Origin of the sequence: Brevibacillus fluminis, from assembly GCF_052072235.1 — a bacterium.
Lineage (GTDB): Bacteria > Bacillota > Bacilli > Brevibacillales > Brevibacillaceae > Brevibacillus_D > Brevibacillus_D fluminis_A.
The window spans coordinates 4,389,762-4,447,432 of sequence record NZ_CM125436.1 but is presented as its reverse complement, the minus strand read 5'-3'; the positions used below and the strand labels follow the sequence as shown (position 1 = coordinate 4,447,432).

The following is a 57,671-nucleotide window of genomic DNA, read 5'->3' as shown; positions in this document are numbered from 1 at the left end:
GAAATAATATTTCGAAAATTTCAAAAACATTATACGGGAAAATTTTTCGAAATGGCAATGCTCATTTTTGCTTAAATTTGTTGTGAAAAATTTCAATGAATTCCTACAAATTTCGTTATAATAGGCATGTACCATCATTATCCTTAGGAGCTAATGCCCGAGTTAGGAGATTGCCCGAACATGAAGTTGCAGACTCGATTATTCGTTTTCATTGTAAGCGTTGTATTTTTGACAGTCTCGCTGGTCGTTGCTACCCAGGCGTACCGGTCTCGCGAGGCGGCCCTGCAATCAGCCGAGGAATTGGCGCAATCATTGACGAAGCAGTACGCCCGCCAGACGGAAAACAAGCTGGGGAACGCCATGCAGGCGACGAATGCGCTTGCAAGCGTGCTGGCAGCGATGAAGGCAACGAACACGACGTCACGCAAAAGCGTCGATCAAATGCTGCGTAACGTGTTGGAGCAAAACCTGGCATTTACCGCTGTTTGGAGTTTGTGGGAGCCGAACCGGTTCGACGGACTGGATGCGCAATTCGCCAACCCGTCCAAGGAAGACAAGACAGGCGCTTACATGCCCGTCTGGGCGCGCGATGAAGAGAATCGGATCTTGTATGATGAAACATTTGTATACAGCCAGGAAATTACGGAGGATTACTACAAGCTGCCCAAGCAAACGAAGAAGAGCGCTGTGATGGAGCCGTACGCAGGAAGCGTCAGCCACAAGGAAGTGCTGATGACCTCCTTTGTCGCGCCGATTGTGGTGAACGGCGTGTTTGAAGGCGTCGTCGGCGTTGACGTGTCGCTTGGCGATTTGCAAGAGATGAACAACAGCCTGTCCATCTATCAAACGGGAACCGGCATGATTTTGACAGAGAAGGGCACCGTCGTGTCCGCCAAAGCGGCTGACCTGCTCGGAAAAAATGTCGGCGATTCCAAGCTGTCCTACGCAGGCTTGCTGAAAGAGGCGGCAGCAAAAGGAACAGACGGACGGTCGATCGCGGGCGATACGTATTTGGCCTATGCGCCGATCCAGCTGGGCGAGGACGGAAAAGGATGGACATACGCCGTCAGCGTACCGCTGCAGGAAGTGACGGCGGAATCGGACAAAACGCTGATGATCACGCTGGTGACAGGGGGAGCGGGCCTGCTGTTGATCTGCATTTTGATCATGGGCATCACCCGCAGCATCGTGCGCGTCGTCGCGAGGCTGGCGGATCATGCGACACAGGTGGCTGAAGGGGATTTTACCCATTCGATCGAACCGGCATTGCTGTCGCGGCGCGATGAGCTGGGCGTGCTGGCCCGTTCGTTTGCGCGGATCGCGGAAAACATGAACCGGATGATCGGGCAAATTTCGCGCGGCGCGGTGGAAGCGGCGGGCACCGCCGAGCAGCTGCGCCTTGATGCGGGTGAAACGAAGGCGGCTTCCGAGCAGATTTCCCAATCGGTCAGCCAGATCGCCCAAGGCAGCAACGAACAGGCGGCAAGCGCCGAGGAAAGCGCAAAGGCGCTGCAACAGATGGCCGAGCAGATCGGGATGGTGGCGGATACGGCAGCCTCCGTGCTCGGGGCATCCCAGGAGATGTCCAAGCGGGCAGCCGACGGTTTGACCGTTGTCGGCGACGCGATGGTCCAGGTGGAGCAAATCATGAAAACGATCGAGGCGGGCACCGAGCAGGTGGCATCGGTCGTGCACGTGCTCCACAGCGATTCGACGGAAATCCGCGACATTTTGCAGCTGATCTCCCATGTCTCGGCCCAGACGAACCTGCTGTCGCTCAATGCGGCGATCGAGGCGGCACGGTCGGGCGAGGCGGGCCGCGGCTTCGCGGTGGTTGCCGACGAAATCCGCAAGCTGGCGGGCCAGAGCCAATACGCGACCGACCAGATCCAGACGATCATGGGCAATATCCAGAACAATACAAGCATGACGCTTTCCGTGATGGAGAGCGGCAAGGCGGACGTCGAATCGGTAAAAGAGCTGATTCACAATGTCAGCCAGGTGTTTTTTTCGCTGGAGGCGGCGATCGGCGAGACCGAGCGGCAGATCGAGCAGCTGTCCCTCCTGTCCGCCAACATGACGGCAAATGCCGAGGAAGTGACGGCGGGAATCGAGGAGATGGCGACGATCGCCCGCGAATCGACCGGCCAGGTGAACAACGCGGCCCACTCCACCCAGCAGCAGCTGGCGGCGATGAACAGCATCGTACAGTCGGTCATGAACGTGAGCGCGCTGTCGCAAGAGCTTAAGCGACTGGTCAGTTCGTTCAAAGTAAAGGCATAAGAAAAGAAAGCTTTGGCGGTGCAACTGCCAGGATGAAAAAACGATTGCGCAAAGGGAGAGGGAAAAGCTATGGACATTCGAATTGAACGCAATGTGCGCGTTGCCATGCGCGACGGCGTAACGCTGTCTGCCGATGTGTATCGTCCCAAGGAAGAAGGGCGCTATCCGGCGATCGTTGTGCGCACCCCTTATTTGAAAACCTCGAAGGCGACGTTTGAAAATGGCAGCTATTTTGCCCGGCACGGGTTCGCTGTCGTCTATATGGATGTTCGCGGTCGCGGCGATTCCGACGGCGTATTCAAGCCGTATTTCAATGAAGGCCAAGACGGCTATGACTCGATCGAGTGGGCGGCGGCGCAGCCATGGTGCACCGGTGCTGTAGGTACGATGGGCGGCTCGTATTTGGCCCGCATTCAATGGCTGACCGCCATTACCCAGCCTCCATCGCTCAAGGCGATGATTTGCTCGGTGACGCCGTCCGATCCGTTTGTGGAATGGCCGACAGGCGTGCCGACGCCGCACCATCTCTGCTGGCTTCATATGGTCAGCGGACGCGTGATGCAAAATGTCGACGTGATCGATTGGGAGAACGTCTACTGGCATTTGCCGCTTGCGACGATGGATGAGTTAACCGGCAAGCTTTCCGCCGAATGGCGGGAGGAGTTCGAGCATCCCCAGCTTGACGAATATTGGGAGCGCATCTGCTACCAGACCAAGTTCGACCGCGTCGATGTACCGGTCATGCACATCTCGGGCTGGTATGATGATGAGCAGGTCGGGACGCCGCTCAACTTCATCGGCATGACGAAGGGGGCGAAAAGCGAGTTCGCCCGCCAAAACCAGAAGCTTTTGATGGGGCCGTGGCCGCATGGCATCAATGAGTCGACCAAGCTCGGCGACATCGATTTCGGGCCGGATTCGGTCATCGATCTCAAAGGCTACCAGCTGCGCTGGTTCAATCACTGGCTCAAAGGCGAGGACAGCGGCATCATGGCGGAGCCGCCGGTGCGGATGTTCGTGATGGGCGAGAACAAATGGCGCGATGAATCGCAATGGCCGCTTGCGAATACGGAGTGGACCAGGTTTTATTTGCGCAGCAACGGAATGGCGAACAGCCGCTTTGGCGATGGCTGGCTGTCGACCGAACAGCCTCCTGCAGACGGCGAGGCGGCAGCAGACCGGTTCACCTACGATCCGGCCAACCCGGTGCCATTCATCACCGAGCCGACCTCGGCACAGATCGGCGGCCCTGACGATTATTCCGCGATCGAGCGGCGGGATGATGTGCTTGTCTACTGCACGGACGTGCTGGAGCACGATGTGGAAGTGAGCGGACCGATCCGCATGGAGCTGTTCGCTTCCTCCAGCGCGGTGGATACCGATTTCACCGTGAAGCTCTTGGACGCCTGGCCGAACGGGTTCGCGCAGCGTTTGACCGACGGGCTGGTGCGCGCCCGCTTCCGCGATGGTATGGACAAGCCGTCATTGATCGAGCCGGACAAGGTGTATCAGTATGACGTGGATTGCTGGAACACGAGCCATGTTTTCAAAAAAGGGCACCGCATTCGTGTGGAAATCTCTTCGAGCGCCTTCCCGAAATATGACCGCAATCTCAATACAGGCGCACCGCTCGGGAAAACGACGGAAATGGTCGTAGCCAAGCAGACGATCTACCATGAACCGGGGCATGCGTCCGCGATCGTGCTGCCGATCATCCCGCGCAAGTAGGGCGTCCGGTCGGAAAAGCGTTGGCGAATGACTGCGCATAAGCAGTACAATAGAAGAGACAGCGGCATCGATCGCTGTCTCTTTCGTTTTTGACAGTGCATGATAACCTGCCGTACTAAATGACTGGTTTCTTCGCTTCTCAAGAGTTCGTCAGCGTCGTTCGGGGCGTTTCAATGTAAATAAATCCGACATTTTTGCATAATATTCCCCAGCGAGACGACCTACCGGTTTAAGGTTGGCCAAATCTATTTTCCCATCCTTGTATAGTACATCATCGATGTGAATTTTGACGACACGACCAATAACGAGGTTTGATGATCCAGCTCCTTCCCCAAATGCCAGTATGTTCTCCAATACACATTCCATTTGTATGGGACTTTCTTTAACTCGATAAGGCATCACTTTCGAGCTGGGAATAGGCGTTAAACCGGTCTCTTGAAACTCATCAATATCTGATGCAAATTCTATGGATGTTTCGTTCACTTTTGCAACAATATCCTCTGTAACGATATTGACCACAAATTGTCCTGTTTCTTCAATGTTGCGTGTGGTATCTTTCTTTGTACCATCTTCAGGACGAATGAGGGGGGCAAAAGCTATAATAAAAGGTTGAGGACATACGCCGCAAAAATTACTGAAAGGCGCAAGATTCGGAATGCCACTTTTAGAAATGGTAGAGACCAAAGCAATCGGCCTCGGCAAAATGGAGCCTGTGTATAATTTGTAGCTGTCTTTCCACGTAAGATTTTCAGGAATAATTTCCACTCTGATTTCATCCTTTCTTGATGTTATGGCTGCAGTATACAAATTAGAGTCGACTCGAGGTCAAGGGGGATAGTATGATGCGATGCTAGACACTTGACTTCGATCTAACTCTAAGTTGTACGATAATATCAAAATCACATGACAAAGAAGGGTGCATCCCATGCTGACCATTAGCCAAGTAACAGAAAGGACAGGGTTAACCCCTTATACATTGCGTTATTACGAGAAAATTGGAGTTCTGAAGGGACCGAGTCGCAGAGAGGGAGGGGCACGAACCTACACCGAGAGCGAGGTTTCATATATTCAATGTTTGACTAATCTAAAAAAGTTAGGTTTATCACTCGGGGAGATCACAGAGTTTACCCGTGACGGTTGTGTGATGGACAAAATACAGCAAGGGGAAGACCCTGCCAACTTTACTCCCACATTAAACAAGCGAACCGAAATACTTTCGAAATATCTGTTGAATCTGGAAGCCAAGCGTCAGGAACTGGATCACATTATTTCACTTGCAAAAGAGAAGCTAGCCGGTTATCTTGAGCTTTCCAAAGGAAGTTACGAAGATCCGATATAAGTATGGCCTAGAGCTAAATGAATTGCGTAATCTTACTGGGCTATACCCAGGCACGATGATAAACGGATGCTCATTTGTTGAGCAAATCTGCACGTAACTTAACGCAACCGCCAGTCTATAACTTTATTATCCCGTCCAATACTTTATATCTGTCTAAAACTTTATTATCTCTACATAACAGGCAACCGTGGAGGTGCAGTTTGGTGGGCAAAGACAAAATCGTCGTGACCCGAAATATTCCCGAGCCGATCGTGGCCCGGCTGCGGGATGCGGCGGACGTTTTTTTATGGGAGCAAGACGAGGTGGCGATCCCGCGCGAGGTGCTGCTGAAGGAAGCGAGCGACGCCTCCGCGCTCTATACGAATTTGACGGATCGGATCGACCGGGAGCTGTTTGACGCCGCGCCGCACTTGCGGGTGGTAGCGAACCTTGCCGTCGGGTTCGACAACATCGATATCGCCGAAGCCACCCGTCGGGGCATTCCGGTCGGGCATACGCCGGGCGTGCTGACGGAAACGACGGCCGATTTGACGTTTGCGCTGCTGATGGCGGTGGCGCGGCGGATACCCGAAGCGGACCGTTTCGTGCGCGATGGCAGCTGGAAAAGCTGGTCGCCGATGCTTTTGACCGGACAAGATGTGCATGGGGCGACCATCGGCATCATCGGAATGGGGCGGATCGGCGAGGCGGTGGCGCGGCGGGCGAAAGGCTTCGAGATGAACATTCTGTATCACAACCGCAGCCGCAGACCGGAAGCGGAACAGGCGCTTGGCGCCCAATACAGCGAGATGGACGACCTTTTGCGCGAATCCGATTATGTCGTGCTGATGGCGCCGGCAACGGCAGAGACCGGCAAAATGATCGGGCAGCGCGAACTGGCGCTGATGAAGCCGAATGCGATCTTTGTCAACGCTTCCCGCGGGACCAATGTGGATGAGGAAGCGCTCTATGACGCCTTGAAAGAGCGGAAAATCTGGGCAGCGGGTCTCGACGTATTCGAACGCGAGCCGATCGGCGCCGATCATCCGCTGCTTGCGCTCGACAATGTCGTGGTCGCCCCGCATATCGGAAGCGCCAGCATCGCGACGCGCACCCGGATGGCGATGATCACGGCGGACAACATTTTGCTCGGGCTCGCAGGCGAGAAGCTGCTGCATGCGGTGAATCCCGAAGTCTATGAAAAGTAAGGGAACAGTTGCAGCACAAGCGGCCTCATTCCAATAGAAAATAGGCCGTTGATAGAAAAAGAAGGATAGGCCCTTTTTTCGCAAAAGGTGTCCATCCTTCTTTTTTTCGTACAAACGTAGAAGGGCATGCGTCAAACCGCATCGATGCTTTCGACGCCTTTGCGGATTTTGGCCAGCAGTTCAACAAGCTGTGTCCGCTCTTCCGGCGCAAGCTCGCTCATCATCTGGGAAATGAGCATGAACTGCATCGGAAGCAGCTTTTGCATCAGGGCCAGCCCGCCCTCCGTCAAGTGGATGGTGTACATCCGCCGATCAGAGGGATGATCGTGTCTTTCGACGAGTCCGTCCCGTTCCAATCCATCCAGCAAGCCTGTGATGGTGCCGCGCGTCACGCCTGCCCGGGCCGCAAGCTCCGATGGCGGCAGGCCGGTTTCGGCGTTGCGTATGAGGAGCATCAAGAGGGTGACTTTTCCACGCGACAGACCGAATTGGGAAAGGTGGTGATCGGAAACCGTGAATACTTCGCTGGCTGCCCGCAAAAAGAGCAGATAGGTCTCGACAGCCGTTACGTCGAGTTCCGGATAAAAGACGGAGTATTCTTTCAATGTTTGCCGTGTCGGTATGTCACGCAAGTCAAACTCCAAAAGATTTTTCACCTCCCTGGTATTCGTCCTGGCAGAAAAAGCGGCACGCATTCGCTTGCGCAAAGAGGGATGTCTGGAATCGCAGCAATTATTGAATATATATACACGTAATTATACTATATGATATTTTGAAAGAAGAAGTCGGAAGAAGGAGATTTTGGTCCATGGATTGTCGACAGATAGCTATTACGGGAACAGGCATGTATGTGCCGCCGCGTCGTGTCACCTCAGCGGAGCTGGATCAGCGCCTCGGGCTTGCGGCCGGTTGGACGGCCAAAAAAACAGGCGTGCTGGAACGGCGCTATGCGGAAGGGGAAACGTCGTCGCAAATGGGGGCAAAGGCGGCCAGAGCTGCCTTGGAGCAGGCAGGATACGAGCTGTCCGACATCGACTGCATCGTTGGCGTGAGCGGTACCGCCCAGCAGGAGATTCCTTGCACGGCGGCGTTGATCCAGCGGGAGCTGGGCGGCGGCGGAAGCGGCATCCCCGCTTTCGATCTGAACTCGACCTGCCTCAGCTTTGTGGCCGGGCTTGACACGATTTCGTATTTGGTCGATGCGGGCCGGTATCGTCGGGTGCTTTTGGTCGCATCCGAGATCGCTTCCGTCGGCCTCGATTGGGAGCAAAAGGAAAGCTGCACGCTGTTTGGCGACGGCGCCGCAGCGGCGATTATCGAACGAACGCCAGCGGGGAGCGCCTCTCGCATTTTGGCCGCCCGGATGGAAACATACAGCAAAGGGGCGCACTTGTCGGAAATTCGCGGCGGCGGGACGATGCTGCACCCGCGCATGTACAGCGAGACGACCAAGGCGGATTTTCTGTTTCAAATGGATGGACGGGGTATTTTTCGAATGACGAGCCGGATGATCGAGCCGTTTGTGGAGAAGCTTTTGGCAGCGAGCGGAATCGGCATGGATGAGATCGACTGGGTCATTCCGCATCAGGCGAGCGGCATGTCCATGCGCATCATGCGGGAAAAGCTGGGGGTTCGTCCCGAGCGCTTCATTATGAATATTGCCAATTACGGAAATACAATCGCGACGAGCATTCCGCTCGCCTTGCACGAAACAATTGCAACGGGAGAGATCAAGCGGGGCGATCGCGTGCTGCTGCTCGGCGTCTCCGCAGGGCTGTCGCTTGGGGGAATCGTGCTTGCGTATTGAGTCGCAGGGCCGGCGCATTTTGCTGACAGGGGCGCGGGCGCCGGTCACACTCGAACTCGCGCGGATGTTCGCCCGGGCGGGGCATACGGTATTTGCGGCGGACAGCATCGCTTGCCATGGCTGCCGCTTTTCCCGCGCTGTGGAGCAGTCGTTTCTGGTAGCACCGCCCCGGCAGCAGCCCGAGCAGTTTATCCGCGATCTGCTTACGGTAATCCGCAGGGAGCGGATCGAGCTGTTGATCCCGACCTGCGAGGAAATTTTTTATATTGCCCAGGCACGCGATGAATTGGCGGCGCATTGCCAGGTGCTTGCAGAGCCGCTCGATCGGCTGGAGCAGTTGCACGATAAATACCGGTTTATCCAGATGGTGCAGTCATTCGGCCTGCCGGTGCCGCGAACCGTGCTTTGCCGTTCGCAAGCGGAACTGTCGGATGCATTGCGCGCTTGGCAGCCAGCCGATCAGGCGGTCGTCGTCAAGCCGGTTTTTTCCCGATTCGGCGCGCGGATCGCCATCGTCACCGACGGGAAAAATCCGCTTGCCGCAAACGAAATTTCACCGGATGTACCGTGGCTTGCGCAGGCGTACGTATCGGGCACCGAGCTTTCGACCTACACGCTCGCGCAAGAGGGCAAAGTGCTCGCGCATACCACGTATCAAGGCAGCTTTCGGGCGGGCATCGGGGCGTCGATTGCGTTCGCCCATCGGGATGGGCCGCAGATTGAGAGCTGGGTGGAAGAGGTGGTGGGCCGCCTCGGCTTCAGCGGACAGATCGCCTTCGACTTGATCGAGGCGGAGGACGGGACGCTGTACCCGCTGGAATGCAATCCACGCGCGACGAGCGGCATTCATTTGCTCGCCGGTTCGCCCGATTTTGCGCCATGCTTTTTCCGGCAGCCGTCTGTGCCGGTCTGCCCGATGGATGCCCGTGCCATGCTGTCTGCCGCGATGTGGCTGTACGGCTTGCCGGCCGCCATCAGCGAGCGCCGTATGGGCGAATGGCTGCGGACGATGCGCACCTCGCGGGATGTGCTGTTTCGCTGGGACGATCCGCTGCCGCTGCTCGCGCAAGGCTTGACGCTGCTTTCCTTTTGGAAAAGAAGCCGGCACCACGATGCGTCGCTGTTGGCTGCGACGACACTCGATATCGAATGGAACGGGGATGTGCGATGAAGCTGTTGGTTACCGGGGCGACCGGTTTTTTGGGACAAAAGACGGTGCAGCGCCTGCACGCGCAAGGTCATGACGTGACGGCGCTCGGGCGCAACGAGGCGATCGGGCAGCAGCTGGAATCGCAGGGCATTCGCTTTGCCAAGGCCGATCTGCGCCAGCGCGCGGGCATCATGGACGCGTGCCGGGGCATGGACATGGTGCTGCATTGCGGAGCGCTTTCCTCACCATGGGGACGGTACGACGATTTTTACCAGACCAATGTGGAAGGGACGCGCCACGTGATCGCGGGCTGCCGCGCGCATGGGGTGAAGCGGCTTGTCCACGTTTCGACGCCCAGCATTTATTTCGCGTACCGCGACCGTTTGGCGATCGCGGAGGACGCCCCCTTGCCGCGCCGCTTTGCCAACGCGTATGCCCAGACCAAGCATGCAGCGGAGCAAGACGTGTTGCGGGCTGCCGAGACAGGGCTTGAAACCGTCATTCTGCGCCCGCGCGCGCTGTTTGGCCCGGGGGACACCACCATCATCCCGAGGCTGATCCGGGCGAACGAGAAAGGCTTCGTCCCGCTGATTAACGGCGGGATGGCCCTGCTCGATGTCACGTACATCGACAACGTGGTGGACAGTTTGCTGCTCGCCATGCACGCGCGGCCGCAGGCTTTGGGCAAAGCCTACAACATCACGAATGGACAGCCGATTGAGCTGAAGCGGATGTTGGATTTGCTGTTTGCCAGGATGGGCGTGCCCTTTCGCGGGCGCAAGATTGCCTATCCTGTCGCAGCGTTATTGGCAGCCGGGATGGAAGCGCTGGCGAAACTTGCGCCGCGCAGCAAGGAACCGCTCCTGACCCGCTACACCGTAGGCGTTTTGGCGAAAAGCCAGACGCTCGACATCAGCGCCGCAAGAAGAGAGCTTGGCTATGAGCCGGCCATCAGCATAGAGGAAGGGATCGATCGATTTGTACAATGGTGGCAAAAGGGAGCAGACGGACATTCGCTTTGAGTTGTTGTGCGCCGGATACTGCACCCATCGCGAAAAAATGACGCTGCAGACAGGCAGCTGGCAACAAATCCGCATTCCCGCGCTATTCGGCTTGATCCATCATCCGACAGCGGGGCCGATTTTGTTTGATACCGGCTATGCAGAACATTTTGAACAGGCGTGCAGCCGCTTTCCGTATTCGCTGTACAAACGGGTGACACCCGTTACTTTCCGGCCGGAAGAAGGGGCGGCGGCCCAGCTGCGCGCGCGGGGCATACAGCCGGAAGACGTCCGCCACATCATTTTGTCCCATTTCCATGCGGACCACGTGGCAGGCTGTGCGGATTTCCCGAATGCCACGTTTTACTGCTTCCGCTCCGCTTATGAGTTCGTCAAGGAAAAACAAGGGCTGGCCGCTGTTCGTTACGGCTTTGTCCCAAGCCTGCTGCCCCCTGATTTCGCAAATCGGGCGGTTTTCCTGGACACAAGCGAGCCGGTCGAGCTGCCGGATGAGCTGGAAGCGTTCGATGCGGGGTATGATGTGCTGGGCGATGGCAGTCTCATCGCGATCGAAATGAGCGGACATGCCGTCGGGCAGTTCGGGCTGTATTTTCGCACGGCATCAGGTGAGCAGGTACTGCTGTGCGCCGATGCGGTCTGGTCGAGCAAGGCGTACCGCGAGGCGATTTCGCCGCATCTGTTCGCCTATTGGTTGTTTCCCGACCGGAGCGCATACAATGACACGCTGTCCCGGCTCCATCTCACGTACAAATGTTACCCGCAGGTGACGATCATCCCGTCGCATTGCGGGGAATGGTGGGAGCAGGTGAAAAAAGGATGGGAGTAGGAAGCAGGTTCGCGGATTTGGCCGCGTTCATCCGCTATTATGCCAATGCTAAACGGGGCGGGCGCTTTCGGACGCGGGCCGCGCTGGAGGCATGGCAGGATCGGCAGGTTCGCGCTTTTCTGGCCTTCGTGCGCAGCCGGTCGCCTTTTTACCGCGAGTATTACAGCGGCTTGGAGGAGCGTGACTGGCAGCGCTATCCCCTGATTGACAAAACGATCATGATGGCGGAGTTCGACCGGTTGAACACGGCGGGGATCGGACGGGAGGAGGCGTTTGCCCTTGCGCTAAAAGCGGAGGAGACGCGCGACTTCACCCCGGAAATCAGGGGGATCACCATCGGGCTGTCTTCCGGTACGTCCGGCAACAGAGGGCTTTTTCTCGTCAGCCCGCAGGAGCGGGTGATGTGGGCTGCTACCATGTTGGGAAAAGCGCTCCCCGGTTCGCTCTTTGCGGAGCAGCGCATCGCGTTTTTCCTGCGGGCCAACAGCAACCTGTACGGCTCCGTGCAAAAGGGGCGCATCCAGTTTCGGTTTTTTGATTTGCTGGATGACGTGTCTTGCCATATCGAGCGCCTGAATCGCTATCAGCCGTCGATCATTGTAGCCCCGCCCTCCATGCTGCGCTTGTTGGGGGAGGCGCAAATGCGCGGCGAGCTTGCTGTCGCACCGGCCAAAATCATTTCGGTGGCGGAGGTGCTCGATCCGCTCGACCAGTCGTTTTTGTCAGCGTGCTTTAAACAAGTTATCCATCAGGTGTACCAGTGCACGGAAGGGTTTCTGGCGACGACCTGCAGCCACGGCACCCTTCATTTGAATGAAGACTTGCTGGTGATCCAAAAAGAGTACCTGGACCGTGAGCAAGGGAAATTCGTTCCGATCATCACCGATTTCACCCGCACGACACAGCCGATCATCCGCTATCGGCTCAATGACATTTTGACCGAGCAGAGGGTGCCATGCCCGTGCGGGTCCGTCTTTACGCCGATCGCTTCTATCGAAGGGCGATGTGACGACCTGTTTTATTTCCCATCGGTGAAAAACGGCGAGCTGGTGCCGGTATTCCCGGATTTCATCCGCAGGGCAGTGATCGCGGCGACACCGGATGTCTGTGAATATCGCGTGATTCAGGAAGGTCCGCAGCATGTGCAGATCATGCTGCGCGGGCCGGAAGCCAAGAGGCAGGAGATGGAAGACGCGGTGGCGGCAAGCCTGTGCCATATTCTTGAGGGGATGGGGGTTCGACCGCCCGTCATCGGCTTTATCCCGTATGAGTTCGTCCCCGGCGCGACCAAGCTGCGTCGGGTGGAGAGGAGATGTACGCTTGTGTGAGAGAGAGGAGCCGGCATTGTACGGCAAAGAAACGATCGGACGGCTGCGCTGGGAGACAAAGCGCGACGGAGCGTATGCCAAAGCCTACCTCGAGCCGCTGATCAAAGACGGGGTGGAGCCGTATATCGCCAACATCCGCACGACGATGCTGGCATTGACCATCGACGATCTGGTGATGCCTGTCACGGTCAATGATGCCGACTATGACAACGCCTATGTGTGCTCGCCGTATACGCATTATGTCAGCTATGCGAAGGAAGAGCTGTATCTGGTTCCGGCCGGGTGGCAGCGGGCGCTGCTAGGCGGCGTATTGACGATGTTGGGCAGGTGGCTGCGGGCAGGGCGCGTCAACAAGGTCGTGTGCGTCAACAATTGGCTGCTCTCGACCAACCTGTACCATCCGCTGACGGCCGAACAGCTCGCGCGCATCACCGCTTTTTTGGCAGACTTGTACCCTGATCACGCGATCTTGTTCCGGTCGGTGCAGGACGGTACGGGCGGAATGCTGCCCAAGCTGTTGACCGAAGCGGGATACAAGGCGATCATGAGCAGGCAGATTTATGTGTACAAGCCGGAGCAGGACGGCGAGCTGCCCTCCAAGCACCGCTGGATTCTCAAACGCGATCAGAAGCTGCTTTCTGCGTGCCCGTACACCGTGCGGCGCAATGATGAGATCGGCGATGAGGAGGTGGGACGGATTGCGGAGCTGTACGGGCAATTGTATTTGGACAAGTATTCGCTGCACAACCCGCAGTTTACCGAACGGTTCATCCGCCTGGCCTTGCGCGAGCATTTGCTCTCCATCGCGCTCTTGACGGGTGGGGACAAAGCGGAAGCGGCGAAAGGCGGGCGGCAGGCAGCAGATGCGGTGCTCGGTTATTTCGTCCGCAACGGCGTCATGACGACACCGCTTTTCGGCTATGATACGAACGTTCCGGTGGAGGCGGGCTTGTATCGGCTGCTTTCGGCCCAACTCGTGGCCGATGCGCGCCAGCACGGACTCATTCTCCACCAAAGCTCGGGGGCCGCATCGTTCAAGCGCTGCCGCGGGGCGAGGCCGCATGTGGAATGGAACATGGTTTACGACCGGCATTTGCCTGCCCGCCGGCGGCAGGTTTGGGCGGGCTTGCAATGGATTTCCGAAAAAATCGGGATGCCGTTGATGAGGCGGCTGAAGCTGTGAGGGAGCACTCCTGTTGTGGGAGTGCTTTTTTTGTTGCCTCGCCCATGTTTGTAATTCATGTCTAGCTTCTGACAAAATTAATGCGAAGGTTTCCAAATGAACATACCATCTTTGCTTATATAACCCCATTTCGTTCCGACTTGTACATTTGCCAGGTTGTTAACAAAATCATAAGCAAAGTCAAAAGTCGGCGGTATCAGGAACTCCCCTTCTTTATTTATAAACCCCCATTTATTATTTTCTGCAATAACAGCCAATCCTTCAGAAAAATGATCTCCATAACGATACTTAGGGGCAATTAAATAGTTACCTTCCTTGTCAATCACACCATACTTCCCCGAATCTTTTACGAATGCTAACCCCTCATAGAAATCCATTAATTCAACCTCGGCAGTTTTGGTTTCAGGTTGAATGATAACTTTACCAAGCTTATTAATGTAATAATGATCATTTGATGTGCTTGTAACTGCCGCTAATCCTTCATGAAATTGATTGGCCTCTTTATATAAATGTTTACTAACAGCAGCTCCGTTTTTATCAATATAGCCCCATCCATTATTATTTCGTACAGGTGCCAGACCTTCTGAAAATGGAAGTGCATCGACATATAGGGTGTTTATTTTAAGATCTCCTGTTTCGTCAATAAAGCCTACCTTCCTATTACGTTCTACCATTGCACGGCCATCTGAGAAATTACCACCTGAGTCAAACTGCGGCCGAATCTTTACGTTTCCGGATCGATTTATATATCCAGTCAAGCTGTTTACTTTAACAGGATAAAGGTAACCATTGCAGCTTTCAGTAGGAGTATAGCCAAGCAGGACAAGTAAAGAGCATCCAAGATTCAATATTTTTTGCAAAAATGCGTACATAACGCTTTCTCCTCTATTTATACAATAATTGATTCATCACCATAACCCGTGCTAGACATTGAAAAAACGTAGATGTTCCTCTATCGTGAAAGTTGTCCAGACCATCACAAGATAGGAGGAAATCTACGTTGTCTAACAAGTTTACCACAGACTTTATCGGTCTTCCATCGTTTCAACTTTCCCATTGGGACAAAACGACTGAAATCGATTGGGTAGTGACTCTCACTCCCAATCCAGCCTCTCATCTGTGTCCTCTCTGCCTGAAAGAGAGCACCAATCATGCTCGCCCAGGGTTCCGTCTTCTTCGTCACCGCTTTATTCCTTCATGGGGTACTGTCTGGGTACGTGTTCCTGTTTATCGACAACGTTGCAACGATTGCCAGATCACCTGGACTCTCGAATGGGATGGAATTCCCTATCGAGGAACGGCTACTTTTGCGTTTCGTCAAATGGCTGTTGAGTTGTGTCAGAAGAGGGATTTGCTTAGCGTTTCCAAACAACTCGGAATCTGCTATACGACATTGGAACGGTGGTATTACCAACTGGCTCCTCAGCTTCTCGCTAAACCCCAAGATCCTCTTACGCCTACTATGGTCTGTCTGGACGAGTTTGCTCTCCAAAAAGGACACAAGTACGGTGTAAACCTCATGGATGCACAAAGCGGGCATATCTGGCAGGTCACAGAAGGGCGTTCACGTGAACAGGTTCGTAACGCTCTGATGAACTGGCCCTTTGCTACGCCTCCACAGGTTGTTGTGACAGACTTGGCTCCTGGAATGGCTGAGACAGTTCGAAGCGTTTGGAAGGATGCAACCGTAGTAGCAGACAAGTTCCACGTCATTCAGCTCTTCTCCAAATCGTTAGAAGCTGCTCGTAAACGTACTCGTTCGCGGGGAACTCATCGCCGGGGTAGACATGAACAACGTCTGCTCCACACATCTCCCGATAAACTGAAACCTGAGGAACAGGAAGAATTGAAAGCCTGGTTAGCTCAAGATCCCCATTTGGAACGCCTTTACAACGCTTTACAGCACATGAGAACGGTGTATGCAGCCCAGACAGAAGAATCGGGGAAAGAAGCACTCCAACAATGGATTACTGAACATCTCATTTCTCCCACCTCTGCCATTCGATCGATTGCAAAAACAATTGTCCAATGGCGTGATCCGATTCAGCATTATTTTTCATTTCGGATCACGAATGCTCCGATTGAAGGGACGCACAACAAAGTGAAAGTCATCAAGCGACGAGCCTATGGGTATCGCAACATTGAGCGGTTCAAGATTCGAATTCGGCTAGAGTGTAAACCAGCCATATAAAAGTGAAAAACTACGATAGAGGAAGATCAAGCACGATTAACGGTGAAGAGCTCAATAATTGAAAATAATGAAAAATAATCCAAATATGTAAATGATGGTATTAGCATTTCAAAAGTCTTGTCGATTATTCAATTATTAATTCCATTTAATCAAACAGTTGTATCTGCGTCCTACCTAGATGTTCCTACTCGTTTAGCTTCCGTTAACCGCCCGCCGCATTTGACAGTAAGCGCATTCCTTTGCGATGCTATACAGGAGGATTGACGAAGGGGTGTACAAATTGAGCAAAACATTGGTGTTGGCGGAAAAGCCTTCCGTTGGACGTGATATAGCGAAAGTGCTGGAATGCCATAAAAAAGGAAACGGGTTTTTTGAAGGGGAGCGTTACATTGTGACATGGGCCTTGGGCCATTTGGTGACACTGGCAGACCCGGAAAACTACGGTCAGCAATACAGCGCGTGGCGGATTGAGGATTTGCCGATTTTGCCGTCTTCCTTGCGCCTGGTCGTGATCAAGGAAAGCAACCGGCAGTTCCAAACGGTCAAGCAACAAATGAACCGCAACGATGTGAAAGAGATCGTCATCGCGACCGATGCCGGCCGGGAAGGGGAGCTGGTGGCACGCTGGATCATTGAGCTGGCACACCCCAAAAAGCCTTTGAAACGGCTGTGGATTTCGTCGGTAACAGACAAAGCGATCAAAGACGGCTTCCGCAATTTGCGCGACGGACGGGAATTTGAAAACTTGTATGCCTCCGCAGCGGCCCGCGCCGAAGCGGACTGGATGGTCGGCATCAATGCGACGCGCGCCCTGACGTGCCGGCACAACGCACAGCTCTCCTGCGGCCGCGTCCAGACGCCGACGATTGCCATCATCGCCAAGCGCGAGGAAGAGATTCGCCAGTTTGTACCCAAACCGTTTTACGGCATGACAGCCGTGACGCAGGATCATCTCAAGCTGCAATGGCAAGATCAGCAGACGCGTGAGATGCGCACCTTTTCCAAAGAAAAGGCCGACCAGCTGCTCGCTTCCGTTAGAAACAAGCATGCCGAGGTGATCGACGTCACCAAAGCGCTGAAAAAAAGCTATGCGCCGCAGCTGTACGATTTGACCGAGCTTCAGCGGGACGCCAACAAGCTGTTCGGCTACTCGGCAAAAGAAACGCTGTCGATCATGCAAGGCTTGTATGAAAACCACAAGGTGCTGACCTATCCGCGAACCGATTCGCGCTTCCTCTCGTCCGATCTGGTCGAAACGCTTGCCGATCGGGTCAAAGCGGTGCAGGTCAAACCGTACAGCCCGCTTGCGGCCAAAGTGCTGCGTGCGCCGATATCAGCCAACAAATCATTTGTCGACGACAGCAAGGTCTCCGATCACCACGCGATCATCCCGACCGAGCAATCGGTGTTCCCGGGTGCCTTGAGCGACAAGGAGCGGAAAATTTTTGATCTGGTGGTCAAACGCTTCCTCGCCGTGCTGTTCCCGCCGTTTGAATACGAGCAGACGACGATCAAGGCCAAGATCGGCAATGAGGTTTTCCTCGCGAAAGGAAAACGGGTGATCAACCTTGGTTGGAAGGAAGTCTACGACCACGATGTCGAGGACGACGAGGGAAAAGACGACCTGGCGGATCAGCTGCTTCCCGAGATCAACAAAGGCGACCAGCTGCGCATCGCCGCCGTTTCCCAAACCAAAGGGGAGACCAAGCCGCCTGAACCGTTTACGGAAGCGAGCCTGCTGTCCGCGATGGAGAATCCGGCAAAATACATGGCGGCCGAAAGCAAAGACCTGATCCAAACGATCGGGGAAACCGGCGGGCTGGGCACGGTGGCGACACGCGCGGATATTATCGAAAAGCTGTTCAACAGCTTCCTGATCGAGAAACGCGGCAAAAGCATCTACATCACCTCCAAAGGAAAGCAACTGCTGGAGCTGGTTCCAGCCGACATGCAATCGCCGACACTGACCGCCAAATGGGAGCAAAAGCTGTCCGCGATCGCCAAAGGCAAGCTGAACAAGCAAGCCTTCATCGGCGAGATGAAAGCCTACGCCCAATCGGTCGTGGCGGAAATCAAAAACAGCGACAAGCAGTTCAAGCACGAAAACATGACCCGCAGCAAATGTCCGGAATGCGGCAAGTTTTTGCTGGAGGTAAACGGCAAAAAAGGCAAGATGCTCGTTTGCCAGGATCGGGAGTGCGGCTACCGCAAAGGCATCGCCAAAGTGACCAACGCCCGCTGCCCGCAATGCCACAAGCGGCTGGAGCTGCGCGGCGAGGGCGAAGGCCAGACGTTTGTCTGCGTCTGCGGCCATCGGGAGAAGCTGTCCGCCTTCAACGCGCGGCGGGATAAGGAAAAGGGCACCAAGCTCTCCAAGAAGGAAGTCGCGCAATACATGAACAAACAAAACAAAGAGCAGGATGAGCCGCTTAACGCCGATTTGTGGGGCGCGCTGTCCAAGCTGAAATTTGACAAATAGGAAGAAGCCTGCACGCCATCGTAGCGTTGCAGGCTTTTTATCGCTATGTTTGCTGACAAACCCGATTCTTTTGCAGAGTCGGTTTTTTTCTACCAATACGCAGGCTGGGGGAAAAAATAGAGCGATAGGGCTATTCGTACAGGCAATTTTTGCAGGCTTTCATAAGATACATCACAATCGCATCGTCCGCTCCTGGAAAAACGAAGAGAGAGGAGTCTTTGATGTGACGACCAAAATCGCATTACGTGCCAGCAAGCAAGTCAGAGGCATGCTGTCGCTGCATCCGCAGATGGCAGAATCACTCGGAATCGCGGGAGATACGACAATGCTCCTGCGCTATGGAGCCTTGTCCGAGAAGATTCATGTCACGCTCTCCTCTGGGGCGGTCGGAGAAAATGAAGCGGCCTTATCTCGCGAAACCATTGCCAGCCTGCGCATTCCGCTCTTCTCTCGCTATGAAATCGCCGTGAATGAGCAGGAAATCCGGCTGGGGCCGTACATCGGCTTTCTGGTCTCGCACTCGATGAAAAACATGAAAGAGCATTTGCACAAACTCGACGAATATCTCGCCTTGTATGAACAGGTCGGCGGAACGGTCATCGCGTTTGCGCTCTCCGGCGTGAACACGCGACGCCAGACGATCCGCGGCTATGTCTTCCATCCGCAGACCAAACGCTGGATCATCGGCACGTACAGCTATCCGGCAGCGCTCTTTATCAAGATCGGGATGCTCCCTGTACGTTACCGCGACCACTTCCAATCGATCATGGGCGATACCGTCTTCAACAATTTCAACTATCACAAATGGAAGATGCACCAGCTGCTGCAATCATCCGGGCTTGGCAACTATTTGCCGGTCAGCCAACTCTACCGGAAATCGGGTGATTTGCTCCATTTCTTGCAGCATCATCAGCAAGCCTATGTCAAACCGATTCGCGGTTCCCAGGGCAAGTCAATCTGGAAAATCGTACGCCTGAATCAAGGCTACCTTGTTCGCTCGCGGGTGGAGGGGAACAACCGCAAACACTTCATAGCGACAGACCAACTGTTTTCGACCTTTGTTCGCAAACGCCTTCGACCGCAAACCTGCATGATGCAAAAGGCGATTCGGCTGTTTTCGGCGAACAACCGCATCTTTGATTTTCGCGTCATCATGGTCAAAAACCAGGCGGGCAAATGGGAGGACATGGGGCTGATCACCCGCTACGGCAAACCGGGCAGCATCGTCAGCAACATCAAGGCGGGGGGCAGTGCCGAGACGGGCGAACGCACATTGCGCCAAACTTTCGGGCTGACGGAACACAAGGCAAACCGGATGAGGAAAAAACTTTCCCTGCTCGCGCACCGCGTGGCCAGGAGCCTGGATGCAGCCGGGATTCATTGCGGAAACATGGGCGTCGACATCGGCATGGACACCGAGCGTAACGTGTGGATCATCGAAATCCAGCATAACAATCCCGATCACACCTTGGCGCTGGATGCGAATGAGCGTGGTTTGTACCAGGCGATTTTGCGCAACCACTTGCTATATATGAAATGGCTGGCGGGATTCGGTAGACAGGCGGAAAGGTAAGGGATCACGGATGGGCAAGACAATCGGCATCATGGGCGGAATGGGCCCGATGGCAACCATTGATCTGTTTGAAAAAATCGTGGCGCATACCCCGGCGGCAACGGATCAGGATCATATCCGCATGCTCATCTACAATAACCCCAAAATTCCTTCGCGGATGGAAGCGATTTTGGAGCAAAAGGAAGATCCGCTGCCCGAAATGATCCGATCCGCCCGGCTTTTGGAGGCGGCAGGGGTGGATTTCATCCTGATCCCGTGCCATACGGCGCATGCGTGGTATGAACCGTTGCAAGACGCGGTGACGATCCCGATCGTCCACATGATCGAGAATACGGTCGCCTGGATCGAGCGGCATCATCCACAGCTGGCTGATCGCATCCTGCTCCTCGCGACGACAGCTACGCTGCAAAAGCGACTCTATCAACATGCGTTTTCGGCAAAAGGCATGCGACTCCACATCCCGTCGCAAGCGGAGCAGCAAGTCATCGCGGCCGCAATCGCCGAAGCCAAAGCATCGCGCATTCAGACCAATCCGCACATCGGAGCGCTCAATCGGCTGTTTGCGCATCATCAGGAACAGGGAGTCGCTGCGGTGCTTGGCGCCTGCACGGAAATTCCGCTGTTGTTCCCGTATTTGGATGAGCAGATGAAAAAGCTCGATCCGACGCTGTTTTTGGCAAAACGGGCGATCAGTCTCGCACAAGAGTAATGATGGTTACGGCTCCGCCGAAAGCAAGGCGCAGCCATGTGGGGAGAAGCAACGACAGAGGCGGGTGAAACATATGAAATCAGTAAAGGCAGTCGAGATTCTCTCGCCGGTAAGAGGGGTCCTCTTCCGGGGAAATGAGCAGACGACACTTACGCATGTGACAGCGAAGCCTGCCGGGATTCGCGATCATACCTTGTATTTTCATTTGAAGGCGAACAGCGGTATCGGTAACGCGCTGTCCGGCAAAAAGTCCGTGGTCGTCGTTTGTGAAAATCCGGCGGAAATCGAGCGGAAGTCCAGCCGCAACGTCGGGATCATCAAGGTAAAAAACGTGCAGGAGTCTTATTGGGGCTTTGTCAGCTATTATCGCAATCTGTTTCAAATCCCCGTGATCGGCATCACCGGTACATGCGGCAAAACGACAACGACCGAGCTGATCAAGCATATCCTAAAAACGCAAAACATGAGGACGCAAGCTACCGTTGACGGACAAAACAGCGTGCTGCACAATCTGAAGTATTTGGCGGGAATCGACGACAGCACGCAGGCGGCAGTCTTTGAGCTGGGCGTATCCCATCCCGGCTGCATCGACACGGCGTGCCGACATTTTCGCCCGCAGGTCGGCGTCCTGCTCAATATCGGCGTCTACCATCTGCTTGGCTGCAAAACGTTTGAAAACTACGTGCGGGCCAAAGCGGAGCTGCTCGATGGCGTCGATCCGCAAGGGACGCTTGTGATCAACGCCGATGACGAAAACATTCGCCGAATCGACTTCAGCCGCTTCAAAGGCAAGCTGCTTTCTTTCGGCAAAAGCGAGCAGGCTGCATATCGGGCAAGTGCTATAGCGTATGCGGAAAACGGCATGACGTTCACGCTGACCCATCAGGACGCGACCTACGATCTCTTTGTGCCGGGCCTCGGCGAGCACAGCGTGTACAATGCGATTGCCGCAATCGGCGCGTGCCATGCGATCGGCATTCCGCTCGAAGCGGCGGGGAAAGCGATCGCCACCTTCCAAACCGTCCGGCGTCACCTCGAATTCAAGCCGGGGCTGCGCGGCTGCACCATCATCGATGATACGTGGAACTGCACGCCGCCCTCGATGGCCGCGGCCCTGCAAGTGCTCAAAGACGCGGCAAACGGCAAAAAAACCATCGCTGTCCTTGGCTACATGCCCCAGCTCGGCGACAATGCAAAAAACGAGTACGACAAAATCGCCGATAAAGTCATCGCGACCGGCGTCGACATGCTCGTCGTCATCGGCGAAGCCCACCGAATCGGCAAACGGGCGATCAAGCTTGGCATGGCAAAGGACCGCGTGAAATTTTGCAAGACAGCAAAAGAAGTCTTTTACGCCATGAGACCCTTCCTCAACGCCAAACCCTTGATCTTGTTCAAATTCCCGTTCAAATACCGACTGAGCAAAATCCCCGCATTCAAAAAATTGATGAGAGTAATGGCGAAATAGGATACGGACGCATCGTGAAAAACAAAGGGGCTGTCCCATAAGTGGATTTTTCTACGGAGGGGCAGCCTCTCTTCGTTACCATTTGTGCGGCTTAGGAAAAAACGTTGTAGAGGGGCGTTATTCCTGCCCACTATCTTTTGTTTTTGATCGTGGGATGCTTTCTTCAACAGATTATGGACAAGAAAAAGCCACCCGACCTCCAAACTTACTTTTGGTAAGCCGCGAAGCAGGAACCGCCGGAATCTCCGGTTGTTTTGATTTGCCCAAACACGCTTTCCGGTTCCACCATCCGCCGAACCATCTGCTCATATCCTTCGTCACTACGCAGTTTCTCCCGTACCTGTTGCTTGTAGCGTTGATACAGCAAACCCACTTTGATTTCCCGATTGCCTTTTGCTTTTGTACTGGCAGGTTTGAGGGGGCACGCTTCACAGGTGGTGCTTCGGTAGTGCCGATGCCGGATTTCATAGCCATTTTCTGTTTGTTCCTTGCTCTCATAACAAAAGGTCGGGACCTGTCCAGCCGCACAAATCCACACATCCTTTTCTTTGTCATACTGCCAGTTGTCAATTTTGCCGATGTTCTTTTTCCATGCTCTCTGTTTTTCCTGATGATAGGTGCTGTATTTCACCAACGCTTCCACTTGTTCATTTTCCAGAAAAGCGTCGTTCTCTTCTCCACCGTAGCCAGCATCCGCAATAAGGGTGGTGGGGAGCTTGCCAAGGAATGCCTTGACTTTTTCTAAGTGGGGTTTCAAACAACGGGTGTCGGTTGGTCTTTGGTGAAGGCTGTAGCCCACAATAAACTGATTTTCCGTTCCGATCTGCACATTGTAGCCTGGCTTGAGTTGCCCGTTTTTCATATGATCTTCCTTCATCCGCATAAAGGTCGCATCTGGATCGGTCTTGCTGAAGCTGTTCCGATTGCCAAACGTAGCGAGTTGTTGTTCATACTTATGCAGACGGGGGAGAAAGTCTTTGCGGATTTGGGTAACGGTCTTTTTCAGCGATTTGTACTTAGGTTTTTCCTACAGTTTTGCTTCTAGTTCTTGCACGGCTTTCTCGACTCGCTCGGATGTCACGGCGCTTTCGCATTCGGGAAGGTCACGGGTGCGATCGTGTTGCTCTTCTTCTTTCTCCATTTCGTCGATTTGGGCAAACAACTGCTTTCCCTTTTCCTGTAGCTTGGCGTGATACTTGTCCACGGCTTTTTTCCAGACGAAGGGATAGCGATTGGCATTGGCTTCCATTTTGGTTCCGTCCAGAAAATAGTGCTCGAGCTTGATGAAACCGTCCTGAACGAGCAATTCCAGTACGGCGGAAAAGACGGTTTCGAGGACGTCTTTCATCCGCTCGGAACGAAAGCGGTTGATGGTGCGAAAGTCGGGTCGCTGTCGTCCGGCAATCCACATGAACATGATGTTTTCGTGGAGAGCTTTGGCGATTTGACGGGACGAATACATTTTCTGGGTATAGGCGTAAATGATGACTTTCGTGAGCATTTTCGGGTGGTAGCTATCTCGCCCCCCACCGGGATAGGCGGCAGCAAAAATCCCGTCGTCTATCCGCTCCACCATCTCGTGGACGACTCGAACCGGGTGGTTGCTTGGTATGTCTTCTTCTAAATCCATTGGAAGGAATAATTGATTCATGGTATACTGGATAAACAAAGAAACCCTCTCCTTTTGTATGATGTTTGGTCGTACTTACATTTTGCCAAAGGATGGTTTCTTTTTGTGTTTCGAAACAGAAAAAAAGGGGCTATCCCTTAGCCGTTTTCACGACTTTTGGGACAGCCCCTTAAAGAATTATTGAATTGGTACCAATATTTCGTTAACTGCACGCATCTGAATAGGTTGTAGTTGTCGATATTCATTAAGAATATCTTCATATAGACTACCTTGGTAACGAGGGGCTGAAATTGTAACGATTACAGCATAATCCATCCTATCGTTACCTCCATTACGGCCCATTCCATGAAGAACTAAAAAGGGGTTTCGTAAGGTAGTTGCTCTCATTCTATCCCATCTTTGGACAACAGTATCCCATTTTAATTCCCCGCGTCGTGCCTGCTCAGTTTGGTAGCTGTTTGTGCTTCTGGTTACAGGTAGTACACTTCTTTGCCAGCCTTGCTCGAGAAGTCGTTGGATTTCATCGGCATCTTCTTCAACGTGCCTTATAACTGGGTTACGACCAGGTAAAGAATAACGGAACTTTTGATCGTGTGGATAGAAGGTATCCTCAACTGCTGATTCAGTATAATCTTCAACGTGAAGAGGATTTGCTTTGGATAAGACAGCTATGGTGTATCTAAGATCAATAGTTCCTGCATCCCTAGCGTTCATTGGATACGGAATTGGTAGCTTGGCATAATGTGTTGGAAGAATAGAACTACTGTACACCAGAGTTACATGTTTATCCGTACAATTCATAATCTGCTCAACAGACTGATCAATATAGCCGTAACCTAATTCATCACAAACACCATTTGGATTGGTTGCTGAATGTATAAGAAGTGCACGTGCTACCAATGGATTAAATCTATCACAACGTCCCAAAATTTCCCCAGCCATCCCAGCAACTATTGGAGCAGCAAAGCTTGTTCCCATACTAAGATGTTTATGGCCATGTGTAGTAGAAATTAGATGAATTGGTCTGTTTTCGTCTCCGCCAAAAGCAGTTAAATCCGGCTTCACTTTACATCCTTCTCTACCTTGTCCTACTGAACTGTACGATGCTCTTATCACTTCTCCGCTCGAGTAATCGTATGCAAATGCCCCTACACCAAGGCCGTTTACCATATCAGCTGGTGCTTGAATACGGTTAAATGGCTCTTGTAGATCCCCGTCATTTCCTACAGCAACAACAAACAGTTTTCGATAGTTCCAAGCCAAATCATCCAAAACGTAGGTGAATCTGGAAATATCATCGTCTAGGATTGGACCGTGTGGACCAAACGAAAGGTTGTACACACTGATGTCATGTCTCGCCGGCACAACACTCTCAATAATATCGATGGCTTCATACAATTCATAATCATTTGGGTCATTTAAAGGAAGAACACGAAAACTTTCAACAGACACCAGTGGTTGAGGGACTTGTGATCCTGCACTGTAGCCATTTAATGAACCGTAAAGTATACATCCAGCAACTGCGGTACCATGTGCAATTCCGTCAGGAACAGGTTGAGTTTCCAACACATTATTCTCGTGAACGTGGTTCAAAAGCAATGCGTTTGTGGGGTCAACACCACCATCAAACATTCCAACCTTAATCGTTGAACGAGTGTTACCAGGTGCGGGAGCCGGCGCATTAGGGATGATTCGAACCGTTCTCATTTCAGGAAAGGAATTTATTCTTATTGGGTGAGCTGTTCTCAGTGGGTTAAAGTCGTTAATTGCCTGTAGAGCTTGGCGATTAAGATTTGCACTAATGAAAGTCGGACCGCTTGCGTAGTTTTTCACTCTTAACGACTCAGCAGGCACACCGTTTTCAATTAGTATTCTGGTGAATTTTTGGATAGCAACGCTGGTTTCATCCTCAAAAGGATGAAGTACCATTTCAACTTTGCCTTGACTCCAATCGTCATCAAAACCAACAACGACCTCTTCTGGAGATAGTAACGAGATGTCCTCTATTTTTTGAATATCTTTTCTAAAAGATTCAGTTAGAGTTACCTCAGCTTGATCTAAAATCTGTTCAAGTCTTGTAAGATTCGACATGGTAGCTCGAATGAAGTGCATTTTGCTGTAATGTGTTTCTTCTGCCTCTTCTTCAGTATAATACCAACGTCGAGAACCAATGTTTTCAACGTTCACATCACGAAAAAATGTGTTAGGTGTATATGATTTTGCAAGAAATTTATGATGTAACCTTATCGTTACAACTACCTCATTTAATCTCTTCTCTTCTGGGATTTCATTGATTGATCGTCTAAGGTTGGTCACTTGCTGCTTAACTCTTTCACGTGCCTCTGCGTAGGTTCGAGGATAATTAACCTCACCACCACCTGAGCCAGGTCTAACCGGTTCAATCAAATTCTCTCCATAACCCAAAATTGGCAAAAAACGTTGTTGTTCATCAGACATAATTATTCCTCCTTACTTGTTTTTAAGTGATGACTTAATGTGGAAGGGCTAATTCCAAGCCATGCTGCTATGCTTTTTTGAGTAACTTTATTTCCAAGTATGTCTTTTGCTGCCTTAGCAAACAGGCCATTAAATTTGTTGTCGTCAGAAACAGATTTAACCTGGCCAATTATGGCCTCAATTGGTTCGCTGCCATCAACAATCACTTGTCGAATAATTCTCTCGGAAAGCTGCGATATATCAGCTGCACTGCATCCTTCAGTGACTTTTGCGAGGACCTTTATAAAACCGTCATCAACAGTATGCAAATAAGTTTTTAGATAGTGAGTCCAAAGTGATTCACGAGCGTGAGTGTTTGGGAGACCTAATTCAATCGCTCGATCAAATCTTCTCCAGATTGCCTTATCTAACATATCTGCGTGATTCGTTGCCGCTACTACAATAGAGTGGCTTGGCCAGTCTTCCAACTCCTTGAGTAGGACATTGACAATTCTTTTTAATTCACCAAGATCTGAGGGATCATCTCTACGCTTGGCGACCGCATCAAACTCATCGAGAAAGAGAATAGAGGGGGTACTTCGCGCATAATCGATTACCTTCTTTAGGTTCTGTCCAGTTTTTCCTAAGTAACTTGAGATCGAGGATGCCAAATCTAAAGTTATCAATGGAAGGTTTAGCTTATGAGAAAGCAATGAAGTTAAAAAAGTCTTCCCTACTCCTGGAGGACCGTAAAGCAGTAGACTAGTTGGTGGTTTTACGCCCGACGCTAGCAGTTTTTCAGCCATACCTCTCTCACGAATGAACCGTGCTATTAGTTCTGAAACTTCCTCGCTCAGAACTACATTTGGCTCCAAAGTAATAGGTTCGTCTACCCGAGCCAGCGACATAAATGTATCTCTGTCAGTAGGGGGAGGATCAATTCCCACTGATCGAGTTACGGCTGCACCTACTCCGTGGTATGAGAGGGCCTTGGCTATTTCTTCTGCAACTTCAGGGTAATCATTTTTGAGCTTCCGGATCAGGGTGAGCGAAGACGCCTCAACTGTTCGCATGTCATTTTCAAAAGATGCACGTACCAACTGGGGAATCATGCTAATTATTGATTTCATCTTTTCGAGCACCTCAACATAATGAATGTATATCGAATGAGCTAATTATAGGTGATATCAAAGCTTAAGTCAATTTAAATTCGATGTTAGTAGACGTTTGTGTTTTTATCGAATTTTATTCCGCGACAATTTCGTGGATTGATATTTGAAAAGTGTTCGCATATATCAGGAACAAACGTTCCTGTATTTAAAGGGGGATATGAACATGCTCCGTGATCTACTACGATTTATGCAGCAAAACCAGTTCATCGAAATTATCTACCTTGACCGCCACGGAAAGACCAGCCAACGTAAGCTCCGCCTGCAATCGATCTGCGGCAACCAGGTCAAAGCGTACTGCTTTGTGCGGCGCGCCAACCGTGTTTTTCAAATCGACAATATCCTTGCGGCTATGCCGGTGACCGCGCGCAACGCGGGGGAGGGGGGAGCGCATGAAGCTGACCAAAAGGAAGCGGGAAGTAATGAATGCTATTCGTGAACTCTATGGGAAGCTTAGCTATCCGCCGACCGTTCGAGAGCTTAGCAAATCAGTCGGCATCAGCTGCAGCACCATGCACAAGCATGGGTTCAAGCCGTTTTGTGCTGCCGGAACAGCGGCAGGCGTACCTGCAGTTTAAGGAAGATCAAAAGCTGGTGCCGTTTCCGATGCTGGAGAGCGACGAGCTGGCCTCGATCGATTACCTAATCCGCGACTCCGCACGGGAGGACAATAACATTATCAGATTAGAGACAAAGTAACGTTATTTAACGTAAAAATAGTAATGTTACTTTACAACAGAAAAATGTTGGGGCTGTCCAGAAAGTCAGTGAAAACTGACCGCTGGACGCCCCGTTTTTGTTACATGTTAAAATAAGGCACAAAAAAACCGCCTTTTCCTGTAGAATGGAAGTTACCACACCCACACTCTACAAAAGGACGGTTTTTATGCTTCATCAAATGACTACTATAGAAGAGTATACCACAGGGCTGACCCTTCCTCTAGGGGATTTGGAAGAAAAGATCGTTTCCAAAAGAAACCTTGCACCTACCTTTAAAGACTATGACAACAAACAGGCTCAGATGATTCTGGATCTGGAGATGTACATTCCTCCCCATCACGTAGCCCGCGTGATTGACGAGATGATTGAAGCCATCCCGGATGAGCAGTTGTTTTCTCACTATACAGGCGGAGGCCGGAGTGCCTACCATCCCAAAATGATGCTCAAAGTCATGCTGTACGGCTACTCACAAAAAGTTTATTCCTGTCGTGGCATCGAAAAGCTACTGCAAGAAAATCTCCCGGCCATGTGGCTGGCAGCGATGCAACAGCCCGACTTCCGTACCCTGAACGACTTTCGTGGTGTGCGCATGAAAACGTTTATGGACGAGCTGTTTGAAACGATGATCCGAAAGCTCATCGCAGACAACTATATCACGATGGAGCAGTACTTTTTAGATGGTACGAAGATCGAAGCTGACGCTAACAAGTATTCGTTTGTGTGGAAGAAATCGACATTACGCTTCGAGGAGAAGCTCAAGGAAAAAGTACAGGCTGCCCTTGCACATATTCATATGCTCACGCAGCAAGAAGCTGGCGAATACGCGGCGGCGGATGTTTATTGCACAATTGAAATGCCTAATATTGCAGCGTAAAAATGCTCAAAACAAATACAAAAAAGGCACTTGTCAGCATCAATACTTCCTCCTACCGTTAGGTTTGGGACAACTTAGCGAAGGAGAATGGAAAGGATGCTGAAAATGCCTCAACAACACTATATCAGGTTTTTACGCGAAGTAGAAGGATGCTCGGTAAACGAGATTGCAGAACGCGTAGGTGTTCACTGGCGGACTGCCAAAAAATATGCCGATGAAACCGATTGGAATTCCTCGATGTCAAAACGAAAGGGCAGAAGTCCTGTCATGGGTCCATTTATGGAGATCGTCGATACCTGGTTAGAGGAGGACCGTTTGGTCCCCCGTAAGCAGCGACACACAGGTGTGCGCATTTTCCAACGATTGCGCGATGAGCATCAGTTTACAGGTGGACAGCGTACAGTATTGGCCTATGTGCAGAGACGAAAAAATGAAATGGAACTGGACCGTGCCAAAACGTACGAACGGCTTGAACATCCACCGGGTGAGGCACAAGTGGACTTTACAACCATTGAGGTATGCCGAGATCATCGATTGGTCACATACAAACTGTTGGTAATGTCTTTTCCGTACAGCAATGCTGCTTTCGTCTATCCGACACCAGCGGAAAATCAGGAATGCTTTTTGGAGGCGATGAAGCTGTGCTTTGAACAAATGGGAGGTGTTCCTCAGCGAATCTGGTTTGACAATCTCTCCGCTGCCGTCGTTCATATCGAGAAGCAGGGCGAACGGCAATTAACGGATGGCTTCCAGCGATTCTGCGCTCACTACCGGTTTGAAGCTGTCTTTTGCAACCCATACAGTGGTCATGAGAAGGGGCACGTGGAGAACAAATGCGGGTACTCCAAGCGCAATTGGGCAGTGCCGATTCCCATCTATGAAAGCCATGAACAGTTAGTTGCCTACTTCGCCGAGCAAGCTAGCCGTGATCGTGGTCGTCAGCATTATGCCCTAAATCGTTGCATCGCAGATCTATGGGAGGATGATCGCCGTAAATTGCTTACCTTGCCGGAGCATGGATTTGAGGCTTTTCGCTTGGGTGCTGCAGTGGTAAATAAGTATGGAGAAATTCGTATGGATGAATTGACGGTTCCGTTGTTGGGGATGGCAACGCCAGGCAGCGAGGTACTGATCCAAACGTTTTGGGATCGCCTTGTCATTCTAAACGGCCAACACCAGTTAATTCGGGAAGTACCCAGACCTTATACGGGACGAAATGTAGATATTCCGTGGTCACAAGTATGCGCTGGATGGCTGAAAAAACCACGTAGTGTAACGCACTCGCAGTTTCTCCGTATGCTACCGGAGATCTTGCAAGGGTATGTAACCGTGAAGGATCTAACAGAGCGAAAAGATCGTCTTCAGGCAATGTCACACTGGTGTGATATTTACACCATCGAACAGATTCAAGAGGTAATTGCTCTACTAGGCCAAGACACACCGATTACGCGCATCACGGCCGTGCTAGGCGTAAAATACGGCAGTCGTGACCTCCCTGTCACGTGGGAGGAGACGTTGTCCCCTCCGGGAACTCGCGTAGAAGGTTCCCTCCAACGCTATGATCAACTTGTGGGGGTGAGCTGAGATGCCGACGGCATTGGGAGATTTGTGCCGACAACTCCGATTGGCGCATGTCGTGGACTACGTATCCGTTCAACAGAATGAGCAGATTCGTAGCATTGTGGAGCAAATCCTTGTCGCGGAACTGGACGGCCGCCGCCGTGCCAAGTTAGGTAAGCTTGTTCAGCAGGCGGGGTTCCCGCATATTAAGACTTTCGAGGGGTATGTGTATGACCATATCTCTTTCCCTAGTGGCAGTAGTCCGGAGCTGCTCCAGGAATTGGATTGGCTCGAACGCAAAGAAAATTTACTCTTAATGGGTGCCGTCGGCACAGGGAAAACCCATATGGCAACAGCATTAGGTGTGGAGGCTTGCCGCCAGGGCAAGGCGGTACAGTTCTACCGGGCTTCCGATTTGGTTTCTGTACTTCAGGAAAAATTTGTGGCGGGAACACTCAGCCGATTTCGCGAGAAATTGAAAAAGATAGATTTACTTATTCTTGATGAAGTCGGTTACGTGCCGTTCAGCCAAACCGGGTCTGAGTTATTGTTTAACGTGATTGCGGATTGCTATGAGCAACAGAGTGTGATCGTTACATCTAACCTAGAGTTTGGCCAATGGACATCGGTGTTTGGAGACACGAAGCTCACGTCGGCGCTCGTTGATCGTCTGGTGCACCACGCTCATATCCTCTCATTTACGGGTGAGAGTTTCCGCTTCAAGCAGGCAATGGATAGGATTCCTTTGTAGTTTCAAACGGCTGGCAAGTGCTTAGGCAATTTTGGCTGCAAAAATGAGCATTTTCTACTTGCAAAACACAGGCGGAACCAGATGAACTGCCTACCAAGCTCGAAGTAGCAGCAGTCGTGCTGGAGGAAAAGGTGGAAAGATTGACGGAACAAATAGCGGAGGCAAGCGGCAGCGAAGAGCGGAAAGAGTTACGCAAAGAGCGCAGTGCCTTGAAGCAGCCGCTGAAACAAATTCGGGAGGATTTTCTTCCCCGATTCGCCAAGTATGAGCAGCAGAAAGCCTGCTTTGGTGATCGCAACAGCTATTCCAAAACAGACCCGGACGCCACGTTTATGCGGATGAAGGAAGATCACATGAAAAATGGCCAACTGAAGCCGGGCTACAATGTGCAAATGGCCACGGAAAACCAATTCATTTTGTTTTACAGCCTTCATCAGCGACCTACAGATACGCGTTGCTTTATGCCACATATGGAGCGATTAGCCGCGTCTTCTTTGCCCATGCCGAAAATGGTGATTGCCGATGCAGGCTATGGCAGCGAAGAGAACTATTTGTATGCGGTGGGTGAAGAAAAAGAGCCGCGTTTTGATTTTCTCATTCCTTACGGCAGCTACATGAAAGAGAAAACACGTCGATACAAGAAAGACATCCGGCACGCCTCCAACTGGATGTATGAAGAGCGCGATGACCGATTTATTTGCCCGAATGGCCGGTACGTTCGCTTTAAGAAATACCAAACGAAAAAAAACACTTCTGGCCTGGAACAAAGCTTTAAGATTTATGAATGTGAAGATTGCAGTGATTGTCCATTCAAGGCAAGCTGCACCAAGGCAAAGGAGAACCGCCAGGTACACTGGAATACGATCTGGGAAGAGGTAAAAGCAAAGGCCAAAAAAGCTCTTGAGGATGACGAGAAATCCGCCATCTATGCTCGACGTAAAGTGGAGGTAGAGAGCGTATTCGGTCACATCAAGGGCAACAGGTCGTTCCGGCGGTTCTCCTTGCGAGGGCTAGAGAAGGTTCACACCGAGTTTGGGATTGTGGCTTTGGCCCACAATCTACTGAAGGTGGCGGGCATCCGCCAAGCTACTTTACTGCAAACGCGACAGAACAAAAAAAGTTGGACGGAAAAGGGACTGACCCCTGTTTTTGAGACAGGGATCAAAACACCTTACAAGTCTAAATGGCCAGTCGTCGGAAATCAATCGGTGACTGGTTATTTCGTTTCGTTTGAATCCGAATTGAGTTATAGTAAGTGATGTAATCTCGAACGGTCTGTTCAACGATTGCCGTCGTTGTATGGGTTATCCCTTCGAGATAGAACGTTTCAGACTTTAGCGTGGAATGAAACGATTCGATGGGGGCATTATCAGCGGGCGTGCCTTTGCGGGACATGCTCATGGTAATGCCTTTTCCCTTTACTGCCTCTTGGTACGCCTGCGATGTGTAGACGCTGCCCTGATCGCTATGGAGCATCGCGCAAGGTACAGGCGGCAGTTGATTTAGCGTGTCCAGCACGAGTGCCGTATCTTGTCTGTCTGCTATACTGCTAGCGACAATCTCCCCGTTATACAAGTCTAAGATACTCGATAGGTACATCATTTTCCCGCCATACGGCAAATACGTAATATCCGTAACGAGTTTTTCCAGCGGCGCATTCGCTTGAAATTGACGTTTCAACAGATGTTCTGCAATGTATGTGGGCTGTCCTGTTGGTTTCCGTTTCTTGACTCTGACACGACATTGCAGTTGCTCTCGTTGCATGATGTCCTGTACACACTTGTGATTGATCGTTTGCTGAGTTCGAAGGAGCGCAGTAATCTTTCGGTATCCGTAGCGAAATTTATGCTGTGTACAGAGTTCACGAATCTTCTCAACAAGGCTGTTTGGTTGCTTGGTCTCAGGCTCAGGCTTTGCTTTCCAACGGTAATAGGTAGCTCGAGGAACGCCTAACCATGAACATGCTTGTTTGACCGTGACTTTCCCCTGAATAGATTCGACCAGGTCAACTACGATTTTAGGTGACACCTCCTTTCCATATCCTCGTACTTTTTTAACACTTCAATTTGTTGTTTCAGAAAATGATTTTCCGCCTTTAGCTGCTCCAGTTCTGACGTATACGCGGGTCCTTTACCGTAGCTATATTGTTTGCCGACAGGCTGCTCGAGTCGGTTCACTTCACCATTGCGATACCAACGCATCCATGTTTCCACCTGCGTCTTATTTCGTATGTTGAGCTGTTCCATAATTTCCTTGACCGAAATGCCTTCTACTTTCATTTCAATTGCCTTCATCTTTATTTCCACAGGGTAACTTACTCGTGTTGCCAACGTAAAAACACCTCCAAGGTTGTATCCACATCTTACGACATGTTCACATTTTCTTGAAGGTGTTTTGATTTGTCTCACGCTATGGGGTCAGTCCCAAACATGACGTTTTTCCGCCCAACTTTTTATTTTAGGGACTTATTGGACAGCCCCGTTTTTGCGTCCGATTAACTGGTTTTGTTTTGAGGGAAAACAAATCAAATTAAAGTGGGGGTAATAAACGAGATAATTCTCCAATTAAATTAGAGATGTTATGAAGAAAAAGGTGTCACACTTTACCTATTGAAAAAATAGATAAGTACATTAGAATGAAGTTAGTAATATAATGTAAAAAATTAAGGAGAAAGAAATGAAATTACCTGAAATCCAGTCACTTCATTTCACATTGATTTATAAAAATGTGCAATTACCAATTGATGAGTTTAAGGCAAAATTAAAAGCTGTTTTTCTTAATAAGGTAGACAGTATGACTGACAGTGGAAATTTTCTATCTGTTACTAAGAACGGGGCAGCGTTCGTAATTTCCGATAACGCTATTGTTATGAAAAGACAAAAAGGAATTGATGCTGAATTAGAGGAATTTCTAAAAAATTTAATTGAGTTTCTTGAAACTGATACTTCATTAACAGTTCAACATATGAAAGTTGCTATTGAAGCTGAGATCGAAGGCTATTCTTCAACGAATTTATGGCAGATTGGTACTGATGAAGAAATCGATCTGGAGACAGTATCGACTTTCCTAGATCAAAAGGTACAAACAATTGGTTCGATTGTCATGCTTAACATTGATACGTGGAATTACAAAATTGAAATAATCCCTCCCGCAAAAAATGCAAAGAAAAGCATTCGATTAAAATTAGAAAGTTCTACATATATAGAATTTCCTTTATCGGATATAGTGGGGATAATTAACAATCACAATGATTATTTATGTAATAAATTTGCTCAGAGGCTTATAAATTACTGTTAAGGGGGCAACACTGATGGAAAATATGCTTTTGGTTGATCTACAGGAAGCCGAAGCACAGTGCGTGCTCACAAATTTTAGTACATTAAAAGTGACTGTAGGGATATTAACAGCTTTAGCGATTACACAATCAATGCCCTCAAGTTTTGACCTTTTTCGAGGAACGCCTTTTCCAGTTCTGGAATATAATGCATACGAGATGATGAGCCAGATAGAAATGCATTCATCTAAAGATAATTTAGAAAGGTTTAATGATGATATGAAAGCTCGAAATATTGGCATTAAAAGTGTCATGAAATCAATGAGCTCAAATCCTTTCTATCAACCAATTAATAAATCACTTGGAAAAAGTGCAATAATTCCAGCATATGATAGAGGCGCTTATATCCCAGAGCAAAAAATTACAATTAAGAATTCACAATATCTAGTTGGTGAAGAGAAAGTATGAGTTCACCGGAATTTTACAATAAAACAAAGAAAGCTTTAAATCCAGGAATAATAGTTGATGCGCCATTTTTATTTTTGGATAATCAGAGTCCCTTAATATTACGGTATGATGTGGAAAATCATCCCGAATTGCTGGAGCCTCCCCCGCTAACTCCAAGTGACCCTCTACCAGATTTAGGGGATGTAAATTTATTGAGGAACCCTATGGATGCATTTAGTGACCATAATCCTGAATTGAAAAAGCTAGGATTAATGAAGAAAGAAGAATTTGTTGTTTATAAAGCGAAAAAACGACCAGGGATAATATTATCCGGTTTTGATTTTAACAAGGATTCGGATACAATTATTGCTGTTCCGATGTTTACTTTGGAAAAGAGATACATATCGGACACTATAAAAAATGAGGTAAGAAAGCGAACACATCCTTACTATTTTTACCTACCAGCATCAACTGAGTACGGCATAGAAGAGTCTTTTGCAGATTTTTCTCAGTTACAAGTGATAAACAAGGCACGAGTTTCAATAAGAAATGTCTGTTTGTCAATGTTAGCCGTACAAGCGTTATTTTTATTGCATTCTGGTAGTGTAACCCCGGCTTTTGATTTCTGTATCTCTCATGATTCGACTGAATCGAAATCAGGCTAAAATATTGTTTATTTAAACTCAACCACTTAGTTTGGTTGAGTTTTTTATTTGCACGTTCCCCTTGTGTTCGTATATAATGAACGAACAAGTGTTCTTGTTTATAGAGGGGGATACGAACATGCTCCGTGATCTTCAACGATACCACGAACGAAATCAGCTCATCGAAATCATCTACCTCGACCACCACGGAAAGACCAGCCAACGTAAGCTCCGCCTTCATTCGATCTGCGGCAACCAGGTTAAAGCGTACTGCTTTGCGCGGCGCGCCAACCGAGTTTTTCAGATCGACAATATCCTTGCGGCTATACCGGTGGTGAATCGCCATGTTGGCTGACATTGAGCGCAAGGTGTTGCGAGTGATTGGCAATTTTGAAGCCGGACGGCGTAGGCTCCCGACGATCGAAGAACTGTGCATCAAGACCGGGCGCACACGGGGTGGCATCATGCAGGTCTTAGACGTGTTGAATAAAGAGGAGTATATTCGGTGGGATCGCCGTTGGCCGGATCGTATAGAGCTTCTGGAAGCCTGGGAGCGAGAGGAGAGATTCAAGTATGGCAGGTAAAATTCAAAATCTGTTCGGGGCAAGTAGGTTCGTGTTGCCAGAGCAGCGCGAGGCGTATCTGCAGATGCGTGAAGAGGAAAAATTGATCCCGATGCCAACCCTTGAATGCGACGAGCTGGCATCGATCGATTACCTTATCCGGGACTCGGCGAGGGAGGATTACGCTGTTACGATTACATGGTGGATTCCCCAAAAGAGCGGACTCGGATCAACTGGAAGCGTGTGGGGCGTTATTAAGTGGATTGATCAGAATACACGGCGATTGAAGCTGGTGAACGACGAAGATGTCCAGTGGATTGAAATAGGCAGGATTATTAACGTGATTCCGTAATATGAATTAATCGTGGTTATTTGACTATATCTTACCATTTTGCTAAAATGTGGTCATGATTGTTGTATGCCACCGGTGTAGGTTCGAATCCTTCACTCCCCTCAAACAAAGTTGCAACCCGACTTGGAAGTGACCTATGGTTCCATGGCACATTTATTGCCGGATGTGTAGGCGCAGCAATTTCCAATCTTTATACTCTGATTCCGATGGGGTGGTCGTCGATGGTTGTAAGTATTGGTGTATTACTGGTATTCTGGGTGGCTCGTGGGGAGTTGGTGTAATTGGCAGCACGGTTTCATAACAGAAACCCAGAATACCCTCAAGTATAATGATATCCCCTATTCAGAGCGATAGCTTTTTTATTGAGGTTTTTTAAGGAATATGCGACGGGGGCCGATGGGCTCTCTTTTTTCTTTGTGTTTAACGGGAAAGGGGGAAAGCTCTGGTGCCTGAGTTGGACGGGATCGGGTATGGCCTGGTTGTTCGGCATTTTGCTGAAGCTTCAGTTCAACGCGAGAAGGCAGCACTTGCGGAGATCCGGAAGGTGGTCATTTCCATACTCGGGGCCAAAGAGGATCGGGGAGAGACGTTTGTCTGGTGGAAGCAGCGGGGCCGGCCAGATATGTATCGCGTTTCAGATAAAGCCCTGTCTTCCGCTGCACAAAAGAATCTTGATGAAATGTTGGAGAAAAAATAAGAAGCCGCCCGGTTCTAAGCCGAGGTGGCATTTTGTTTCATTTCAGGAAGAGAAAAGCCCCCACCAATGAAAGCAGGAGCCTGATTCTTAGTATTCGTTCACTTCAAACGATACGATTTGGTTTCGAGCTACATAATCCTTGCGGCTTGTGAATGGCCCTTTGATGTAATCCTTCACGAATACATATGCATTCGTTCCGGAACCTTCGTACCAGTTAATAAAATCGGAGACTTGAGACATGGTCAGATCGAATTCTTTACGTTCTCCAGTCGTCAGGGTGATCACCAACAAAGCTTTATTCCCAGTTGGCGGATCGATTGGACCGCCTTGATCTTGAGGTGTCAGTGCAACTTCATTGGAGTTGCTACTTTCTATCTGGTTTTTCACCGCGGTTACGACATAATAGTAAGTTGTTCCATTAATAACATCATTATCTGTGTAAGTCGTTTCAGTTACAGTTGCAATTGTTTCGTATGGGCCGTTAGGTATTGTTGATCTCTTTACATAATATGAGGTGGCATTAGGTACTGCTTCCCAGCTTAATTGATTTTGTTTATTTCCTGCAACCCCAGTTAAATTAGTGGAATGAGGAGCGAATTTGCTCAGTACACCGGCGAGGTAATACTAGAATTGAATATAATGGAATGATTTTGAAATGGAAAAACAGTAAATACAATTAATTACATTTATCGGTAAAAATTATTGAAAATAATTACATATCGTCACAATTTGCTCGTAGAAGTGGTTAAGATGTAAATGAGGTGATTTTTATGTGCGGACGGTATACTTTGATCACAAATATCGAGATGATCTTCGAACGATTTAATGTTGATGTAGGGAATTTGGAATTACAACCACGCTACAACATTGCCCCGGGACAGTTGATTCCAGCAATTATCGAGGATGGCGGGCAGCGTAGGCTTGGACAGCTAAAGTGGGGGCTTGTGCCCGTATGGGCAGAAAACGAAAAGATCGGCTATAAGTTGGTCAATGCCCGAGCGGAAACTTTAGAGGAAAAGCCTGCATTTCGCCGGTTGCTGGAGCGGAAACGTTGTCTCGTACCGGCCGATGGTTTTTACGAGTGGCAGCAACGGCCAGAAGGCAAGCAGCCTATGCGAATCATGCTCAAGTCGCAAGAGCTTTTTGCCTTTGCGGGCTTATTTGACTCATGGACCCGTTCAGACGGCGAAAAGGTACATAGTTGCACAATCATCACGACTACACCTAACGATGTGGTTAAGGGCATACACGACCGCATGCCGGTTATTCTGCGACCGGAAGACGAGGCGATCTGGCTCGACCGGGATCATTATGATACTAAATTGATACGATCTTTGCTAGTACCATACGATGCTGAGCTGATGCGGGCATACCCGGTATCATCGATCGTTGGCAATGCAAAAAACGATGTGCCTCAGTGTATCGAAGAATTGGTGTAAAAGATAGCCCTTCTCGCCTGAGAGGGGCTAAAAATATTTATCAATCCATATACAAATCGGACTAAGTTGCTGTACATTGTGCGCGAATGAGTCGACGTTACTCGGTGCAATTCTTCAATTATCTCCAGCGGCATATGCACAATTTTATACATGCATATGGGTAATGCAATTTATACATGTGATGTATAAAGCGCGGCGTTATTCAATTTTAAAAATGAATAAAATGCAAGTTGTTCAATATGAGAGATGTGTTATGAAAAATAACACGTCGTAACAGGCTTTATTTGATTTTTAGATGTTTACATAATAATAAAATATCGGACTCTAATGTTGTATATATGCGAATATTAATTCACGAAAGTATATTAATTGGCTATGTGAGGAAAAGTGTAAAAAATTCTATTTCACTAAAAGAAGAAGTGGTGGGATCGTAAACTGCATCAAAATGTAATTTAATTTTAACTGAACCCTGTCCATTAAGAGAAACATAACTTGCATTCACATTGAAATCCCCACTAACAATAAATCGTTGGTTAATATAATCTACACTAGTAATATTTATGCCTGTGGGTTTAAGAATATCGTAGACAAAACGAATATCTTCATAATCCATCACATATTCATTAATATTTTGATCAATAAGTTTTCTGGTTTGTATTTCGTTTAAATAATCTTCGATTAGTTTCCCCTGCCCCCGAAATTTTTCCCTTAGAGAGACAAGCAAATGATGTGTTGTTTTATATGGTTTCATAAATGGTTCGTTTAAGAGATTGTATATATCTCTAATTAACGTAAATCTTGATGATTTTTCAATGAGGGCAGGATGCATTTGGCCATTCTTATCAAGATAATCATTTGTATTTCCACAAATAAAAAAACAACCATCCAAATTTTGTTCTTCAGCGAGTTTAGCATAAGAAAACCAAATAACTGCATCTCGAAATTCCTGCTTTGTCTCCGTAAAAGGTCTTATTCGATATATCGAACGATGAATAAGTTCAGGAAGGAAATCATTGCTAAACGGAACTATGTGAATAATCCCTTCCTGTTCTAAACTTTTAAAATAGTTGTCGAAGGTGTCTATTGCTTCATTAATATTTGGAATATAGGAAAAATCCATTTTGCCCCGAAATTGATTAAACACTCCAAATGCAGTTGTAGCATTTTTTATTTGGCTACTTATAAACTCTTGATATTGCCGCTTGATTTCTTGTATAACAACCTCGGAAATATAAATTTTGAAGTTGTTTGTTTGGCAAATATTTAAAAATTCATTGCTAAAATTGTTATTTAAAAACACGTCTTTACCTTTTTTGAAAACTGTGGAATCAAGAAAAAAATGCATGATCTTCCCCCTAAACATAGATAACCTAATAATAAGCCTGAAAATGGGAATCATCAATCTCATAATAAAATTAAAAACAGATTAGTAAAATCGAGGGAATAAAAAAGAAACCCTATAAAGCATGGGGTTTCTCGAAAGCACATGAGATATAACGAAGCAATATCTCCAGCTGGGAAGGGGTTGCTGGAGGAAATGGGGATCGAGAAATAGCTTTACCTAGTCACCCAAGATTCCAAAACGATAACGACGAAACCGATTGCGCCACCGATGATGTACCACATGTGCGGTGACTCCTTTTGATTTGTTACCTATATGTATACCCTGAGTCATCAGAAGTTATACAGCCAAGAAAGATTTTTTATGGTAAGAACAGTAACGCTTTGATTGTAATATACCCGGTAAAAAATTTCCCCAATAAAATTTAAGAGCTTGTCTCAGGGGAAGGCGGGACTGTCAGAAAGCCCTTGGGAATAAGGTTTTTCCATGTATATATCCTTTAACTATGGATAAACTACCGGTTAACATAACAAACAGCCAGAATCTGACTGCGACCATTCAGGTCAGCGTGAAAGCGGCTGATGACGGCGAAATTTCGAAAGACATTGTTTCCATTGCCAACCCAGCAGCTATTACCGGTGTGACAAATGGAACGCCAAAAACAGCATCCGCATTGGGGTTGCCGGAAAAGGTAGAGGCTACGCTTGATGACGACAGCACGATGATGGTACCGGTGAAATGGGATGTCGCAGGCACCGATTATGATCCTTCCAACGAGGACAAACAGACCTTTACGGTAACTGGAACACCCGTTCATCTTCCAGATGGTGTGAGCAACAGTCAAAACCTGACGGCAAGCATTCGGGTAACCGTGAAAGCCGCAGCACGCACGGACGATGGCAAGGATGACGACCATGGGGATGGTGGAAACAACGGTGGCAGTGGTGGCGGAAAAAGTGGCGGTGGAAACGGCAACTCCGGTTCTGTAGAACAGAGCGGTGCCACTCGTCAAGCCTCCGTAGAAGCCGGAACAGACGGCTCTTTGATGGGGATGGTCGAGATTACGAGAACCATCGACAAGAACGGCAACACAGTGGATGAAGTCGTCCTCGACAAGAAGAAAACAAGAGAAATCCTGCAAAAAGCTGCAGAGAACAACCGGGATGTGGTGCGGATTGTGATTGACGATCTGCCGCATGACCCGGCTGACGAGGTATCGGTCAAGATACCGAAAAACGCCCTCGACCTAATCAAGGAACAGCAGGTGGCACTTGAGATCAAGACAGGTGATGTAACGATCACGATCCCGAAAGATATGATCGCAGCGCTTCCGGGGAATGAACTCTACTTTCGGGTGGTGCCGGTGAAAAAGCCAGGCGAGCAGCAGACGATTGTGGAGCGAATTGTCCAGGCAGAAGAAGTGAAGCAAGCAGCGGGTGGACAGGACGTACAGGTAGTAAGCAAGCCGATGGTCATTGAAACCAACTATAGCAACCAACGGACAAAGGTACTGTTCCCGCTGCAGGATGTCAAGATTCCAACCGATCCGCAAGCGCAGAAGGCGTTTCTCGATTCGCTGGCCGTTTATGTAGAGCATACGGATGGAGAAAAGGAACTAAAGACTGGCAAAATCCAGTATGACAAGAACGGAAAGCCGGAGGGCATAAAGATTGAGATCACGAAATTCAGTACGTTTACCATCCTGTCGCTGAAGGGCAAGCAGGTAGCGCACGATCCGTACATGACAGGCTATCCGAATCAGACGTTCCAGCCTGATCGTCCGTTGACACGTGAAGAGGTGGCGACCATTCTTGCTCACTTCTTGCAGGGACAAAAAGCATCAGATCAGCAACGTGAAGGGCTTCAAGCCGCCGGGCAACAATCGATGAGCGGAGCACCCACTGATTTTGCTGATGTACAAGCGAATCATTGGGCTGCACAAGCCATCTCACAGGTTCGCAGTGCCGGACTGATGACCGGTGACGCACAAGGTCTGTTCCATCCAGAAGCGAAGATCACCCGCGCCGAGATGGCAACGATTATCGCCAAGTGGAAGCAGCTAACAGCAAACGGACAAGCCGCAGCCTTTAGCGATACCCAGGGACATTGGGCGGAAGCAAGTATTGCCGCTGTAGCTGAGCAAGGAATGATGAAGGGCTATGCTGACGGTTCCTTCCATCCGAACCAAGGACTGACACGCGCAGAAGCCGTTACCCTGTTTAACCGATTCATGGGCAGAGGACCGTTGACGGGCATTACGCAAGCGATCTGGTCGGATGTCCCAGTGAGCCACTGGGCATTTACCGAGATTGCCGAGGCAACCATGACGCATGTAGCGACGAAGCAGGCGGATGGAGCAGAGGTAATCTCACAAAAGCAATGAAGATATGAAAAATGAACTGCACTCCATCAAGTAGACAGTACAAAAAATAAAAATCAGCTAAGCGTCCTTGGTTGATATGCTCCCCTTAAAGTAGACAGGTGAAATAGTATTACCTGCTGCTTAAGAGAGCCCTGCTAAATACCCTTCTTTTTCGTAGAAGGACTACTCGGGGTCACAAGAAGTACCGTTTCCATGAAAAAATGCAGCCATCCTCCTCAGGAGACTGGCTGCATTTTATTTATGAGCTTCACCATCCGCTTCGCATTCACGGCAAAAGCTGTCAGTATTGCTTGTATTCGCATGCGGAACAAACCACGGTATTTGGCCCTGGTCAACCCATGAAATCGTTTGAGTTCCGCATTTTTGTGCTCGATGATCGGGCGGCGTTTGATTCGTTCTTTAAACGTTTCGCTCATCTCAAACTCGATTTGTTCTTGATAATGCTCTGCCACGATCCGAATCGAATACGTTTTGCTCTTGGCTCCCGGCTTGAAACATCCTTCTCGAAGTGGGCACACCTTACATTTTTCAATGTCAAAGTAGAAGACAAGAGAACGACTTTTTCCCGTCTGTTTGCTTCCTTGGATCGCTTTACGAATGCTGTGTTCCCCTGCCGGACAAATCACAAAATCCGCATCTTTGTTATAGTCGAATCCTTCCTGTTTTTGACCACCGTTATGTACGACAGGGTTAAGAGGAACGACCGGTTGAATTTCCTCTTTTTTCATGACCGCCAAATTATCTTTACTCGAATAGGCAGTATCCCCAATCACTTCACTGATTTCCATTCCTGTATCCAATGACTGATTCAAGAGTTTTGTAAACTGTTTACCGTCATCTGCGCTCCCACCCGTTACTTCCACCGCAGTGATAATCTCTTCCTCCGTCATGGCGATATGTTCTTTGTAACCAAAAAACGACTTCGTGTTGCTTTTCCATCCAAAACGGGCATCCGGGTCAATCGCAGACATGATCCCTTTGTTTGCTAGAAGTCGCTCGTCCTCCACGATTTGTTTGGCAATGTGGAGTTTTTCTGAGATAGCTCCTTCATGGTCAGGAAGGAAATGCTCCACGGCTTCACCAAGATCAGCAAGATAATGCAGCATGACTTTTTCCGCATCCGCTTGATCTTTCTCCAGTTTCGGTTGACGCGGAAGCTTTTTTTCAAGCTTGGGATGTTTCTTGACCACAACACGGACTAAGCGTTTGGCTGCATCGCGAAGAACTTCAAGCGGACGTTGTGTTTGACCCCCGGCCAGCGAATGCGTGGCATCCATGATAACCGTTTTTGATTTGATGATCCCTTTGTCGATACACTGCTTTACAATATTCTTCAGGACGTCATCTACTTGGCTGGCACCAAGCCGATGATTTCGAAAACGTGATAATTGCGAAGGGGCAGGGAGTGCGTCTTCCGGATTCAAACCAGCAAACCATTTATAGGCCAAGTTCACTTGTGCTTCTTGAATCATCCGTTCATCCGACAGGTTATACAGATACTGCATAAACAAGAGGCGAAACAGTAGCTCCGGCTCGTTCGCCGGTCTACCGTAATATTCGCAATATGAGGTGCGTACCAAGTCATGAATAAAAGAAAAATCGACTACATCATGAATTTGACGCAATAGATGATTTTCTGGGATTAGTTTATATAACTCCGCGTGGAAGGAGAGCGATTGTTGTTTCGCAGAATGAAGCATGAAATCCAACTCTTTCGTTTTCTTTAATTATATAACAAGACCCAGTACCGCGAACGTACTGGGTCTTGTTTTTACAGAAACTGTATGACTTTTGCAGGGCTCTCTGCTTAAGGGGAGCTTTTTGTTTTTCTTTTTTTATATCAATCACGAGCGTTTTAGCTTTTTTCCCCCAGCAGCCAGGGATTTTTGCAAGAAAGTGGAGCAGAAGCCTTTGCGATGCCCTCCCAGGTGCGAGCGGAAAAAGGAAAACGCTTTTGCGCCACATGCTTCTTCGAGATGCTTCCGCCGCGCAGCGAGTGGCGTTGGGGCGCAGTTTTCCTTTTTCCGCTCGGCGCCGGCCACCCCGACCCCCAGCAGGCAGCGCAAGAGCTTCTGCGCAACTTTCTTGCAAAAATCCCCTCGCCTCCACCAACCAAAAATAAAACCGCTCACCCTCCCCACGCAAGCCGCTTCGCATACAGCATATTCATCTTCAGCGCATAGAAAAACAGCTCGTTCTTTCCAGCACGCCGGGCGATCAGCGGATCAGGATTTTGATTGTTGATCTCAAGCAGCCAAATCCGCTGCATCGGATCGACGGCAAAATCGAAGCCAAGATTGCCGCAGTGAATGCCTTCCATCTGAAGGGTATCGGCGATTGCGAGCCCCAGGTCGATCATTTTTTGGCGCATCTGGTCTGCCTGGGCATCGGTTAGACGAAGCAGCAGCTTCAACGTCGCGATGCCCCATCCCGCATTCCCGCCTGCGGAGATGTTGCTGATGACGCTGTGTTTTCCGCCGGATCGGCTGTACAAGCCGGCATCCTCCCATTCACCGTGCTGGTTTTTTAGCAGTATGAGCCGGAAGTCGACAATCCGCCCGTCTTTTCGCAGCAGTGCAACCGTTTGCTGGATCACGTAGCGCCGGGCTTTCAGATGCTTTTTGGCGAAAACGGTGAATTCACGGAACGTCTTGCAAAGCACTTGTTTGTTTTGCCTGTTTTTTCGAAAGCGGATGAGCAGGCTGCCCTTGTCCTGCAAAGATACTTCCATGACGCCCAAGCCGAGACGGCCCCAGGTGGGCTTCAGGTAGACGCTCTGATGCTTTTGCAGCATGCGGGTAACATCGTCAGGCTTGCGGTATTCGATCGTTTCCGGCAAGTGCGCCGCGAACTCAGGTTTGCGGCCGAGCCATTGGTGCGCTTCCCATTTGTTGAAAAGCGGATGGTTGAACAGCCGATCCCCCATGACTTGCCGAAAATGGTCCATGGTGGCGCGGAACAGCCGCCAATCTTTCGTCATGCTGACTTCCACGATCGAGAAGAGGGCGGCGGGATAGGGATAAACGCCTTTGCTCCATCTTTTCGTGCCAGGGTGGTACAAATAACCGTCTATTTGCAGCTCTTCCTTTTTTACGCCTTGGAGCGAGAAGACGATGATGGCTCCGCCAATCTGCCGATAGTCTTTCACATAGGCCAGCAGCCCGGTCAGGTGTTTGGCCAATTTGTCATCCGTGGTTGCGGCCAATAGTCCGATGAAGGGGCCGAGTATGATTTCATTTTCATTGACGTGCATGTCGTAAAAAGGTTGGAGGGGGAGAGATAGCTTTTTGATCCATTTTTGTGAGAGTTTGATTTCGTTTTCTTGTAGGCTGCGTGAAGTGGATAGTTTCATTTCATAGCGGTGAATGCCGACTCGTACGCTCATTTTTCTTTGTCTATCGATTCCCAATCGCAGTGCGCAAGCAGGATGCAACATGAACTCGTGTTGGCTGTCCGACATGGGAACAACCTTATATCTCATCCCCATCAAGTTTGCCTCCAATAACCTTTCATGGTCACTTGCTCTTTCTCTAGTGATACTTTCTTTTATATGAATCTGCGCTGGCAGTTGCTTGGACGAATGAGGGATAAGGCGAAAAATACACGCGTGGACCCGTACATATGCGCAGTCGAAACGGTGAGGAGGGCAATACAATAGGGTGAGAAGACAGGGATGCTTTTCGCTCAAGGCGAAGGAGCGGTGGATGCCGGCCACTCCGGCACGTACCGGACGATGTTGCGCAGCAGCTTGCACGGTAAAGGGGAATTCACATGAAAAGTTTGCGTGTACATGAAATCGCAGAAGCCATCGGCGGCGCAGTCGTGCAAGGAAACGATCAAGAAACGATCAGCCGGGTCGTGACCCGCGCCTCGCAATTTGGCCCGCATACACTGTTGTTTGGCTTGACGAAAAACCGCCGGCAGCTGCAAAGAGCGATCCATCCGCCATCGTCCGGTGTCGTGGTCACCAGCCAGGCGAAGCGATATGCCGGCAGATTGGCAGGTTTGACCATCATCCGTGTCCCGAATGCGCACGCTGCCTATTGGCGCTTCGTACGCTATTACCGCGGTTTGTTTTCGCTGCCGGTCATCGGGGTGACAGGGACGTGCGGCAAAACGACGACGAAAGAGATGATCGCCCATATGCTGTCGGGCCAGCGCAATGTTCACTATACCGAGAAGAGCAGCAATTCCTTGCAGCGCAATTTGCGCTATTTGCTGGGAATCGATGAAAGCACGGACGCCGCCGTATTCGAGATGGGCGTGGCGGCCAAAAACGATCTCCTGCACAGCTGCCGGTATTTCCAGCCGCAGATCGGCATCATCACGACGATCGGGGTCGATCATCTGCAGCATTGCGGGACGCAGGAGAATTATATACGCGAAAAAGCCAAGCTGTTGCAAGGCTTGCAAAACCAAGGCACCTTGATCCTCAATGCGGACGATGCGAATTGCCAAAAAATCGATTTGAGCGAATTCCGCGGGAGGGTGATCACGTTCGGCCGAAGCGATGGCGTTGATTTTCAGGCATCGGCGATTCGTTATACGGCAGACGGGATGGACTATACGCTGGTCACAGGCGGGTGCAGCTATCCGGTCTACGTCCCCGGGTTCGGCGAGCATAACGTCATGAATTCGCTGGCCTCACTCGCGGCAGCGCAAATCGTGGGCATGCGGCTCGAGGACGCGATCGAGCGGCTCGCCACGTTCACCCATCTCGAAGGTCACCTGGAACATGCGCCTGGCATCAATGGAAGCCTTGTGCTCGATGACACCTGGAGTTCCAATCCGACCTCGGCGGAAGCGGCGATCAAGGTGCTGAAGCAGGTGTCGGCGGGACGAAAAACCGTCGCGGTGCTGGGGAAGATGGGTCTGTTGGGCAAATATACGAAACAGCAGCACGAAAAAATAGGCAAAGTCGTCGTCGAGCAAGGCATCGATTATTTGGTCACGATGGACAACGTCTCCCGGCATATCGGCTTTGCTGCGCTGCGCAGCGGCATGAAGCCGGACAACATTTATATGTGCAAGCATCCAAGGCGCGCATACAACGTTTTGCGGCGATTGCTGGATCAAGAGTCGGTGGTGCTGATCAAAACCTCCATGCTCGACTCGCATTCGCAATTCGTCAAGAAAATCACCATGAGAAGCAAAAAGGTGTGAAACGTGTGATGAAACTTGGCCAGCACGGTTTTCGGCGAATTCGACTGAGAGACAAAGCGGTCTTTGACGAATATATGAAAATGTGCGAGTATCCGGCGAACCTTTGGTCGTCCAATTTCGCTTATTTATGGGCTGATTCGCAAGCAGATAAGCGCCAGGTCTATTGGAAAATCATCGACGGCATGCTGGTGCCGCTCGTCTATTTGCGGGGAAAAGGGCTGCATGTCTGCTGCTTGCCCTTTGGCAAAGGAGGGCCGGACCATGTGCTCCGCGTCGTTGCCAGAAGCTTGTGGTTTTGCAACCGGTGGAATCGGCAGCATGGGGCTGGCAAAGCGACGGTTCGGGCGCTGAACGAAAGCCAGCTCGCCTTTTTACGGTCCTCCGCCCGTTTTCGGAAGCTGGTGGAGAAGTGGAAAATCAAAGGGATCGAAATGCATTACGATGTGGAAAAGCTGCTCGCCCTGAAAGGGAAAGATTTCGCCAACGTGCGGAACATTCTCAACCGGTTCCGGCGAAATTACCCGGACGTGACGATCAGGCGAGGCAATCCCGGCGATCTTGGGCACATTCTCAGAGTCAGCAAAAACTGGAGAAAAACGGCGGGGAAAAAATATGATGTGGTGTTCGACGATGTGTATTTCCGTGAAATCGTGGCGTACCAGGAAGAGCTGGATCATCTTGTCCTCGTGGCCGAAAACAAGGAAAAGATCGTCGGCGTCGTGACCGGAGGCGTGCTGCCGACTGGCGAATCGTGGGGCTGCCTGATCAAGAAGATCGACCAGATCGACGGGCTCAACGAGTGGATGGTCATCGAATTCGTCAAGGAAATCAGCCGGATCAATCCGCAGACCAAACTGCTCAATGTCGGCAGCGATCTGGGGATGCCGGGCCTGTCTGTCTACAAGCAAAAATTCAGGCCGGTGCTCAATTTGAAACGGTACCGGATGCGCCTGCGTTAATCGAGTGATGCAGTACGATTTGCCCAAAAAAAGAGTCCATGCGCCCGTGCATGAACTCTTTTTTCTTGCCATCAGCTACACGAGCGCTCATACATGATCAAGCTATTGACAAACAAATCTGAATTGTATAATATTTCCTTACGAGGTATATACCACCATGGATTTTGCTTTAAGTGGTATATACCAGATGAAAGTAGGAGCAGTAGCGTATGGAAAAGCACACAGGCAAGGAATGGGATTCCGTTCCATTCTACAAACAGTTGAAGGACAAGATCGCAGCCGACATTGCGAGCGGACAGCTAAAGCAAGGCGACAAGCTTCCGTCCGAGCGCGATCTGGCGGACCAGTACCAGATCAGCCGCATGACGGCGCGCAATGCCATCGCGATTTTGGAGCGCGAAGGCTTTGTGGAGCGACGGATCGGCGTCGGCACGTTCATCGCCCGCCAGCGGATCGAGATGGATTTCGTCACCTTCAACAGCTTCACCAAGACGATGCTGGAAAAAGGGCTTGTGCCTGGCACGAAAAAGCTGCACGTCCGCAAAGACAAGGCGCAGGCAGCATTGGCCACGCAGCTGGGTATCGCGGAAGGCGAGGAGATCATCGTCATCCGGCGCTTGCGGATGGCCAACGCGCAGCCGATGTGCGTGGAAGAATCGCTGATTCCGTACCGGTTCTGCCCTGGCATTGAGGCGTACATCGCCGACGATGTGTCGCTCTACCGCATCCTGGAAGAGCAGTACGGCATCGTTTTGATCGGCGCAGACCAGTTCATGCAGGTCGTCATGCCCGATGAAGAGGAGCGGAAGCTGTTGAAAATCAAAAAGGAGCTTCCCTGTCTGCTGCTGGAAGCGATCGCGTATGAGCAGGGGGGGCGGGCGATCGAATACTCCCGCTCGACCACGCGAAGCGATCGGGTCAAATTTTACACAAGGCTCAATCTGGAGCAATAGCGGTCGCTGGCTGCCCGCTTAGCCGATGCGGCAGCCGGCCAATCGCTCAATGATAAAAAAGGACGCCGAACAAGGGAGCAGGCAAAAAAAATTTACGTTACGTGGTATATACCAATTTTCCGCAAGATACGACATACGCTGCGGTCCCAAGCAAATCGGCGTGTAAAAAGAGACAGGGGGAATTGGCATGGGGGGTCAATTGAATGTGCTCGGGGCTGGCGACAATGTGGTCGATCAGTATATCCACACAGGGATGATGTATCCGGGCGGCAATGCGCTGAATTTCAGCGTATACGCCAGGCAGCTGGGTGCGCATGCGGCGTACATGGGCGTCTTTGGCGACGACCGGGCGGCCCGGCACATCCAGGACGTGCTTTCGCAGCTTGGCGTCGACATCTCACGCTGCCGCTCCCATCCGGGAGAAAACGGGTATGCGCAGGTGAATCTCGTTGACGGGGACCGCGTGTTTGTCGGCGGCAACAAAGGCGGCGTGCAGCATGACCATCCGCTGCGGCTGGACGGCGACGATCTTCAATATATGAAGCGATTCGAGCTTATTCACTCCAGCTGCTACAGCGATTTGAGTCTGGCGGAGCTGGCCAAAATTCAAGGCACCGGCATTCCCCTCTCCTACGATTTCTCCAGCGACTGGGACCCGCGCGAGCTTGAAGAGCGCTGTCCGTACGTATTTTGCAGCCTGCTATCCTGCGGCCATCTCGATGAAAGCGAGGCCCGCGAGATATTGCGGCTTGCACATCGATCCGGCAGCCCGCTCGCACTCGCGACGATGGGCTCGCGCGGCGCGGTGCTCTACGATGGCGAACGCTTTTACCGGCAGGAGCCGCATACGGTCGTACCTGTCGATACATTGGGTGCCGGAGACGCTTTTTTTACCGCCTTCATCCTCCACTATCTCAGCGGTAAAAAACAAATGCAGGACGAAGGGACGCTGCTTTTGTCCAGTCTTTCGGCAGCGGCGCAATTCGCCGCACAAGCATGTCTTTGCGATGGGGCATTCGGTCACGGGATCGCGCTTTGATCAGGCGCACTCCGTGTTTCTAATGAAAAGCGACAAGATTTCATGAAAAAGGGGAGGATTTGTCATGAAGTTGAAGTTGAACAAAAGGACAGGCGCGGTTTTGACCGCGTTTGCGCTGGTGGCAAGCTCGCTTGCCGGATGTGCCCAAAGCTCGCAGCCAGCGTCGTCCAACGATGCCGGCGGCCAAATCGAGCTGAAGTTTTTGGAAAAGTGGCCGCAGCCGCAGTATGCGCCCTATTTTGAGGAGATCGTCAAGGAGTTTGAAAACGCCAATCCAACGATCAAGATCAAAATGGAAGCGGTTGCGGATGAGCCGATCAAAGACAAGCTGCGCGTCATCATGGGCGGGGGCGATGTGCCGGACATTACCTTTTCCTGGTCGGGCGAATTCGCCCGCAAGTTCGTTCGCTCCGGCGCTGCAATGGATTTGACGTCCGCCCTCAACGAAGATCCCGACTGGAAAAATAGCTTCATCCCCGCTTCGCTCACACCATTTGTCTCCAACGGAAAAAACTACGGCATTCCGCTACGCTTCAACGGCAAGTTTTTCATCTACAACAAAGAGATTTTCACCAAATACAATCTGCAAAAACCGAAGACATGGGATGAGTTCATGGCGATCTGCGACACCTTGAAGCAAAACGGCGTCGCACCGATCATCCTGGGCAACGAAAGCCCGTGGGCGTCCATCCACTATTTGACCGGATTGAACCAGAAGCTGGTCGACCAAACCGTCCGGATGAAAGATTACGATCCGAAAACGGGGGAATTCACCGATCCCGGTTACGTCAAGGCGTTGGACTATTTGAAGTCGTTGCAGGACAAAGGCTATTTTGCCCCCAATGCCAATTCCACTTCGCACGATATGGCGACACAGCAGTTTTATATCGGCAAGGCCGCGATGTTTTATGTCGAGCTGGAAGAATTTCCGGAAATCGAGAAAAACATGAAAGGAAACTGGGACTTTTTCCTGATGCCCGCCATCGCCGAAGGCAAAGGCAACCAAAACTTCGTCACCGGCGCTCCCGACGGCTTCATCGTCTCCTCCAAAACCGCGCATCCGAAAGAGGCGCTGCAGTTCCTCAAATTCCTCACCAGCAAAGAGAGTGCGGAAAAAATGGTAAAGATGCTGGGCTGGCCAAGTCCGATCATCGGCGCGACCAACGAGCAGACGGCGCTCAAGCAAGTAGCGGACGGCGTAAACATGATGAAAGAAGCGGAAGGAATGGCCGAATGGCTCGATACGGATGTACATGCGAAGGTGGCTGACACGTATTTGGTGAACCTGCAGGAGCTGTTGAACGGGACGAAAACGCCGGAGCAGATTATGAAGGAAGTACAGGCGACCGCCAAGGAAGTGGCCAGCGAGACAGGCCAGTAGGGAGGGGGAGCATGTGAATGCGTATCGCAATCAAAAGGTCGCTCTCCTCTATGTGCTGCCCGCAGCGGCGCTGGTTCTCGTGTTTATTTTCATCCCGATTTTGCTGAATTTGTATTACAGTCTGTACCGCTGGAGCGGTTTTTCCGATACGCACGTGTTTGTCGGGCTGGACTACTATTTCCGGCTCGCAAAAGATCCTGTTTTCTACACGGCGCTCGGCAACAACGTGTTGTATGCAATCATCTCGCTTGTCTTTCAAGTGGGCGGTGGGCTTGTGCTGGCGGCGATTCTCGAAGAAAAGCTGGTGCGCCGCATGCAGCCGTTTTTCCGCACGGTGTTTTTCCTGCCCTCGGTCATTTCCATCGCGGTGGTCGGACTGATGTGGCAGTTCATCTACAACCCGGACGTCGGGCTGGTCAACGGGGCGTTGCGCGGAGCAGGGCTTGCCGATTGGGCGCATGCCTGGCTGGGGGACAGCCAGACCGCCATCTATGCGGTGATCGCGGTCTCTCAATGGCAGTACACCGGCTACATCATGCTGTTGTTTTTGCTCGCGATGCACAAAATCCCGGCGGAGCTGTATGAGCAGGCATCGATCGATGGGGCCGGCGGCTGGCGGCGGTTTTGGCACATCACGATTCCGCAGGTGAAGGAAATGCTGCTGGTGACGGCGACCATCACCGTGATCGGCGCGTTCAAGGTGTTCGACGAGGTGTACATCATGACGGCGGGCGGCCCCGGCCGCTCGACAGAGGTGCTCGGCACCATGCTCTACCGCGCCGCTTTCCGCAATGACGAGATGGGCTACGCGACGACGATCGCAACGGTAGTGTTCCTGATCACATTCATCCTGTCGTATGTGCAGATCAAATTATCCAAAACAGGCCAAGAGAGCTGAGAGGGGGGATCGCGTTGAACAAAAGCGTCATCTGGAACAAGGTGTGGGTGGGCGGCGTCCTGGTCTGGTTTTCCGTTTATGCCATCTGCATCGTCTATCCGCTCTTGTGGCTTGTCATGAACGGACTGAAGTCGAACAGCGACTTTTTCCTCAATGCGTGGTCGCTGCCCGGGACGTGGCTGTGGAGCAACTATCAGGCGGCTTGGGATGCCGGCATCGGGCGGTATTTTTTCAACAGCGTGCTGGTCACCTGCGTCTCGGTGTTCTGCATCCTGCTGATCGCATCCATGGCGTCCTTCGCGCTCAGCCGCTTTGCATTCAAGGGCAAAAACCTGCTTTTTCTGCTGATTGTAAGCGGCTTGATGCTGGCGCCGCAGGTCAGCCTGATCCCGCTCTACAAGATGCTGCAGCTTTTCGGCATTTACAATACGTATTGGGCGCTGATCGTGCCGTATGTGGCCTTTCAGATTCCGTTCGCCGTGTTTTTGATGCGCTCCTATTTTCTTTCCTTGCCGAAAGAGGTGGAGGAGTCGGCCTTCATGGACGGCTGCAGCACCTGGCAGGTGTTCTGGCACATCATCCTGCCGATGAGCCGCCCGATCATCGCGTCTACCGCGCTGTTGACGGCGATGGCGATCTGGAACGAGTTCATGTTTGCGATGGTGTTCGTCGAGGACAGCGCGCTGCGGACGATTCCGGTCGGGCTGATGAACCTGCGCAGCCAGCTCAATACGAATTTCGGCGTCCAGTTGGCCGGCCTCGCCATCTCGGCGGCGCCGATGGTTATCGCGTTCTTGCTGTTCCAGAAGCAATTCATCCGCGGGCTGTCGGCGGGAAGCGTCAAAGGTTGATAGATCGATCCGGGTTTTCCTGCTCGGCTCTCTTTTTGGACCGAGTGGTATATACCATATAACGTGTGAAAAAGGAAAGGGGAATGTAACCATGAATGTGCAAATCCACCATGCTTTGAACCCGGATGTAGCGAAGGTGCTTGAGGCGGTCCAGGGCCGCAGCCTCGACCGGATTTTTTTCGTCGCGTGCGGCGGTTCGTCCGCACTGATGTATCCGAGCAAATACGTGCTTGACCGCGAAGCGAAAACGATCGCTTCCGACGTATACAACGCCAATGAATTCATCCATCGCAACCCGGCAACGCTTGGCGAAGGCTCGCTCGTCATCCTCTGCTCGCACTCCGGCGGCACCAAGGAGACGGTGGCGGCCGCCCGTTTCGCCCGTGAAAAAGGGGCGCTGACCGTATCGCTCACGGCCAAACCCGAATCGCCGCTCGCCGAGGCTTCCGAATTCGTGATCAAATACGAAAAAGCCAGCTATTTCGATGAAACGGTCGCGAAAAACTCCGATTTTTACCTGATGTATCAGCTGGTGACAGGCGTGCTGTACCACAAGGAAGGCAATGCGCTCTTTTCCGCCATGGTGGAAAGTCTGGAGAATCTCGGCACCGTCTATGAAAAAACGAAAGCGCAGTTCCTCGACCGTTCCAAAGCGTTCGGCGAAACGTACAAGGACGCCTCGATCATCTACACGATGGCAAGCGGCTCCAACTATTGCGCGGCTTACATGTTTGCAGTATGCATCCTGATGGAGATGCAGTGGATTCACTCCCACCCGATCCATGCGGGCGAGTATTTCCACGGGCCGTTTGAAGTGTTGACGCCGGAAGTACCCTTCATCATGCTGCTCGGCCTGGATGAGACGCGGCCGCTGGAAGAGCGCGCCCTCGAATTTTCCCGCCAGTACAGCGACAACCTGATCGTCATCGATGCCAACGAGTTCGACATGGAGGGCATCGCAGACAGCGTGAAAGGCTATATCGCGCCGCTTGTCTTGAACAAAGTGCTCGGCGTTTACGCGACCGCAATCGCGGCGGCCCGCAACCATCCGCTGGAAACGCGCCGCTACATGGGCAAAGTCCCGTATTGAGTAGGAGAGGAGGCCGGGGGTGTGACCCGACTGTCGCGCTCGCAAATCACCGGGATGAATGTTCACTATATCCACTATCCGCTCGCGCACTTCTCGATGCGATGTCACGTCTGCACGTGACTCGCATCGAGCTGTGGGGGGCGGAGCCTCATTGCTATGTGGAGGAGCTTGGCGCTGGCGAAATCCGGGCGATCAGGTAAATGACTGCCTCGCGCGGCCTTTCCATCGTCTGCTTCACGCCCGAGCAATGCATGTACCCGATCAATCTCGCTGCGGCGGAAACCGAATGGCGGGAGCGCAGCATCCGTTATTTTGAAAAATCGCTTGCCGCCACAGCCGAGCTGGAAGCCCCGTATATGCTGGTCACGCCGGGGTGGGGCTATCGCAGCGAACCGGCGGAAGAAGCGTGGAAGCGGTCGCGCGATTCGCTGGAACGGCTGGCACATGCGGCAAGCGGACACGGCGTCACCTTGGCGCTGGAGCCGCTTACGCCGGTGGAATCCAATCTGGTGAACGACGCCAAGACGCTTTGCCGGATGCTGCAAGAGATTTCCTCGCCACGGCTCAAAGGCATGCTCGATACGATCCCGATGGCCGTGAACGGGGAGTCGATACAGGAATATTTTCAGGCATTGGCGAAAGCTCTTGTGCATATCCATTTTGTCGATGGGAATCCAGACGGACATTTGGCGTGGGGAGACGGAACCCTTCCGCTCGATCGCTACCTGCAGCAATTGGAGGAGAACGGATACGCCGGATCGCTTTCGCTGGAGTTTACTTCCGCGCGATACTGGATCAATCCGGACGCGGCGGTGAAGCAATCCCTCGACGCGTTGGCACCGTATATGGGATAAAGAGAGGGAGAGACAGTCATGGCTTGCAAGCGAGCGATTGTTTTGGATTTTGACGGGACGATTCTGGATACGGAAACGTCCCTGTTTCGTGCTTGGGTCAGCATGTACGAACGATACGGCGCCAAGATGGATGAGCAAATCTGGGGCTACTTCATCGGGACCACCGTGACCGACACAAGCCCGTATCAGATTCTCCGCGACCAGACAGAGGGGCTTCCGGATGAAGCGGTGATCGAGGCGCAGATCAAGGACATGTACCGGGAATTGATGAAAGACGAGCAGCTGCGCCCAGGCGTCGTCGCCCTCATCGAGGAGGCCAGGCGTCGCAATCTGGAGCTGGCTGTCGCCTCCAGTTCCCCGTATGAATGGGTGAAGAGGCATCTCGACGAGTGGCATTTGACGCCGTATTTTGGCGCAATCGCCACCGCCGACCACGTCGAACAGGTGAAGCCCGATCCTGCGCTGTATCGACTTGCGCTTGCCCAGCTTGGCGTCGAAGCTGCGGCGGCTGTCGCCATCGAAGACTCGCCAAACGGTGCGTTGGCGGCCAAACGCGCCAACATGTCTTGCGTGATCGTGCCGAATCCGGTAACGGTGCTGCTGCCATTCGGAGAGCATGATCATCGGTTGGATAGTTTGGAGAAGTTTGATTTTGATGTGCATGTGCCTGGTGCGCCAAAAGAATAGCAGGAATGGAGACAGCTGTCCGATGTGCAGGAGATGTGCGCACCGGGCAGCTTTTTCGTGTTTGCCTGCTAGTGATCTGTGTCGCGTCTAAGAACGCGCAACTGAACCCTGTAAGCGCGGCAACCTGCCGGATCGTATACACAACACTTCACCACCTCTCACGCCGTATTCTATTCGTTGGAGCTGGCTCCAAGTCAACACCCATATGCAATGAATGAAAACTCACGCGAACAAAAATCGAATCGCGAAAGATTTCAAATTGTTTGACACTTAGTAACAGCTATGCTAGGATGAAACCATTCGATAATAAAACGAAACAAAACGAAATATTAAAACGAAAGTGAAAGCAGGGGGAAACAGAAAAAAAGAAAAAAGCGAAAGAGAACGGAAATTGCGGCAAAGGCTGTGGACAAATTCGGGGAAATGGATGTGAGCTGATGAAAAATTTCAAGGGGAAACTGATTGGAACATTGGCAGCTGTGGGATTGCTTGTAAGCGCTTGCGGAGGCGGCGGACAACAGGAAGCACAGGCACAACCGGGCGCAGGCACAACAACCGCGGGCACGAATGCGCAGGACAAGGGCGAAATTACCGTGTGGGCGTGGGACATCGCCGTCAAAGGACTCAATGACGTCATCCCGCTGTTCAACAAAAAATATCCCGACATCAAAGTCAAAATCGACGAAGTCGGTTCAAGCGACGCCTATGACAAAGTAACGGCAGGGCTGAGCGCAGGCGGCGCGGGCCTGCCGGATGCCGTCCTGATGGAGTCCGAAGTATTGCCGGTATACACCTCTCAATTCCCGGACGGTTTTGCCGATCTGTCGGCGATGGGAGCGGATTCGTACAAGGAGAAAATCACGGCGACGAAATGGCCGCAATCCATTTCCAAAGGCAAGATCGTGGCGTTCCCGTGGGACCTCGGCTCCACCGGCGTGTTTTACCGTACGGACATTTTTGAGGCTGCCGGCGTAAAAGCGGAAGAAATCGAAACGTGGGACGATTTCATTGCGGCCGGAAAGAAGATCAAGGAAAAAACGGGCAAGGCGATGCTTCCGGTGGACATTTCCAACGGCACCGCACTGATCTCGATGATGCTCAACCAGGAAGGTATCAGCTATTTCGATAACGATGGCGACATCATCCTTGGAAGCGACAAAGTCACGAAAGCGATGGCAAAGATCAAGGAGATGAATGATGCGGGACTGATCGCGAATGTGCAGGGCTGGGACGGCACGGTCA

Annotated in this window: 51 protein-coding genes and 1 pseudogene (1 of these 52 only partly in view); 41 read left to right on the top strand and 11 right to left on the bottom strand. The window is 50.9% G+C overall.

Annotation, left to right across the window (positions count from 1 at the left end; genetic code table 11):
* Positions 1-180 precede the first annotated feature (180 nt).
* Both ACTID9_RS21950 and ACTID9_RS21945 read left to right on the top strand, forming a co-directional pair.
* Positions 181-2,283, top strand: coding sequence for a methyl-accepting chemotaxis protein (locus tag ACTID9_RS21950; RefSeq protein ID WP_441066994.1), 2,103 nt, complete (start codon positions 181-183; stop codon positions 2,281-2,283).
* A 69-nt stretch (positions 2,284-2,352) separates the two neighbouring features.
* Positions 2,353-4,011, top strand: coding sequence for a CocE/NonD family hydrolase (locus ACTID9_RS21945; protein WP_441066993.1), 1,659 nt, complete (start codon positions 2,353-2,355; stop codon positions 4,009-4,011).
* Positions 4,012-4,161: 150 nt separating this feature from the next.
* On the opposite strand, the gene ACTID9_RS21940 is transcribed toward ACTID9_RS21945, so the two are convergent.
* Positions 4,162-4,776, bottom strand: coding sequence for a flavin reductase family protein (locus ACTID9_RS21940; protein ID WP_441066992.1), 615 nt, complete (start codon positions 4,774-4,776; stop codon positions 4,162-4,164).
* 160 nt (positions 4,777-4,936) lie between these two features.
* On the opposite strand from ACTID9_RS21940, the gene ACTID9_RS21935 reads away from it, so the two are divergent.
* Positions 4,937-5,350 carry a MerR family transcriptional regulator gene (locus tag ACTID9_RS21935; protein WP_441066991.1) on the top strand — a complete coding sequence of 138 codons (414 nt, stop codon included), beginning with the start codon at positions 4,937-4,939 and terminating at the stop codon, positions 5,348-5,350.
* A 203-nt stretch (positions 5,351-5,553) separates the two neighbouring features.
* Positions 5,554-6,537: a 2-hydroxyacid dehydrogenase gene (locus ACTID9_RS21930; RefSeq protein WP_441066990.1), complete on the top strand. Its 984-nt coding sequence runs from the start codon at positions 5,554-5,556 to the stop codon at positions 6,535-6,537.
* A gap of 131 nt (positions 6,538-6,668) precedes the next feature.
* Here the strand turns inward: ACTID9_RS21930 and ACTID9_RS21925 are convergent, their stop codons facing one another.
* Entirely contained in the window at positions 6,669-7,181 is a 513-nt protein-coding gene (locus tag ACTID9_RS21925; protein WP_441066989.1) for a MarR family winged helix-turn-helix transcriptional regulator, read from the bottom strand.
* A 164-nt stretch (positions 7,182-7,345) separates the two neighbouring features.
* Between ACTID9_RS21925 and ACTID9_RS21920 the strand changes: the two genes are divergently transcribed.
* The 6 genes from ACTID9_RS21920 to ACTID9_RS21895 are packed head-to-tail and all read left to right on the top strand — an operon-like array spanning position 7,346 to position 13,853.
* Positions 7,346-8,344, top strand: a complete 999-nt coding sequence (locus ACTID9_RS21920) for a beta-ketoacyl-ACP synthase III (protein WP_441066988.1) — start codon at positions 7,346-7,348, stop codon at positions 8,342-8,344.
* Entirely contained in the window at positions 8,334-9,515 is a 1,182-nt protein-coding gene (locus tag ACTID9_RS21915; RefSeq protein ID WP_441066987.1) for an ATP-grasp domain-containing protein, read from the top strand. Before ACTID9_RS21920 ends, ACTID9_RS21915 begins: the two co-directional genes overlap by 11 nt.
* Positions 9,512-10,516 (top strand): NAD-dependent epimerase/dehydratase family protein, encoded by a 1,005-nt coding sequence (locus ACTID9_RS21910; protein WP_441066986.1) that lies wholly within the window; start codon positions 9,512-9,514, stop codon positions 10,514-10,516. The genes ACTID9_RS21915 and ACTID9_RS21910 overlap by 4 nt, the downstream gene beginning before the upstream one ends.
* Positions 10,473-11,342, top strand: a complete 870-nt coding sequence (locus ACTID9_RS21905) for an MBL fold metallo-hydrolase (RefSeq protein ID WP_441066985.1) — start codon at positions 10,473-10,475, stop codon at positions 11,340-11,342. The genes ACTID9_RS21910 and ACTID9_RS21905 overlap by 44 nt, the downstream gene beginning before the upstream one ends.
* Positions 11,333-12,670: a F390 synthetase-related protein gene (locus tag ACTID9_RS21900; protein ID WP_441066984.1), complete on the top strand. Its 1,338-nt coding sequence runs from the start codon at positions 11,333-11,335 to the stop codon at positions 12,668-12,670. The genes ACTID9_RS21905 and ACTID9_RS21900 overlap by 10 nt, the downstream gene beginning before the upstream one ends.
* Positions 12,663-13,853: a GNAT family N-acetyltransferase gene (locus ACTID9_RS21895; protein WP_441066983.1), complete on the top strand. Its 1,191-nt coding sequence runs from the start codon at positions 12,663-12,665 to the stop codon at positions 13,851-13,853. The genes ACTID9_RS21900 and ACTID9_RS21895 overlap by 8 nt, the downstream gene beginning before the upstream one ends.
* Positions 13,854-13,930: 77 nt before the next feature.
* Here the strand turns inward: ACTID9_RS21895 and ACTID9_RS21890 are convergent, their stop codons facing one another.
* On the bottom strand, positions 13,931-14,725 hold the full coding sequence (locus ACTID9_RS21890) for a WG repeat-containing protein (protein ID WP_441066982.1): 795 nt from the start codon (positions 14,723-14,725) through the stop codon (positions 13,931-13,933).
* Between the two features lie 128 nt (positions 14,726-14,853).
* On the opposite strand from ACTID9_RS21890, the gene ACTID9_RS21885 reads away from it, so the two are divergent.
* The 5 genes from ACTID9_RS21885 to ACTID9_RS21865 all read left to right on the top strand — a co-directional run bounded on the left by ACTID9_RS21885 (position 14,854) and on the right by ACTID9_RS21865 (position 22,273).
* Positions 14,854-16,044, top strand: coding sequence for an ISL3 family transposase (locus ACTID9_RS21885; RefSeq protein WP_441066981.1), 1,191 nt, complete (start codon positions 14,854-14,856; stop codon positions 16,042-16,044).
* Positions 16,045-16,324: 280 nt separating this feature from the next.
* On the top strand, positions 16,325-18,523 hold the full coding sequence (locus tag ACTID9_RS21880; RefSeq protein WP_441066980.1) for a DNA topoisomerase III: 2,199 nt from the start codon (positions 16,325-16,327) through the stop codon (positions 18,521-18,523).
* Between the two features lie 223 nt (positions 18,524-18,746).
* Entirely contained in the window at positions 18,747-20,096 is a 1,350-nt protein-coding gene (locus ACTID9_RS21875; protein ID WP_441066979.1) for a YheC/YheD family endospore coat-associated protein, read from the top strand.
* A 10-nt stretch (positions 20,097-20,106) separates the two neighbouring features.
* Positions 20,107-20,805 (top strand): aspartate/glutamate racemase family protein, encoded by a 699-nt coding sequence (locus tag ACTID9_RS21870; protein WP_441066978.1) that lies wholly within the window; start codon positions 20,107-20,109, stop codon positions 20,803-20,805.
* Positions 20,806-20,878: 73 nt separating this feature from the next.
* The gene (locus ACTID9_RS21865) at positions 20,879-22,273 is read left to right on the top strand and encodes a Mur ligase family protein (protein ID WP_441066977.1); all 1,395 of its coding nucleotides are present in this window, start codon (positions 20,879-20,881) and stop codon (positions 22,271-22,273) included.
* Positions 22,274-22,434: 161 nt separating this feature from the next.
* Here the strand turns inward: ACTID9_RS21865 and ACTID9_RS21860 are convergent.
* The 3 genes and pseudogenes from ACTID9_RS21860 to ACTID9_RS21850 form a co-directional block, all read right to left on the bottom strand.
* Positions 22,435-23,942 (bottom strand): annotated as a pseudogene (locus ACTID9_RS21860) (IS1182 family transposase); the annotation flags it as partial.
* Positions 23,943-24,080: 138 nt separating this feature from the next.
* Positions 24,081-26,360, bottom strand: coding sequence for a S8 family peptidase (locus ACTID9_RS21855; protein ID WP_441066976.1), 2,280 nt, complete (start codon positions 26,358-26,360; stop codon positions 24,081-24,083).
* A gap of 2 nt (positions 26,361-26,362) precedes the next feature.
* On the bottom strand, positions 26,363-27,469 hold the full coding sequence (locus ACTID9_RS21850; protein WP_441066975.1) for an AAA family ATPase: 1,107 nt from the start codon (positions 27,467-27,469) through the stop codon (positions 26,363-26,365).
* Positions 27,470-27,674: 205 nt separating this feature from the next.
* On the opposite strand from ACTID9_RS21850, the gene ACTID9_RS21845 reads away from it, so the two are divergent.
* From ACTID9_RS21845 to ACTID9_RS21815, 7 genes are all read left to right on the top strand, one after another.
* The gene (locus ACTID9_RS21845; RefSeq protein WP_441072769.1) at positions 27,675-27,947 is read left to right on the top strand and encodes a WYL domain-containing protein; all 273 of its coding nucleotides are present in this window, start codon (positions 27,675-27,677) and stop codon (positions 27,945-27,947) included.
* On the top strand, positions 27,901-28,086 hold the full coding sequence (locus ACTID9_RS21840; RefSeq protein ID WP_441066974.1) for a LexA family protein: 186 nt from the start codon (positions 27,901-27,903) through the stop codon (positions 28,084-28,086). Before ACTID9_RS21845 ends, ACTID9_RS21840 begins: the two co-directional genes overlap by 47 nt.
* Positions 28,031-28,207: a YolD-like family protein gene (locus ACTID9_RS21835; RefSeq protein WP_441072767.1), complete on the top strand. Its 177-nt coding sequence runs from the start codon at positions 28,031-28,033 to the stop codon at positions 28,205-28,207. Before ACTID9_RS21840 ends, ACTID9_RS21835 begins: the two co-directional genes overlap by 56 nt.
* A 187-nt stretch (positions 28,208-28,394) precedes the next feature.
* Entirely contained in the window at positions 28,395-29,102 is a 708-nt protein-coding gene (locus ACTID9_RS21830; RefSeq protein WP_441066973.1) for a transposase, read from the top strand.
* Between the two features lie 96 nt (positions 29,103-29,198).
* A complete protein-coding gene (gene istA, locus ACTID9_RS21825) occupies positions 29,199-30,686 on the top strand; it encodes an IS21 family transposase (protein ID WP_441066972.1) in 1,488 nt (495 codons plus the stop codon).
* A 1-nt stretch (position 30,687) separates the two neighbouring features.
* Entirely contained in the window at positions 30,688-31,413 is a 726-nt protein-coding gene (gene istB / locus ACTID9_RS21820) for an IS21-like element helper ATPase IstB (protein WP_441066971.1), read from the top strand.
* A 116-nt stretch (positions 31,414-31,529) separates the two neighbouring features.
* Positions 31,530-32,672 (top strand): transposase, encoded by a 1,143-nt coding sequence (locus ACTID9_RS21815; RefSeq protein ID WP_441066970.1) that lies wholly within the window; start codon positions 31,530-31,532, stop codon positions 32,670-32,672.
* On the opposite strand, the gene ACTID9_RS21810 is transcribed toward ACTID9_RS21815, so the two are convergent.
* A protein-coding gene (locus ACTID9_RS21810) for an IS3 family transposase (protein WP_441066969.1) occupies positions 32,593-33,743 on the bottom strand; the annotation gives its coding sequence in 2 pieces (ribosomal slippage) (positions 32,593-33,455 and positions 33,455-33,743; 1,152 coding nt in all). The two genes, ACTID9_RS21815 and ACTID9_RS21810, sit on opposite strands and share 80 nt — an antisense overlap.
* Before the next feature lie 346 nt (positions 33,744-34,089).
* Here ACTID9_RS21810 and ACTID9_RS21805 point away from each other — a divergent pair.
* The 6 genes from ACTID9_RS21805 to ACTID9_RS21780 all read left to right on the top strand — a co-directional run bounded on the left by ACTID9_RS21805 (position 34,090) and on the right by ACTID9_RS21780 (position 37,390).
* Positions 34,090-34,710 carry a hypothetical protein gene (locus ACTID9_RS21805; protein ID WP_441066968.1) on the top strand — a complete coding sequence of 207 codons (621 nt, stop codon included), beginning with the start codon at positions 34,090-34,092 and terminating at the stop codon, positions 34,708-34,710.
* 13 nt (positions 34,711-34,723) lie between these two features.
* Positions 34,724-35,155: a hypothetical protein gene (locus ACTID9_RS21800; RefSeq protein ID WP_441066967.1), complete on the top strand. Its 432-nt coding sequence runs from the start codon at positions 34,724-34,726 to the stop codon at positions 35,153-35,155.
* Positions 35,152-35,799, top strand: a complete 648-nt coding sequence (locus tag ACTID9_RS21795) for a hypothetical protein (RefSeq protein ID WP_441066966.1) — start codon at positions 35,152-35,154, stop codon at positions 35,797-35,799. The genes ACTID9_RS21800 and ACTID9_RS21795 overlap by 4 nt, the downstream gene beginning before the upstream one ends.
* A 118-nt stretch (positions 35,800-35,917) precedes the next feature.
* Positions 35,918-36,133: a WYL domain-containing protein gene (locus ACTID9_RS21790; RefSeq protein WP_441066965.1), complete on the top strand. Its 216-nt coding sequence runs from the start codon at positions 35,918-35,920 to the stop codon at positions 36,131-36,133.
* A gap of 218 nt (positions 36,134-36,351) precedes the next feature.
* Positions 36,352-36,693 (top strand): YolD-like family protein, encoded by a 342-nt coding sequence (locus tag ACTID9_RS21785; RefSeq protein WP_441066964.1) that lies wholly within the window; start codon positions 36,352-36,354, stop codon positions 36,691-36,693.
* A 445-nt stretch (positions 36,694-37,138) separates the two neighbouring features.
* Positions 37,139-37,390 carry a hypothetical protein gene (locus ACTID9_RS21780; RefSeq protein ID WP_441066963.1) on the top strand — a complete coding sequence of 84 codons (252 nt, stop codon included), beginning with the start codon at positions 37,139-37,141 and terminating at the stop codon, positions 37,388-37,390.
* Between the two features lie 87 nt (positions 37,391-37,477).
* Here the strand turns inward: ACTID9_RS21780 and ACTID9_RS21775 are convergent, their stop codons facing one another.
* Entirely contained in the window at positions 37,478-37,777 is a 300-nt protein-coding gene (locus ACTID9_RS21775) for a hypothetical protein (RefSeq protein WP_441066962.1), read from the bottom strand.
* A 383-nt stretch (positions 37,778-38,160) separates the two neighbouring features.
* On the opposite strand from ACTID9_RS21775, the gene ACTID9_RS21770 reads away from it, so the two are divergent.
* Positions 38,161-38,829: an SOS response-associated peptidase gene (locus ACTID9_RS21770; RefSeq protein ID WP_441066961.1), complete on the top strand. Its 669-nt coding sequence runs from the start codon at positions 38,161-38,163 to the stop codon at positions 38,827-38,829.
* A 373-nt stretch (positions 38,830-39,202) separates the two neighbouring features.
* Here the strand turns inward: ACTID9_RS21770 and ACTID9_RS21765 are convergent, their stop codons facing one another.
* Entirely contained in the window at positions 39,203-40,174 is a 972-nt protein-coding gene (locus ACTID9_RS21765) for a PIN domain-containing protein (protein ID WP_441066960.1), read from the bottom strand.
* Between the two features lie 502 nt (positions 40,175-40,676).
* On the opposite strand from ACTID9_RS21765, the gene ACTID9_RS21760 reads away from it, so the two are divergent.
* Positions 40,677-42,554, top strand: a complete 1,878-nt coding sequence (locus tag ACTID9_RS21760) for an S-layer homology domain-containing protein (RefSeq protein ID WP_441066959.1) — start codon at positions 40,677-40,679, stop codon at positions 42,552-42,554.
* Between the two features lie 215 nt (positions 42,555-42,769).
* Here ACTID9_RS21760 and ACTID9_RS21755 read toward each other — a convergent pair whose 3' ends face one another.
* The gene (locus tag ACTID9_RS21755; RefSeq protein WP_441066634.1) at positions 42,770-44,254 is read right to left on the bottom strand and encodes an IS1182 family transposase; all 1,485 of its coding nucleotides are present in this window, start codon (positions 44,252-44,254) and stop codon (positions 42,770-42,772) included.
* A gap of 428 nt (positions 44,255-44,682) precedes the next feature.
* Positions 44,683-46,041 (bottom strand): YheC/YheD family endospore coat-associated protein, encoded by a 1,359-nt coding sequence (locus tag ACTID9_RS21750; protein ID WP_441066958.1) that lies wholly within the window; start codon positions 46,039-46,041, stop codon positions 44,683-44,685.
* Between the two features lie 284 nt (positions 46,042-46,325).
* Between ACTID9_RS21750 and ACTID9_RS21745 the strand changes: the two genes are divergently transcribed.
* From ACTID9_RS21745 to ACTID9_RS21695, 11 genes are all read left to right on the top strand, one after another.
* Positions 46,326-47,717, top strand: coding sequence for a UDP-N-acetylmuramoyl-tripeptide--D-alanyl-D-alanine ligase (locus ACTID9_RS21745; RefSeq protein ID WP_441066957.1), 1,392 nt, complete (start codon positions 46,326-46,328; stop codon positions 47,715-47,717).
* A gap of 8 nt (positions 47,718-47,725) precedes the next feature.
* Positions 47,726-48,676 (top strand): phosphatidylglycerol lysyltransferase domain-containing protein, encoded by a 951-nt coding sequence (locus ACTID9_RS21740; RefSeq protein WP_441072689.1) that lies wholly within the window; start codon positions 47,726-47,728, stop codon positions 48,674-48,676.
* 209 nt (positions 48,677-48,885) lie between these two features.
* Positions 48,886-49,629: a GntR family transcriptional regulator gene (locus tag ACTID9_RS21735; RefSeq protein ID WP_441066956.1), complete on the top strand. Its 744-nt coding sequence runs from the start codon at positions 48,886-48,888 to the stop codon at positions 49,627-49,629.
* 187 nt (positions 49,630-49,816) lie between these two features.
* Entirely contained in the window at positions 49,817-50,668 is an 852-nt protein-coding gene (locus ACTID9_RS21730) for a PfkB family carbohydrate kinase (protein WP_441066955.1), read from the top strand.
* Positions 50,669-50,732: 64 nt separating this feature from the next.
* Complete coding sequence (locus ACTID9_RS21725) at positions 50,733-52,049, top strand: ABC transporter substrate-binding protein (RefSeq protein WP_441066954.1); 1,317 nt, start codon at positions 50,733-50,735, stop codon at positions 52,047-52,049.
* A 13-nt stretch (positions 52,050-52,062) separates the two neighbouring features.
* On the top strand, positions 52,063-52,947 hold the full coding sequence (locus ACTID9_RS21720; RefSeq protein WP_441066953.1) for a carbohydrate ABC transporter permease: 885 nt from the start codon (positions 52,063-52,065) through the stop codon (positions 52,945-52,947).
* 14 nt (positions 52,948-52,961) lie between these two features.
* Positions 52,962-53,798 carry a carbohydrate ABC transporter permease gene (locus ACTID9_RS21715; protein ID WP_441066952.1) on the top strand — a complete coding sequence of 279 codons (837 nt, stop codon included), beginning with the start codon at positions 52,962-52,964 and terminating at the stop codon, positions 53,796-53,798.
* 91 nt (positions 53,799-53,889) lie between these two features.
* Positions 53,890-54,888: an SIS domain-containing protein gene (locus ACTID9_RS21710; RefSeq protein WP_441066951.1), complete on the top strand. Its 999-nt coding sequence runs from the start codon at positions 53,890-53,892 to the stop codon at positions 54,886-54,888.
* A gap of 200 nt (positions 54,889-55,088) precedes the next feature.
* Positions 55,089-55,742 carry a sugar phosphate isomerase/epimerase family protein gene (locus tag ACTID9_RS21705; protein ID WP_441066950.1) on the top strand — a complete coding sequence of 218 codons (654 nt, stop codon included), beginning with the start codon at positions 55,089-55,091 and terminating at the stop codon, positions 55,740-55,742.
* 18 nt (positions 55,743-55,760) lie between these two features.
* On the top strand, positions 55,761-56,429 hold the full coding sequence (locus ACTID9_RS21700) for an HAD family hydrolase (RefSeq protein ID WP_441066949.1): 669 nt from the start codon (positions 55,761-55,763) through the stop codon (positions 56,427-56,429).
* 437 nt (positions 56,430-56,866) lie between these two features.
* Positions 56,867-57,671 carry the 5' portion of an ABC transporter substrate-binding protein gene (locus ACTID9_RS21695; protein WP_441066948.1) on the top strand. Its footprint extends 533 nt past the window's final position, so 805 of the gene's 1,338 nt are visible here — the first part of the coding sequence; it begins with the start codon at positions 56,867-56,869; the stop codon falls past the right edge of the window.

Excerpts from the sequence above, each read along its gene's own strand:
- ACTID9_RS21950 (WP_441066994.1), top strand. The coding sequence starts at position 181 with ATGAAGTTGCAGACTCGATTATTCGTTTTCATTGTAAGCGTTGTATTT.
- ACTID9_RS21945 (WP_441066993.1), top strand. The coding sequence starts at position 2,353 with ATGGACATTCGAATTGAACGCAATGTGCGCGTTGCCATGCGCGACGGC.
- ACTID9_RS21935 (WP_441066991.1), top strand. The coding sequence starts at position 4,937 with ATGCTGACCATTAGCCAAGTAACAGAAAGGACAGGGTTAACCCCTTAT.
- ACTID9_RS21920 (WP_441066988.1), top strand. The coding sequence starts at position 7,346 with ATGGATTGTCGACAGATAGCTATTACGGGAACAGGCATGTATGTGCCG.
- ACTID9_RS21910 (WP_441066986.1), top strand. The coding sequence starts at position 9,512 with ATGAAGCTGTTGGTTACCGGGGCGACCGGTTTTTTGGGACAAAAGACG.
- ACTID9_RS21900 (WP_441066984.1), top strand. The coding sequence starts at position 11,333 with ATGGGAGTAGGAAGCAGGTTCGCGGATTTGGCCGCGTTCATCCGCTAT.
- ACTID9_RS21890 (WP_441066982.1), bottom strand. The coding sequence starts at position 14,725 with ATGTACGCATTTTTGCAAAAAATATTGAATCTTGGATGCTCTTTACTT.
- ACTID9_RS21870 (WP_441066978.1), top strand. The coding sequence starts at position 20,107 with ATGGGCAAGACAATCGGCATCATGGGCGGAATGGGCCCGATGGCAACC.
- ACTID9_RS21865 (WP_441066977.1), top strand. The coding sequence starts at position 20,879 with ATGAAATCAGTAAAGGCAGTCGAGATTCTCTCGCCGGTAAGAGGGGTC.
- ACTID9_RS21855 (WP_441066976.1), bottom strand. The coding sequence starts at position 26,360 with ATGTCTGATGAACAACAACGTTTTTTGCCAATTTTGGGTTATGGAGAG.
- ACTID9_RS21850 (WP_441066975.1), bottom strand. The coding sequence starts at position 27,469 with ATGAAATCAATAATTAGCATGATTCCCCAGTTGGTACGTGCATCTTTT.
- ACTID9_RS21845 (WP_441072769.1), top strand. The coding sequence starts at position 27,675 with ATGCTCCGTGATCTACTACGATTTATGCAGCAAAACCAGTTCATCGAA.
- ACTID9_RS21840 (WP_441066974.1), top strand. The coding sequence starts at position 27,901 with ATGAAGCTGACCAAAAGGAAGCGGGAAGTAATGAATGCTATTCGTGAA.
- ACTID9_RS21835 (WP_441072767.1), top strand. The coding sequence starts at position 28,031 with ATGGGTTCAAGCCGTTTTGTGCTGCCGGAACAGCGGCAGGCGTACCTG.
- ACTID9_RS21830 (WP_441066973.1), top strand. The coding sequence starts at position 28,395 with ATGCTTCATCAAATGACTACTATAGAAGAGTATACCACAGGGCTGACC.
- istA (WP_441066972.1), top strand. The coding sequence starts at position 29,199 with ATGCTGAAAATGCCTCAACAACACTATATCAGGTTTTTACGCGAAGTA.
- istB (WP_441066971.1), top strand. The coding sequence starts at position 30,688 with ATGCCGACGGCATTGGGAGATTTGTGCCGACAACTCCGATTGGCGCAT.
- ACTID9_RS21805 (WP_441066968.1), top strand. The coding sequence starts at position 34,090 with ATGAAATTACCTGAAATCCAGTCACTTCATTTCACATTGATTTATAAA.
- ACTID9_RS21800 (WP_441066967.1), top strand. The coding sequence starts at position 34,724 with ATGGAAAATATGCTTTTGGTTGATCTACAGGAAGCCGAAGCACAGTGC.
- ACTID9_RS21795 (WP_441066966.1), top strand. The coding sequence starts at position 35,152 with ATGAGTTCACCGGAATTTTACAATAAAACAAAGAAAGCTTTAAATCCA.
- ACTID9_RS21790 (WP_441066965.1), top strand. The coding sequence starts at position 35,918 with ATGCTCCGTGATCTTCAACGATACCACGAACGAAATCAGCTCATCGAA.
- ACTID9_RS21785 (WP_441066964.1), top strand. The coding sequence starts at position 36,352 with ATGGCAGGTAAAATTCAAAATCTGTTCGGGGCAAGTAGGTTCGTGTTG.
- ACTID9_RS21770 (WP_441066961.1), top strand. The coding sequence starts at position 38,161 with ATGTGCGGACGGTATACTTTGATCACAAATATCGAGATGATCTTCGAA.
- ACTID9_RS21765 (WP_441066960.1), bottom strand. The coding sequence starts at position 40,174 with ATGCATTTTTTTCTTGATTCCACAGTTTTCAAAAAAGGTAAAGACGTG.
- ACTID9_RS21760 (WP_441066959.1), top strand. The coding sequence starts at position 40,677 with ATGGATAAACTACCGGTTAACATAACAAACAGCCAGAATCTGACTGCG.
- ACTID9_RS21755 (WP_441066634.1), bottom strand. The coding sequence starts at position 44,254 with ATGCTTCATTCTGCGAAACAACAATCGCTCTCCTTCCACGCGGAGTTA.
- ACTID9_RS21750 (WP_441066958.1), bottom strand. The coding sequence starts at position 46,041 with ATGGGGATGAGATATAAGGTTGTTCCCATGTCGGACAGCCAACACGAG.
- ACTID9_RS21745 (WP_441066957.1), top strand. The coding sequence starts at position 46,326 with ATGAAAAGTTTGCGTGTACATGAAATCGCAGAAGCCATCGGCGGCGCA.
- ACTID9_RS21740 (WP_441072689.1), top strand. The coding sequence starts at position 47,726 with ATGAAACTTGGCCAGCACGGTTTTCGGCGAATTCGACTGAGAGACAAA.
- ACTID9_RS21735 (WP_441066956.1), top strand. The coding sequence starts at position 48,886 with ATGGAAAAGCACACAGGCAAGGAATGGGATTCCGTTCCATTCTACAAA.
- ACTID9_RS21730 (WP_441066955.1), top strand. The coding sequence starts at position 49,817 with ATGGGGGGTCAATTGAATGTGCTCGGGGCTGGCGACAATGTGGTCGAT.
- ACTID9_RS21725 (WP_441066954.1), top strand. The coding sequence starts at position 50,733 with ATGAAGTTGAAGTTGAACAAAAGGACAGGCGCGGTTTTGACCGCGTTT.
- ACTID9_RS21710 (WP_441066951.1), top strand. The coding sequence starts at position 53,890 with ATGAATGTGCAAATCCACCATGCTTTGAACCCGGATGTAGCGAAGGTG.
- ACTID9_RS21705 (WP_441066950.1), top strand. The coding sequence starts at position 55,089 with ATGACTGCCTCGCGCGGCCTTTCCATCGTCTGCTTCACGCCCGAGCAA.
- ACTID9_RS21700 (WP_441066949.1), top strand. The coding sequence starts at position 55,761 with ATGGCTTGCAAGCGAGCGATTGTTTTGGATTTTGACGGGACGATTCTG.